The sequence below is a fragment of the Mycolicibacter acidiphilus genome (genome assembly GCF_018455725.1).
Taxonomy (GTDB): Bacteria; Actinomycetota; Actinomycetes; order Mycobacteriales; family Mycobacteriaceae; genus Mycobacterium; species Mycobacterium acidiphilum.
Window position 1 is genome coordinate 1 of the sequence record NZ_JAHCLR010000033.1, and the last position, 57,311, is coordinate 57,311.

Here is a 57,311-nt window from a genome sequence, read left to right on the forward strand (position 1 = left end):
GGCGGCGCGCCTCGCTACCGCTGATCCGCAACCGCTCAGCCAGACCTTTGACCAGTGAACATGCCCCCAGGGCGCCCTCGTGGCCCTCAACAGCCAGGCGGGCCAGGATGCGGTGGTCGATCACCGGTGCCTGCCAGGCCAGGGTATCCCGCTGGGCCAGCACTTCAACCAACTCCGCGGTGCTCAACGCGTCGAACGAACACTGCGCCAACCGGGCGGAGGCATCGGTGATCGCAGCCAGACACGCCAACACCGTCTCCCGATCAGCGAACGCATCCCTACCCATACATCGAACACTAGTGCGACCCACCGACAAGTTCCGGCACCATCGACTAGATGCCGTGGCAGCCGTCGGCCAGCACCAGGTCGACGACAGCCCTGGCCTCGTCGTAGCTGCGGTAGATGTTCTTGTCGACCAGGCTCAGCGCCAGGTCCACCGGCTGCATCTGCGGGTACTGCCGGTGCAGTGAGCAGATGATCGGCTCGGCCACCCGGGCCTCCGGGGTCGCCAGCGGGGGCACCGAGGTCGGCGCCGGAGTGAAGGTGACGGTCATCGGTGGCGGTGGCGGCGCGGGTGGTGTGACGATGACGGTGACCGGCGGCGGCACCGCGACGGGCGTCGATGTGGGAGGCGCCGGGACTGCTTGCCGGCCGAGTTGGGTCCAGACGATCAGGCCGCCGACGATCAGCACCGCGGCGATCACGGCGATGCCCGCCAGCGAGATGACGCTAATCCAGGGCTGCGACTGCGTCGCCATCCCCTCAGTGGGCGGGAAGTCGACCACCCCGTCACCGGCCTCGGTGGACCAGGCCAGGCCCGACGCCGCCTCGGTCGGTGCCTGGTCTGCGCCCCCGGAGTCCGTCGTCACCCTGTCGACGCTAGCGGCAGCCGCCGACGTAACGATGCGGGATGATTGCACCCTGACTCGAACAGAGTAGGAGTGCTGCCGGTGGAGGCGAGTTCGGAGCCGTTGGGTGACCTGCCTTCTGCCTGGCGGACACTCATCGCAAGACACAGCACCGCACCTGAAACCGCAGGGACAGGACAGGCCCTACTGGACGCTTGGGGCGAGCCGCATCGGCGCTACCACAACATCGCACACCTTCGTGACGTGCTCAGTCGCGTCGACGAACTCGCGGAGCACGCCGTCGACGCCGACGCGGTGCGACTCGCGGCCTGGTACCACGACGTCGTCTACCGGGGCCGACCCGACGACGAGGAGAACAGCGCACGCCGTGCCGAGACCGATCTCAACGCCCTCGGGGTGCCTCCTGGGCTGATCCACGAGGTCGGGCGGCTGGTCCGGCTCACGACCTCCCACGACCCCGCGGCCGGTGACCGCAACGGGGAAGTCCTCTCCGATGCCGACCTGGCGATCCTGGCCGCGACACCGGAGCGATACGCGACCTACGCCGCCGCGGTCCGCGCCGAGTACGCCCACGTTCCCGACGAGGACTTCCGGGCCGGTCGGGCAAACGTCTTGCGCGCCCTGCTCGACGGGCCGTCCATCTACCGCACCCCGCACGCGTGCACGCACTGGGAGGCGTCGGCACGCGCCAACTTGGGCGGCGAACTCGACGATCTGAGTTAGCGCCGCGACCGCCCTACCGCTGCAGGCCCGCCCAGAACCCGCACTGATGCTCGGCACCGAAGTCGGTCACCACCCGGCTCCCGTTGGGCCGCAACGACATCCAGCGTGCGTTCAGCGGGTCGGTGCCGACGGTCGGCCAGTCGGGCTGGCCGACGCCCGCCGGGGTTCCGGTGGTCACGAAGCCGGTCCAGTACTCGACCATCTCATCGGAGAGCCGGCGCTGCGCAGCGTCCAGGGCCGGGGCGCCCCCCACGTCGAACAGGTAGCGGATCTCCAGCGAGTGGCTGGCCCCCAGCGGGAACGGCGCCTCCCGGAAGATCTCCGGGGCCGGGGCGTGCGGGTCGTCGAACTCGTAGGCGTAGACCGCCGGTGCGCTGCGCACCAGCGCGTCGGCCATCCGGTCGGCCAGGCACGCGAAGATGTCGTCGGTGGCCGCCGCCGCGTAGGCCTGCGAGGAACTGCCGCCGTACCGGCTGGCCGGGTAGTGCTCGAGCACCGCGGTGCCGTCGCCGGCGCCGAAGGTCTCGGCCAGCAGGCCCGGATACTCGGCGGCTCCGATCTCCCGGCCGAGCCGCATTGAACGCAGCACCTCGAACAGGGTGAATTCGTCGTGGGTGACGCCGAGCAGCACCGGCACCCGCACCGCGTCGCCGTCCGTCATCACCCGCACCGGGTCCGTCGGCAGCGTCGGGACCCCGACCACCGGCCCGCTGAGCCGGTCGTTGCCGAACCGCGCGTACCACAGCGGCTCGGTGAGCCGGTCCGCCGGCAGCGCTCGCAGGCAGGCTTCGACGCCGCGGTCGGACCGGTCCCGGGGACCGCAGCCCAGTGTCTCGGTGTATTCCCGGCTGAGCCGTTGCGCGGTCGGCGCGTCGACCTGCGTCTGGCACGGTCCGCTCTGGATGATCGCCGCCCGGAACAGTCCCGCCGAGTACGGCGCCGCGAGGTGATCGCAGACCGACATCCCGCCGGCGGACTCCCCGGCGATGGTGACCTTGGTGGGGTCGCCGCCGAATCCGGCGATGTTCTCGTGCACCCAGCGCAGTGCCGCCTGCTGGTCGGCGAGCCCGTAATTGCCCGGCTCCCCCAGTGCCGGGTCGGCGAGGAAGCCGAGCGCGCCGAGCCGGTAGTTGATCGTGACGACGACGACGCGGCCGCGCACCGCCAGCCGCTGCGAGTGGTAGATGTCGCCGCTGCCGCGCATGAAGCTGCCGCCGTGGATCCAGACCATCACCGGCAGCGGTTCGGCCGCCGAGCCGGCCGGCGTCCACACATTCAGGGTCAGGCAGTCCTCGCTGATCGGGTCCTCGGGGGCGACGTCCGGCTGGATGCACCACGGCCCCGGTTTGACGGCGTCCCGCACTCCCCGCCAGGCGGCGGCGGGTTCCGGCGGTCGCCAGCGCAGCGCACCGACCGGCGCGGCGGCGTACGGAATGCCTTGGAACAGCCGGTGATCCGGGCCGACCTGACCACGCACCAGGCCGGTCGCGGTGTGCACGACGTCGGCGTTGAGCGCGACGGCGCGAGACGGGTTCGACGGTGCCGGGCCGGCCGGGTCGGCGCATCCGGCGCCGGTGAGCACGGCGATGAACGCCAGTGCGGCGACTCCGGCCCGCAGTCCACGGTGACGGCGGGTTGATCCGATCGGCATGAGGCTCGAGCGTAATCGGCCGCGGCGGCAACGGTTCACCGGAAACCGGCGCGGCGAACCGGGAAATCACTGAGACTGGAGCAAACCCTGACAGGTGTCAATTTTCCGGCGGACAGGAGCCTCATGAGCGCACCGACCCTCGATCCCCGATCCGACGACGCGGCTCGCGTGTTCGCCGACCCCAAGGCCTACGCCGATGAGCCGCGCCTGCACGCCGCACTGACCCGCCTGCGGGCGCACCACCCGGTGGTGCTGGTGGACCGCCCGCCGTACCGGCCGTTCTGGGCGATCACCCGGCACGCCGACATCATGGACATCGAGCGCGACAACGTGCTGTGGATCAACGAGCCGCGCCCGGTGCTGGCAACCGCGGAGGCCGACGACCTGCAGCAGCGGTTGCTGGCGTCGGGCATGGGGTTGCGGACGCTGATCCACATGGACGATCCGCACCACCACAAGATGCGGACGATCGTCGCGGACTGGTTCCGGCCCAAGGCCATGCGCGCGATGAAGGCGCGCATCGACGAACTCGCCAAGCGCTACGTCGACGAGATGCTGCGGATCGGCCCGGAATGCGACTTCGTGTCGGACATCGCGCTGAATTACCCGCTGTACGTGATCATGTCCCTGCTGGGCCTGCCGGAATCGGATTTCCCGCGGATGCTGCGGTTGACCCAGGAGCTGTTCGGCGGCGACGACGAGGAGTACCGGCGCGGTTTCACCCCGGAGGAGCAGTTGCCGGTGCTGCTGGACTTCTTCGGCTACTTCAGCGCGCTCACCGCGGACCGGCGCGAGCATCCCACCGAGGATCTGGCGTCGACCATCGCCAATGCCCGCATCGACGGTCAGCCGCTCTCCGACATCGACACCGCGTCCTACTACGTCATCATCGCCACCGCCGGCCACGACACCACCAGCGCGGCGATCGCCGGCGGCCTGCGCGCTCTGATCGAGCACCCGGAGCAGCGGGAGCGGCTGCGCGCCAACCCGCAGCTGATGCCCACCGCGGTCGAGGAGATCATCCGGTGGGTGACGCCGGTCAAGGAGTTCATGCGCACCGCGACCGCCGACACAGCGGTGCACGGGGTGCCGATCGCGAAGGGCGAATCGGTCTACCTGTCCTACGTCTCGGCGAACCGCGACGAGGAGGTCTTCGAGGATCCGTTCACCTTCGACGTGGGCCGCGACCCGAACAAGCACCTGTCGTTCGGGTACGGCGTGCACTTCTGCGTCGCGTCGGCACTGGCCCGCATGGAGATCAACAGCTTCTTCAGCGAGCTGATCCCCCGGCTCGACGAGATCGAGATGACCGCTGCGCCGCAACTGATCTCGACGACGTTCGTCGGCGGCGTCAAGCACCTGCCGATCCGGTACCGGCTGCGCGGCTAGCGGCCCGCTGCATCCAGTTCAGCGCCTCCAGCGCCACGGCCACATTGACGTGCGCCCCCTCCAGCGGTTGCGGGAGCAGTTCGTCGACCTGGACCAGCCTGCGCTGCAGCGTGTTCCGATGGATGAACAGCCGCGCCGCGGTTCGCGATGCGCTGTAGCGCTCCTGGATGAACGTCAGTGCGGTGCGTCGCAGATCCGCGTCGGCCGACGCGAGCCGACCGAGCGCTCGGGTGATGAAGCGGTGTGCCCGTTCGGGATCGGCGGCCAGCAGGGCGACCAGTTCGATCTCGGTGAACCGGACAACCCGGCGCGCGATGCCGGTGTGGGCGACCATCCGCTGCGCGGTCAGCGCGTCGAGGTGGCTGCGCCGGAAACCGTCGACTCCGGCGGAGGTGGGTCCGACCGCGATCCGAATGCCGGCCAGCCGGTCGAGTGCGGCTGTCACACCGGTCAGTTCGGGTTCCTCCCGGCCGGACAGCCACACCCACCGGGTGGCGGCGTCGGCACGCATCATGAACGCCTGCCGTCCCGCCGCGGTGTCCATCACGGCCCGCGTGGTCCGGTCCAGGTCGGCAGTCTCGACGTCTCTGCGGTCACTCCAGACCACGGCCGCGGTGTGGTGCTGGCCGAACAGGTAGCCGAGCCGGTCTTCGGCGTTCGCCGGCGGCGTTGCGCCATCGATGATCTGGGCCACGATCTCCTGGACCGCGGGATCGGTTCCCCGCGCGAGCTGCCCGCGTTCGGCGCGGATCATCTGGCACAGCTGCACGACCACGGCTTCGATGAACGACGCGATCGAGCGTTGACACACATCGAGTACCTCGCGCAGGTGCGCCGGGTCGGAGGTCACCTGGAACGCCACCGGCATCCAGTACCGCAGCGCAGCGTTCTGAGCGAGCCGGTAGGAGTCCATCACCGCCAATTCGTCCAGGCCGCGGGAGACCAGGTTGCGAACCGCGACGAGTTCGGCGGTGGTCAACTCAGCCGACACCGGCTCGCCCGGCCGGCTGATGTTGCAGGCCAGCCAGCGCAGGCAGCTCTCCCGGGTGCTTCGCCCGATGGTGTCCACGATCACCGGATCGTCGGCGATCCGCTGCGTGTACTTCGACGCGAGCGCACCCTGCTGGATGCCCGCCAGCCACCACTCGGAGCTGTCCAGCGTCAGCTGCGCCCCGCGCCGGATCAACTCACGGACCAGTTCCGACGGGCGCTCCCATTCCAGGCCCCCCGAATTGGATCCCATTGGCGCACGGTACGCGGTGCACTGCATCGGTGTCAGCCCCCGATTTTCCTCACCGTCGCGGAGGCCGTCAGTATTGTCCGTCGAGGATGTCCTGAAGAGTGGTGGCAAGGCTCTGCCACAGCCCACTGTTCGCGATCCCATTCCCAAACGCATCCGTCCACGCCTGGCCGTCGTTGAAAGTGTCGGGAATGGCGATGTTGGTGATCTGCCCGTCGGTCGTGGTGACCCCGGTGGCAACCTCCGCCGGCGTCAGCCCCATGTACTCCAGGTGGGTGACCGCGAAGTGCTCCAGCGCACTGGACAGTCCGCTGAGACCACCGCCGGCAGCGTTCCAGTCGGTCTGCCAGTCGGCGACCCCGTCGCCGTCGATCGTGTAGTTCGTGGTCGGGAAGAGGTCATCGGGCGTCACGCCCACCAGAGACCCGCCGACGCCGAACTGGTCCTCGTCAACGGCTTTCAGCAGCGCGGACGCGATAGTGGTGCCGAGTAGATGATCCAGGTCCGCATTGATGTTGACGGCGATCCCGGCAGGGTCGCTCGGATCGCCGATGAACACGAAATGCACGTCCTGCAGCGGGATCCCGTCGTTGGCCAGCTGAGTCATCGCCGCCGACGCAGCCATCGCACCCTGCGAGTACGCGAACACCGTCAGTGGGTCTTCGGCGCTGAAGGCGTTCGGGGTCGCGGCGAACTCGGCTTCGACGGCCTTGACGATGTCGTTCTCGTCCACCAGCGTGCTCGGGCCCTCCTCGCCCAGTTCGGGTGTCGTCAACACCTGCAGTGGGGCGGTGCACGGGTCGGTTCCGCTCATGTCGCAGACCGCCGAGCCGGTCGCGCCGCCGTCGAAGCCCAGCGGGTGCAGGTACAGCTCCTCGGCGGTCTGCGCGAACGCGGTCGACGGCGTCGGTTCGAAGGTTCCGCCGATGATGATCGCGGTGTCGCTGCCCGACAGCGGCAATCCTGCGGACAGCAAAGTGATTTCGGCGCCGACGGTGTGGTGGATGGGCACGACGCTCACGCCGACGATCGCAGCAACGACACTCAAACGTTCCAACATTTCGAACATCTCTCCGTTCCGGTCGGCCGCAGAATCCTCGCGGACAATTCCTGTTCGGACAATGATTTACACCGAAGAGCAGGCTGAACAAGGACATCACGCACCGAATTGAATCCACCGGCAGTGCGAAATGCCCTGCGGTGAAATCAGGGGTTCAGAAACTCCACTGCCCGGTGCGCCAGCATCGTGATCGACGCATGCGGGCCGCGACTGGGGACGCCCGGCAGCGCCGAGCCGTCGACGACCCACAGCCCGTCGACGCCGCGCACCCGGCACCGCCCGTCGAGTACCGCACGGTCGTCGCCGTCGGCGCCGATCGGCGCGCTGCCGCACAGATGCTGGGATGTCGACCAGATCGGTTGGGCCGCTTGCACCGTCGATCCGACGACCTCCGCGGCCAATTCCACCCCGCGCCGCAGGTCGGCCAGATCCGCGGGCTCGGAGTCGTAGCGCTGCTCGATCCGGGGCGGCACCGCCGGATCGGCCGACATCAGGGTCAGGCGCCCGCGCGCCCGCGGACGCATCAGTGCCACGCCGATCTGGGGCGCATCCCGGACCGCCGCACCCATCATCGCGGCGAAGCCAGTGGTGTACGGCCGCAGTTCGAGGCCGTCGTCGGTGTGCAGCACGGCTTCGAGCACCGGTCGTCCCGGGCTGCCCGGCCAGTCGGCGGGTAGCAGCCACTCCGGGTGATCGGCGCAGTACGCACCGACGGGCAGACCCGCCACCACGTCGATGCCGACAGCGCGCAGCATCGCGGGCTCACCGATACCGGACAGCATCAGCAGATGCGCGGTCTCGATCGCACCGGCGCACAACACGATTCGATCTGCGGCCAGTTGCAGCGGACCGTCCGGGCCGACCGCCGTCACCCCGATCGCCCGGCTCGCGGCGATCTGCACCCGCTGCGCTCGCACCCCGGTCAGCAGCGTCAAGTTGGGCCTGCTCAGCGCCGGCAGCAGGTAGGCGGCACCCGGACCGGTGCGCACCCCGTCGACGATGTTCAGCGGTACCGCGCCCACCCCCGCACCGGCTCCGGCGTCGTTGAGGTCGGCGATCCAACCGAACCCGGCGCGCTGTGCGCCTCGCACGAATCTGTCAGTGCCGCTGCACATCTCACCGGTACGCCGCACCGGGATCGGTCCGCGGTCGCCGTGCTGCGGGCCGGCGAAGTCCAGGTCGGTTTCGATGGCCCGGAAGTGCTCCAGCACCGTCGGCCAGTCCCAGCCGGCCGGGTAGCCGTCGATGTCGTGCGGTAGCGCCCGGCAGAAATAACCGCCGTTCACCGCGCCCGAACCGCCGACCGTGCTGCCGCGCACGAGTTGCGCAGTGCTGCCCGGCCGCCCGGTCAGCTCGGCCGGATACCGCGACACCAGCGGACTGTCGGCGCCGATCGGCAGGTGCGAACCATCCGCGGCGCGGGCGGCCAGCGCCGGATCCGACCGCCCGGTGCCGGCCTCCACCACCAGAACGGAGCGGCTCGGGTCACGTGAGAGTTCGGCGGCGACAACCGATCCGGCGCTACCCGCGCCCACCACCACCGTGTCACCGTGCCACGCGGACAACGCGACGGTCAGACCTTGATCTGCGGCCGGAGCGCGGTCAGGTCGTGTTCACGCAGCACGCCGCCCCACAGTCCCAGCCCGTACGCCAGGTCGTCGATCCGTCTGAGCAGCAGATACGCCAGCAGTCCGATCGGCTGTTCATCGCCGCCAGTGCAGCGGGTGTGCTGCAGCCAGTCCACCAGGCCGTCGCTGACCGCGGCGAGCACCACCACCCGGCGGCAGTGCGGCGACACCAGTGCGGCCAGCAGTGCGACCGGCCAGTAGTGCCGGCAGATCGCCGAGGCCAGTTGCAGGCCCGCCGAGGCCAGGCCGCGCAGCGTGACCATCGCGACGTCCCGGGGCGCGGTGTCCGGTCCGCGCATCGAGTGCGCCACCCGGCGCCCGGTCAGCGCGGCGATGACCAGCGAGGTCAGGCAGCTCACCGGGGAACAGAACGTCATCAGCACCCACCCGAGCAGCGCCCACCCGGAGATCACCATCGGTGCGGTCTTGTCCGGATGCCGGGCCGCCAGCGGCGCGGCGGAACTTCCATAGAATGCCTTGCGCGAGAACCAATCCCCCAGCTGCACCCGATGGTCGTGGGCGACGATGGCGATCGGCTCATAGCGCAGCCGGTTACCCGCATCGACCAGTCGCCAGCACAGGTCGACGTCCTCGCCGGATTGCAGGCTCTCGTCGAATCCGCCCAGCTCGGCCAGTGTCGACCGGCGGCAGATGATCGCCGCACTGGGCACGTACGCGACTTTCCCGTACGGGATCACCGGCGCCTCGGACTGCCCCAGGTCCAGCGAGGATCGCACCGATTCATAGCGGGCGATCATCCGGTCACCCCCGGTGAGGCCGACGATCCGCGGCGCGACCAGCGCGACGGTGGGGTCGCAGAAGTGGCCGAGCAGCGCCTCCAGCCAGCCTCGACGCGGTACCACGTCGGAATCCAGGAACGCGACGAAATCGGTTGTGCAGGCGGCGAGTCCGGTGTTGCGGGCAGCCGCCGGCCCCCGACTCACCGGATGCCGGATCACCTGCACCCCGCAGCAGTGCGATGCGCTCAGGTCCTCCTCGGCGACCGGGACCTGCGATCCGTCGTCGACGACGACGACCCGCAGGCCGCGCAGCGATGCGACCAGCCGTCGAAGTCCGGATATGTTGTCCCGCACCGGAATGACGATCGTGACGTCCAGATGGGAGGGCCCGCCGACCGGCCGCGGATGGGCCACGGTGGCATCGAGCAGGGTCCGGGCCAGTTGCGCGCTGACCGCGTCGTGTACTTCCAGCCGGCCGTCGGTCAGCAGTTGCTGCGCAGTCGGCGCCAACCGCAGCAGTCGGGTGGGCGACCCGCCGAGCAGGGCCGAGCCACTGCCCAGCACCCGCACCCGCCGGTCCACCTGTACGGCGAAGCCGTCCGGCAGGCGGGCCGACGTCATTGCAGCATCCCGTCCGGCCGCGGCGACCAGGTACTGACGGCGCGGACGCATCCGTCGATCATCTCGGCCAGGATGCGCTCCCCCTCGGCGGCAGTGGCGGTGGTCGGGTCGCCCAGCACCCCGACGTCGCTCACCGCGGCGACCCCGCCGCGGCGCATCGCCGGGAGCAGTTCGGACAGCGGTGCCACATTGCCGGCCCGCACCCGGTCCCATCTGACTACCTCGGGTGAAAGGCTCAGCAGCACAGAGGTTTCCGCGTGGCCAGCATGGGCGTCGACATCCTCGGCGGAGCACGACAGCCAGGCCACGTCCCGAGCCTCGAGGCGCAGCCGCCGAACGGCGGCGGCCAGGGCGGGGACGTTGCCGCCGTGCCCGTTCACGAAGACGACCCGCTGCGCCCAGCAGCAGGCCGACCGGCCGTACTCGAGCAGCACGGCGCCGAGTGTCTCGGTGCCGATGGAGACGGTCCCTGGAAAACTCTGGTGCTCGCCGCTGGCGCCGTACCCGATGGCCGGGGCGACCAGAACGTCTCGATCAGCCGGGCCCGGGGCCGCGGCGAGCCGATCGCCCGCGGCGCGGGCCACCGCGTCGGCGATCCGGGTGTCGGTGTCCAGTGGCAGGTGCGGACCGTGCTGTTCGGTCGAGCCGACCGGCACCAGGACGGTCAGCCACTGACCCGACAGTTGCCCCGACGTCGAACTACCGAGTTCGCCGAGAACCGCCATCGGGAAATGGTATGCGAATTCACCTGCCGTACACCAGATAGTGCCGATTACATTAAAAAAATTTGTCGGACCCCGGCGGCGGGGCGGTGAATCCAGGTCACGCCCGTCCCGCCCGCCACGGCCGTACCAGGACCGACGGCCGGTCGACAGACTTTGACGAACTAACCGGCGGCGCCGAGGGTCCGGGTGAACCCGTCCGGGATCAGGATGTCGGCCGGCGACAGCTCGTGCACCGACGCTCGTCCCAGCCCCATCAGGGCCGAGTCGACGCCGCTGCGGAGGATGTCGAGCACGTTCTCCACCCCGGGCTGGCCGGCGGCCCCCAGGCCCCACAGGTAGGCGCGGCCGATCATCACCGCCCGGGCGCCCAGCGCCAGCGCCTTGACGACGTCACTGCCCCGGCGGACGCCGCCGTCCAGCAGCACCTCCACCTGGTCGCCGACCGCCTCGGCCACCGCTGGCAGCGCCCGGATCGATGCGGGCGTGCCGTCCAGGTTGTTGCCGCCGTGGTTGGACACCGAGATCGCCGAAACCCCGGCGTCCACAGCCCTTTTGGCGTCGTCGACGCGCATCACGCCCTTGAGCATGAACGGTCCGCCCCACAGCTCCCGCAGCCACGCGATGTCCGCCCAGGTCGGCGGCGGGGTGCCCATCCACTCGCCGTAGGTCTGGAAGAACGCCGGCCCGGGCTCACCGCGGCGGCCCTGGTTGGGCACCCGCAGGTTCGGCGGGCGCATCGTCTTCGCCCACTGCAGGAACCACCCCGGCCTGCTCAGACCCTCCGGCATCATCGAGATGATCGTCTTCAGGTTCATCTGCTCGGGGATCTTCGGGCTGCCCCAGTCCCGGCCGTGCGAGAAACTCCAGTCGGTGGTGACGATCAGGCCGACCGCGCCGGCCGCCCGCGCCCGCTCGACCCGTTCGGCGATCGCCTCCCGGCTGCCCAGCCAGTACAGCTGGAAGAACAGCTTGGGGTTGGCGGCGATCACCTCCTCGATCGGCTTGCTGGCGAACGACGACAGGCCCATCGCCGTACCGCGGGCGGCGGCGGCCCGCGCGACGGCGACCTCACCGTCCGGGTCGACCGCCTGCACGCCGGTCGGCGAGATCAGCACCGGGAACGAAAGTTCCTGGCCCATAACCGTTGTCGCCAGATCCCGCTCGGGCTGCACGCCGATCACATGCGGGGCGAATCCGAGCTCACTGAACGCGTCGACGTTGTCGCCGACGGTCAGGCCCTTCTCGCTCGCCGAGATCAGCGATGAATACACCGATTTCGGAAGTCGTTTGCGCGCCCGCTGCTGGGCGATCGCCACCGTCTCGAACCAGATATCACGCGCCATGAATCAGATTGGACTTTCATCGCATAGTTTTTTCGACACCCAGCGGTCGCCGTCGCGCATCTGGTTGAAGACCTCCGCCGTCGCCCGGCCGCGCGCGGTGGTCGACGCGACGTCGCCGCTGGGCCGCCCGGTGCGCGAATGGTCGTTGGTCAGCGGCGGCTTCTCCCGCTGCTGCTGCGCCAGCGCCTCCTCCCCGAAGCCACGCACGCACTCCGGGTCGGGGCCGTCCATCGGCAGACCGGTGAAGAACTTCGCCGCCATGCACCCGCCACGGCAGGTCTCGTACAGCGGGCAGGAGGCGCAGGCGCCGCCGACCTTGGGGATCCGCAACTCGTTGAACAGCTTCGAGTGCTTCCAGACGTTCTCGAATCCGCCGTCGGTCAACACGTTTCCGCCGAGGAACTCCTCGTGGATGGCGAACGGGCAGGCGTAGACGTCGCCGATCGGATCGATCAGGCAGACCACCCGGCCGGCACCGCACATGTTCAGTCCGGCCAGCGCGCCCTGGTCGCCGAGCGGTGACAGGTGGAAGAAGGAGTCACCGGTCAGCACGCCCTCGCCCTTGGCGACCAGCCAGTTGTACAGCTGCACCTGCTGCTCGGCGGTGGGGTGCAGGTCGTCCCAGACGTCCACGCCGCGACCGGACGGTCGCAGCCGGGTGATCCGCAGCGTCGCGCCGTATCGCTGTGCGAGTGAGGCGAATTCGTCCAGCTGGTCGATGTTGTGCCGGGTGGCGACCACCCAGATCTTGGTGTCCTTGAAACCGGCGGCGGCCAGGTTCTCCAGCGCGCGGATGGCCATCGCGTACGAGCCCGGCCCGCGGATGGCGTCGTTGACCTCGGCGGTCGCGCCGTCCAGCGAGATCTGCACGTCGACGTAGTCGCTGGCCGCCAGCCGGGTCGCCACCTCGGGGGTGATCCGCACGCCGTTGGTGGAGAACTTCACCCCGACGTGGTGGGCGTTGGCGTAGTCGACCAGCTCCCAGAAGTCCGGCCGGATCGTCGGCTCGCCGCCACCGATGTTCACGTAGAACACCTGCATGCGTTCGAGCTCGTCGATGATGTCCTTGCACTGCTGCGTGGTCAGCTCACGCGGATCGGGTTTGCCCGACGCCGACAGGCAGTGCACGCACGCCAGGTTGCAGGCGTAGGTCAGCTCCCAGGTCAGGCAGATCGGTGCGTCGAGGCCGCGTTCGAACTGGTCGATCAGGCTCAGCGGCGCCTCGGGCGCATCCATCAACGCGGTCACGGTGCCTCCATCGGCTCTGCGGGGACGAGAATGGTCGAGTCCGCCAGCACCTTCAGCGCCTTGAGGTAGGCGGATTCGTGGGCGGGGTCGACGCCGGCGGCGCGACAGGCCGCCCGCGCGTCGGGATGGTCCGCCAGAGATTTCACCAGCGTGACCATGGTGTGGTTCTTCAGGAATGAGAGCTTGCGCGTTCCGAAGTGATACAGCAGCGCCCCGAACTTCTCCGGCCGCACCGACACCTGCGAATGCAGGCGCCAGCCACGGTCCGGGTCGAAGGGTTCGGTGAGGGGCGCCGCCTCGGCGGCGGCGGACACGGTCAGTAGACCCCGCACATCCCGTCGATGGACACCTCTTCGACCAGGTTCTCGACGACCAGGTCGGAGGCGGTGTCGGCGGTGTTCTGCTGGTCGTTGTCCATGGTCTGACGCCTTTCGGTGCGAATGGAGTCGACAGAATCCTGTCGGCTGGGTCACAATCCGGGTAATAATATGGCATCGAGTGCCAGATCAAAAGGGGTTTGCCGAAAAGGAGTCAGTCGATGGGTGCGCAGAGTTCGGCGGTCGCCCCCCGTGTGGGCCGGCGCCGGTCGACGACGCCGCATCACATCTCCGACGTCGCGATCGACCTGTTCGATGTGCGCGGTTTCAGTGCGGTCAGCGTCGACGACGTCGCATCCGCGGCCGGGATCGCCCGGCGCACCCTGTTCCGCTACTACACGTCGAAGAACGCCATCCCGTGGGGGGATTTCGACGCGCACCTCGACCACCTGCGCGACCTGCTGGACCGGGTCGACCCGGAAGCCCCGCTCGGAGACGCCCTGCGGTCGACGCTGTTGGCGTTCAACACCTTTGATGACGGCGAGACCGCTCGGCATCGCCGCCGGATGCGGGTGATCCTGCAGACCGACGAGCTGCAGGCGTACTCGATGACGATGTATGCCGGCTGGCGGGGCGTCATCGCGGAGTTCGTGGCCCGCCGGTCCGGACTGCCGGTGGACGACCTACTGCCGCAGACGGTGGCCTGGGTGCTGCTCGGCGTGGCGCTGAGCGCCTACGAACGCTGGCTGCGCGACGAGTCGCTCACCCTGCCGCAGGCTCTCGGCGACGCGTTCGACGTCGTCCGCGGCCCGCTCTGACCCCCGCGAGGGTGCGCAAGCGTCCGGTATGCGCCCAGGTGAGGGCGGACGGTTGTGCACGCTGGCGGGCGGCCTTCATTCCACGAGGTCGTCGCTCGGCGGGCGGATACCGCCGTTAGAGAACACCGGCAGCCAGTGGGTGAACACCGGCATCCAGTCAGTCGGGTCCCGATCCCAGGGCAGCGCCGACAACTGCCGGACGCTGCGCCGGCCGCCGAGTGCGCGCACCGCCTCGAAGTCGGAGATATCAAGGGCCGCCGGCTCTTTCGCGGAGTCCGGGTCGCCGAGGTGCACGGTGCCGATGGCGGGCGTCGTCAACCGCAGCGCCGGCAGGCTGCCCTGCCGGATCATCAGATCACCCATCGTGGTCAAGAATCCCAGCGCGACCTCGAAAGTCAGATCGCCAGTGCGCGAACCGGGTTCGCCTAACGCCCCGCGGATGTCGTGCTCGTGGGTCAGGGTGTCGAATACGAGTTGGCCCGCAGCGACCTCGAGCGCGAGCCGTGCCGTGACCGGGTCGATCAACTGCCCCCACAGGTCGAGTAACCGGTCGATCCCGAACCCACCGAGGCGATCGAGTTGCGCCTGCACCCAGGAGTCGCCCGCCTTGTCGGCCATGTTCATCGCAACGACGTCCTGTCCGACCCCGACCAGGTGGGCGACGGTCTGACGCACGGTCCAACCCGGACAGGCCGGAACCGCGAACTCGCCGACGTCGTCGCGTCCGCCGAGCAGCGCGACAAGGCGTTCGTGAACCAGGCGGTAGGCCGCCGCAGCGTCGGCGACCGGCGCCGGCCGGGGTGCACGGGTGCTCTCCTCGGCAGGGACGCCAGACGGTTGCTGGTCGCTGGGCATGTCGCTGACCTTTCGCCGGGGAACTCCGACGACGGGCCGTCGACGGTCGAGACAGACCCTACCGTCGAAAATAAGATTATTAAACGTTCTCTGAGGTAACAGTAAAGTCAGCCGGGCGGGAGAAGCAGGTCAGCCCAGTACCTCGGCGATCGGCGCACCGGCGGCGATCTTCGCCCGCACCCCCATCACCTTCCCGGGCCGGCCACCGCCGACCACACCGGCCAGCACGCCGTCGCGCTCGTAATAGGCCAGGAACTTGTGGCCGTCGTCCTCCACCAGGTGCACGGTGTCGGTGGCCTCCGGCTCACCCAGGCACTGGATCTTGACGTCGTACTGGTCGCTCCAGAAGTACGCCGGCACCGCCACGTCGTGCAGCGACTCGCGGCCGAGCATCGCCGGCACCATCAGTCGCACCTGGGTGACGACGTTGCTCCAGTGCTCCATCCGCACCTGGTGGCCCTCGCGGCCACGCCAGAACGCCACGTCGCCGACGGCCCACACGTTCGCGGCGCTGGTTCGGCCGGCGGCGTCGCACAGCACCCCGTTGTCGACGGTGATGCCGCTGCCGTCGAGCCACTCGGTGACCGGGCGCGAGCCGACGCCGAGCACCACCAGGTCGGCGGCCAACTCGGTGCCGTCGTCGAGCACCACGGTCTCCACCCGCCCGTCACCCCTGACCGCCGCCACCCCGACACCGCTGCGCACGTCCACGCCGTTGTCCCGGTGCAGCCGGGCCACCAGGCCACCGATCTGCTCACCGAGCACCGTGGCCAGCGGGGTCGGCTGCGGCTCCACCAGCACCACATCCACGCCGAGCTTGCGCAGGCTTGCCGCGGCCTCGCAGCCGATGAAGCCGGCACCGATCACCACCGCGCGCCGGGCCGTGGCCGCGTCCGCCCGCAACGTCAGACTGTCCTCGAACGAGCGCACCACCCGGATGCCGTCCAGGTCGCCGAACGCCGCGATCCGTCGCGGGCGCAGCCCGGTGGCGATCACCAGCTGTTCGTAGCCGAGCACGGTGCCGTCGGCAAGCGTCACGGTCTGCGCGGTGGTGTCGACGCGCTCGGCGGCCACCCCCAGCCGCAGCGTGATGTCGTGCTCGTCGTAGAACTCCCGCGGCTCCAGGGTGGTGTCGTCGCGTTCGCCGCGCAGCACCTCCTTGGTCAGCGGCGGCCGGTCATACGGCAGCCGGGTCTCCGCGCCGACGATCGTGATCGGCCCCGGATAGCCCTCGCGCCGCAGTTCCTCCGCGGTGCGCACCGCACCCAAACCGCCACCGACGATCAGCACGCCCTGTTCTGACACCACGCCCCCTGCGCTACCCGGACCATTCCGAGAAGTTCATACCCGATCGGGACGCTCGATGCCCACTCGAACGCCGTCGCTTCAGTACTTCAGCGCGCCCTTGTCCAGGGGAAGCTGCACGCCGGACAGGATGCCCGATCCGGGCCCGGCCAGCCAGACCACCACGTCGGAGATCTCGTCGGGCGTCATGAAAGCGTTGGGGTGCAACGGCATCGGCGGGAAGCTGTGCAGGAAGTCGGGGTGCTCGGCGAACACCTTCGCCATCGCCTCCGGCTCGATCATCGGGGTGTCCACCGAGTAGGGGTGGATGGAGTTGACCCGAATGCCGTACTTGCCGACCTCCAGCGCCAGGGTGTTGGTCAGACCGACCAGGCCATGCTTGGCCGCCGAGTAGTGGCCGTTGCCGGGTGTCGCCTTCAGCCCGGCCGACGAGCTGACGATCACGATCGAGCCGCCGTTGCCGGCTTCGATCATCGCCGGCACCGTCGCCCGGATGGTCCGCCAGGTGCCGGTGAGGTTGACGTCGATGACGGTGTTCCACTGCTCGTCGGTGAGCTCCCACAGCCGGCCCCAGTTGAGGACGGCGGCGTTGGCCACCACCACGTCGAGCCGGCCGAACTGCTCGACCCCGTCGGTGACCAGCTGGCGCAGTGCGGCGTCGTCGCGGATGTCGACCGCGCGCGCGAGCACTTTGCGTCCCTCGGCCTCCACCGCGGCGACCGTCTCGGCGAGGTCGTCGGCGGTGGCCGCCGGGTAGGTGATGCAGTCCGAGGCCGGTCCGCAGATGTCGGCGACGATGACGTCGGCGCCCTCCCGGGCCAGGCGCACCGCGTGCGAGCGGCCCTGCCCGCGGGCGGCGCCGGTGACGAATGCGACCTTGTCCTGCAGCGACTGACTGTTGCTCACCCGCTGAGGCTAGCAGCTGGAAATGGAACGTGTTCCAGTGGTTTCGCTCACCGAGATTGACGCCACCGCGCCGTCTACCCGGCTTTTTCCGCGCCGCCGTCGATCTCGCCGCAGCCGTCAAGGCTTCCCGCCCGACGCAAAGACCCCCGCACGCCGAAGCGTGCGGGGGCCTTTGACCGCGTGGTGCCTAGATCACTTGATGATCTTGACGACCCGGCCGGCGCCGACGGTACGGCCACCCTCACGGATGGCGAACCGCAGACCCTCGTCCATGGCGACCGGCTGGATCAGCTTGACGGTCATCTCGGTGTTGTCACCGGGCATCACCATCTCGGTGCCCTCCGGCAGGCTCACCACACCGGTCACGTCGGTGGTGCGGAAGTAGAACTGCGGCCGGTAGTTGTTGAAGAACGGCGTGTGGCGGCCACCCTCGTCCTTGGACAGGATGTAGGCCTGACCCTCGAACTCGGTGTGCGGGGTGGTGGTGCCGGGCTTGACCACGACCTGGCCACGCTCGACGTCCTCACGCTTGATACCGCGGATCAGCAGACCGACGTTGTCACCGGCCTGGCCCTGGTCCAGCAGCTTCCGGAACATCTCGACACCGGTGACGGTGGTCTTGGTGGTCTCCGGACGGATGCCGACGATCTCGACCTCTTCGTTGACGTTGATCACGCCGCGCTCGACACGACCGGTGACCACGGTGCCACGACCGGTGATCGTGAACACGTCCTCAACCGGCATCAGGAACGGCTTGTCGGTCTCACGCACCGGGTCCGGGATGGACTCGTCGACGGCGTCCATCAGGTCCTCGACGGACTTGACCCACTTCGGGTCGCCCTCGAGCGCCTTCAGCGCCGACACGCGCACGACGGGGGCCTCCTCGTCGAACTCCTGGGCACCCAGCAGCTCGCGGACCTCCATCTCGACGAGCTCGAGGAGCTCCTCGTCGTCGACCATGTCCGACTTGTTCAGCGCGACCAGGATGTAGGGCACACCCACCTGGCGGGCCAGCAGCACGTGCTCGCGGGTCTGCGGCATCGGGCCGTCGGTCGCGGCGACCACCAGGATCGCGCCGTCCATCTGGGCGGCACCGGTGATCATGTTCTTGATGTAGTCAGCGTGACCGGGGGCGTCCACGTGGGCGTAGTGCCGCTTCTCGGTCTGGTACTCCACGTGGGAGATGTTGATCGTGATACCGCGCTGACGCTCCTCGGGGGCGTTGTCGATCTGGTCGAACGCCCGCGACTCGTTCAGAGCCGGGTACTTGTCGTGCAGAACCTTGGTGATAGCCGCGGTCAGCGTGGTCTTGCCGTGGTCAACGTGACCGATGGTCCCGATGTTGACGTGCGGCTTCGTCCGCTCGAACTTCGCCTTCGCCACTTCTTGTCCTCCTGGACTTGTTGGTGCTGGGTTACAGCAGGGTTGATTTCTTCAGTTTGTGCCGCGGTCGTGACCGGGCAAGGTTACTCCCCCGTGCGGAACTACTCGCCGGTCGCCTTCGCGATGATCTCCTTCGCCACCTGCGCCGGCACTTCGGCGTAGGAGTCGAACACCATGGAGTAGTTGGCCCGGCCCTGGGTCTTCGACCGCAGGTCGCCGACGTAGCCGAACATCTCCGACAGTGGCACCTGCGCCTTGACGACGCGCGCACCGCTGCGCTCTTCCATGGCCTGGATCTGACCACGGCGGGAGTTCAGGTCACCGATCACGTCGCCCATGTAGTCCTCGGGCGTGATGACCTCGACGGCCATGATCGGTTCCAGGATCACCGGCTGCGCGGCAGCGGCAGCCTTCTTCAGGGCCTGCGAGCCGGCCACCTTGAACGCCATCTCCGAGGAGTCGACGTCGTGGTAGGCACCGTCGGTCAGGGTGACCTTGATGTTCACCAGCGGGTAGCCGGCCAGGATGCCGTACTGCATGGCGTCCTGGGCGCCGGCGTCCACCGCGGGGATGTACTCGCGCGGCACGCGCCCACCGGTGACCTTGTTCTCGAACTCGTAGGTCGCACCGTCCTGAGCGTCGACCAGGGGCTCGATGTCGATGAGCACCTTCGCGAACTGACCCGAACCACCGGTCTGCTTCTTGTGGGTGTACTCGACCTTCTCGACCTTCTTGCGGATGGTCTCCTTGTACGCCACCTGCGGCTTGCCGACGTTGGCCTCGACCTTGAACTCGCGGCGCATCCGGTCCACCAGGATGTCCAGGTGGAGTTCGCCCATGCCGCCGATGACGGTCTGGCCGGTCTCCTGGTCCAGGTGCACCTTGAAGGTCGGGTCCTCTTCGGCGAGCTTCTGGATCGCCAGCGACAGCTTCTCCTGGTCGCTCTTGGTCTTCGGCTCGATGGCCACCTCGATGACCGGGTCCGGGAACGTCATCGACTCGAGCACGATCTGGTTGCTCGGGTCGCAGAGCGTGTCACCGGTGGTGGTGTCCTTCAGGCCGATCATCGCGTAGATGTGGCCGGCGGACGCGGTCTCGACCGGGTTCTCCTTGTTGGAGTGCATCTGGAACAGCTTGCCCAGCCGCTCCTTCTTGCCCTTGGTCGAGTTGACGACCTGGGTGCCGGACTCCACCTTGCCCGAGTACACCCGGACGTAGGTCAGCTTGCCGAAGAACGGGTGCACCGCGATCTTGAACGCCAGCGCCGAGAACGGCTCGTCGATGCTGGGCTTACGGCTGATGATCTCGTCTTCCTTGCCGGGCACGTGGCCCTGCACCGACTCGACGTCCAGCGGCGACGGCAGGTAGTCGATCACCGCGTCCAGCATCGGCTGGACACCCTTGTTCTTGAACGCGCTGCCGCACAGCACCGGGTACAGCTCGGAAGCCACCGTCAGCTTGCGGATGCCGCCCTTGATCTCCTCGATCGAGAGCTCCTCGCCGCCGAGGTACTTCTCCAGCAGCGACTCGTCGGTCTCGGCGACGGCCTCGATCAGGGCGGTCCGGTACTCGGACGCCTTGTCAGCGAGGTCCGCGGGAATCTCGACGGTCTCGTAGTGCTCACCGAGCTTGGTCTCGCCGCGCCACACCTTGGCGTTCATCTCGACCAGGTCGACGATGCCCTCGAAGTCGTTCTCCGAGCCGATCGGCAGCTGGATGACCAGCGGACGCGCACCGAGGCGCTCCTCGATGGTGCGCACGGTGTAGTAGAAGTCGGCGCCCAGCTTGTCCATCTTGTTGACGAAGCAGATCCGGGGCACGTCGTACTTGTCGGCCTGCCGCCACACCTGCTCGGACTGCGGCTCGACGCCCTCCTTGCCGTCGAAGACGGCGACGGCACCGTCGAGCACCCGCAGCGACCGCTCCACCTCGACGGTGAAGTCGACGTGGCCGGGGGTGTCGATGATGTTGATCTGGTTCTTGTTCCAGAAGCAGGTCACCGCGGCGGAGGTGATCGTGATGCCGCGCTCCTGCTCCTGCTCCATCCAGTCGGTGGTGGAGGCGCCGTCGTGCGTCTCACCGATCTTGTAGTTGACGCCCGTGTAGTACAGGATCCGCTCGGTCGTCGTCGTCTTGCCGGCATCGATGTGCGCCATGATGCCGATGTTGCGGACCTTGTTCAGGTCAGTCAGCACGTCCTGTGCCACGGGTGTCTTCCCAACTCTTTCGGTTTGCTTGGTTACTGCGGTTGCCACGCCCGGTGCCACCGGGCGCCGATCACCAGCGGTAGTGCGCGAAGGCGCGGTTCGCCTCGGCCATCTTGTGGGTGTCCTCGCGGCGCTTCACCGAAGCGCCCAGGCCGTTGCTGGCGTCGAGGATCTCGTTGGCCAGCCGCTCGATCATGGTCTTCTCCCGGCGGGCCCGCGAGAAGCTCACCAGCCAGCGCAGCGCCAGCGTGGTGGAGCGCTCGGCCCGCACCTCGACCGGCACCTGGTAGGTGGCGCCACCGACGCGGCGGCTGCGCACCTCGAGGGCCGGCTTGACGTTGTCCATGGCGCGCTTGAGCGTCACCACGGGGTCGGTGCCGGTCTTCTCACGCGCCTGCTCCAGCGCGCCGTAGACGATGCGCTCGGCCAGCGACTTCTTGCCCTCCATGAGGACCTTGTTGACCAGCTGGGTGACCAGCTGCGACCCGTAGACCGGGTCGGAAACCAGGGGGCGCTTCGGCGCGGGACCCTTACGCGGCATCAGCTCTTCTCCTTCTTGGCGCCGTAGCGGCTGCGGGCCTGCTTGCGGTTCTTGACGCCCTGGGTGTCCAGCGAACCGCGGATGATCTTGTAACGCACACCGGGCAGGTCCTTCACACGACCGCCGCGCACCAGCACCATCGAGTGCTCCTGCAGGTTGTGCCCCTCACCGGGGATGTAGGCGGTGACCTCGACCTGGCTGGTCAGCTTCACACGTGCCACCTTGCGGAGCGCCGAGTTCGGCTTCTTCGGGGTGGTGGTGTACACGCGGGTGCACACACCGCGGCGCTGCGGGCTGCCCTTGAGGGCCGCGGTCTTTACCTTCGCGACCTTGTCGCGGCGACCCTTGCGGACCAGCTGCTGAATGGTTGGCATCTACCGGCTTCCTGTGTCGTACGTTCAAACTCTCGTAAATCCTGTGGTCGTGCCCCACCACATCACCCCGCGGTCGGGCGTGTCGCATGGACCGGCCGCGGATTCCTCCGCTGCATAATGGACATGCGAATTGGGCCGGCCGCGCGCTTTGTCACCAAACGCGCCTTCGGTGGCCAGGCACAAGCCACAACAATACCCGGCAGGCCGCGGGCGGGTCAAAGCGCGTCGGAAGCGGGCGCCCGGTCAGCCGCGATCGGGTGCCGCAGCGTCGGCGCGGCCGGCCCGATTGTCCAGTGCGGAGGCCAACCTGCGCACCATGTCGGCGAAGACCGCGTCGGTGTCGACGTCGTCCATCACGCCCGTCATCTCCAGCAGCACGAAACCGTGCATCGCCGCCCAGAACTCCAGGGCGGCGTGGAACGCGCGCTCTCCGTCGAGTCCGTAGGACGTCAGCACCTCGATGACCGGCGCCGCCGCCCGGGTGGCGGCGGCGGTGTACTCCGGGTCCTCGCCGCCCAGCGGCATCCGGGTGAACGCCGAGTAGCGGCCCGGGTGGTGGTGGGCGTAGCTGCGGTAGGCGCCGGCCATCACCAGCACCGCGTCGTCGCGGGCCCGGCCCTGCCCGACCTGGGTCAGCATCTCCAGAATGTCGTCGATCACCCGCATCCGCATGGCGCGGCGCAGGTCGTTGAGACTGTCGACGTGGTTGTAGAGCGACGGACCCTTGGTGCCCAGGTGGGTGGCCAGCGCGTTGATCGTCAGCGCGTCCCAACCCTCCCGGTCCAGGAAGTTCAGCGCGGCGTTGACGATGATCTCCCGACTCAGCTTCACCTGCCGCGCCGGTCTGCCGTTGGCACGCGACCGACCGCCCGCCGCCGGCGGATCGGGTCGAGCTGACATGGTGGTCACCCTTCCGATGGTGGAACCGGCCTGCGATCAGCACAGAACTCTAATCCACGGCCGGGCGGGGCAAGCCGCGCACGCGGGTGTTGCGACGACGTAAGCTTTGCCAAACTTTGGACGGCGAGAGGGGCAGCACATGAGGTGGACCGCGTTGGGTGCGGCGCTGCTGTGTCTGGCCGGCGGCGTCGCGACCGTCGGCACCCCGCGCGCGCAGGCCATCGGGGGCGACACCCACATCGTCGGGGTGAGCGAGATCCACACCCTGGACTGCAACGGCGGCACCCTGTTCCTCAACGGGACCAACCTGACCGTGCACGCGATGGGCACCTGCTGGGCGATCACCACGCAGGGCTCGCAGAACACGGTGATCGCCGAGACCGTCGTCAACGACATCACCGTGTACGGCAACGACACCACCGTCTACTACCACTTCGGCGACCCACTGCTGTTCGACCGCGGACGCGAACTCGGCATGACCAACCGGTTGCAGCGCGTGCCGGTCTGATCCGGCGCCGCCAACACAGTCGCACCGTATGCGTCGTCCGCCACCGCTACTGGCCATCCTCGGGGCATCGGCCATCACCCTGGCAGCCCTGACCGGGGTGTCGGAGTGCGGCGGCCCCAAGAACGGCCACTCCGCCGCCAAGAAGGTGCGCGATCCACAGTCGGAGTTCGCCAGCACCATCAACTACGGGGCGTTCGGCACCACCACCCAGGTGAACTGCGCTGACGGGAAGTCGTTGAACGTCAGCGGTTCCAACAACACACTGACGGTGCGCGGGCACTGCCGGTTGGTGAATGTGCTCGGCGCCGACAACAAGATCGCCATCGACCAGGTCGACCGGATCCTGACCATCACCGGACTCAACAACACGGTCACCTATCGCAGCGGCACCCCGCAGGTCGAGGATCACGGCTCGGGCAACACGATCCGCAGGCGCTGATCAGGTTCCCGGCGATCGCAAGCGCGGCGGAGCTTGCGGAGCCGGGCGCCGCGGGTCGCCGGCATCATGCACGGCCCCCATGCCGACCGGCGCCGGCGGCGAATCGGCCGGCCCCGTGGGCGGCTTCGTGTTTGACGCGGTCGAAACTGGTGAATTCGTTTGCTATCGCCTGCGATTCGCTCATCCCCCACTGCTGCAGGGCTGACAGCCGATCGGAGCGCAGGCACTGCTGCGGCAGGGCGGCGAGCTCAGCGGCGAGTTCCTCCGCGGCGGCGCGGGCGTGACCGCTGGGCACCACCCGGTTCGCCAGTCCGATTGCCAGCGCCTCGTCGGCGCCGACCGCGCGACCGGTCAGGATCAGGTCCATCGCGCGACTCTGGCCGATCAGCCTCGGCAGTCGCACAGTGCCGCCGTCGATCAGCGGCACCCCCCAGCGCCGGCAGAACACCCCGAACACCGAATCCGCCTCGGCCACCCGCAGATCGCACCAGAGCGCCAACTCCAGCCCGCCAGCCACCGCGTACCCGCTGACCGCGGCGATCACCGGCTTGGACAGCAACATCCGGGTGGGTCCCATCGGACCGGGCCCGGCCGGTTCGGCACGGTTCTGCCGTTCGGTGCCGAATCCCTTGAGATCGGCACCGGCGCAGAAGGTTCCGTGATCTCCCCACAGCACCGCGACCGCCGCGTCGGCGTCGCGGTCGAACGCTTCGAACGCGGTGTACAGCGCTGCGGCGGTCGGTCCGTCGACCGCGTTGCGCGCCTGCGGGCGGTCGAGGATGACGGTGGTGACCGGGCCGTTGCGTTCCACCCGGACGGGATCGGTCATCGCACCTCCAGAGGTTGCGCAGCGCTGAGCCGTTCACTGAGTTCGGCGACGAACTGCGCGTAGGCGGCCCGGAGTCGGTCGCCCGGCCAGTCCGCCGGCAGCAGTTCCGGCGGCAGCACCGGATCGCAGCGCAGGTGCCGGACGATGGCCGCGGCGGTGGCGAACCGGCCCGGCACGTCGACGGCGGCGGCCATCTCTTCGAGCAGCTGCCGTCCGGTGCTCATCCAGCCGGTGAGATCCCACAGCCGGTCGGCCAGTTCGGCCGGGTGCGCGTCACAGGCGATGAGTACCCGGGCGTGCCCGCGGATGTCGGCGTCCAGGTCCGCGTCGAGATTGTTCGGGCGCAGCCAGACCCCCTCACGAAGCTCACCGAATCGCCTGTCCGACATCGCGGTCCGCAACGCGGCGCGGGTGCGGGAGTCGTTGCCGACACTGGTGACGACCACGGTCAGCCAGTCGCCGTTCCAGTGTCGCGTCCGCGGGTTCAGCGCCTCGTCCTGGCGGCGCTGCCGCTCCAGCAGCCGATCGCTGAGGCGATACGTCCGCTGCGCGCGGATCAGGTCCCCGGCGGCGACCATGCGAGTCAGCGCCACCCGCAGGGCGGTCTCCTTGATCCCGAAATCGACTGTGAGTCGCAGCAGTTCGGCCGATGACAGCGATGCCGGATGGGTTCCGAGCAGCACCGAGAGCACCACGGAGCGCGCGGTCATCCGATCGGATGTGATCGGCACGGGTCAGACCCGGGAGGTTTGCCGGCCGTGGTCCCCGAACGGTTCGTCACGGTGGCGCACCGCCTCCCGGAAACCGTTCGCGACCGCGTCGGCCACGAAGGCGTGCCCCTCCGGGGTGTGCCGGGCCACCCCGTCGAACACAGTGCCCACCATCCTGCTGGTCGCGACACCCTGTTGCAGCAGAGCGGAATTCAACGCCAGCTTGATCATGATCAGCTGGTTGATCGGCATCGCGGCGATCCGGGCCACCAGGTGCTCGGTGCGCTCGTCGAGGTCTTTCGGGTCCGGCGCCTCGACGGCCAGCCCCCACTCGGCGGCCTGCGCCCCGGTGATGGTGTCACCGGTCAGCAGCAGCCGCTTGGCCCGCTGGTCGCCCAGGCGGTGCGCCCACAGCCCGGCGGCGGGCACCCCCCAGACTCGGGTGGGCGGGTAGCCGATCTTGGCGTCGGACGCCGTGATCACCTGGTCGGCGTGCAGTGCGATGTCGGTGCCACCGGCCACGCAGTAGCCGTGGATCTTCACCACGGTCGGCTTGTCCGCGTGCATCAGCGACGAGAAGCCGCGGACGAACCGGCTCATCATCTGGTAGTCGAGCATCGGGTCCCACGGCACGTCGGCGCGGTGGTTACCCGCCTGCGCCTTGCCGTCCAGCACGGTGCCCCGGTAGTCCTCCCCGCCGGGGGACGACGAGCCGTCGGCGTAGGCGCTCAGATCGAACCCCGCGCAGAACCCCTCGCCGCGGCCCGACACCAGGATGACGTGCACCTTCGGGTCCAGGTCGGCGCGCTCCACCAGGGCTGCCAGTTCCAGCGGGGTGTCCGCGACGATCGCGTTGCCCTTCTCCGGCCGGTTGAATGTGATGCGGGCGACCCGATCGGTCACCTCGTAGGTCATGGTGCGGAGGTTGTCGTACTCGACCGGGTTGATGTGGTGCCGCATCGCGAGTCAGCCTTTCACGAGGATGCGCTCCAAAATGGGCGCGACGTCCAGTCCTGAAGGCAGCGTGCCGTATGCACCCCCTCGCTGTCCCCCGATTCGGGTAGCCAGGAACGCTTCGGCGACGGCCGGGTGGCCGTGGCGCACCAACTGCGCGCCCTGCAGCGCCAGGCAGATGTCCTCGGCGATCTTGCGGGCCCGGTATTCGGCGTTATCGGGCTGGGCGAGTTCGGCTTTGAGCGCGCCGACGTGGGCGTCCAGCCGGCGGTCCTGCCCGCCGGCCAGCGACAGCTCGTCGAAGAGCACCGCCACCGACTCCGGCGAGGTCACCGCCGCCCGCAGCGTGTCCAGCGCGCTGACGTTGCCGGAACCCTCCCAGATCCCCATCAGCGGCGCCTCCCGGTAGATGCGCGGCATCCGGGAGTCCTCGATGTAGCCGTTGCCGCCCAGGCATTCCATCGCCTCGGCGGCGTGCGGCGCGGACTGCTTGCACACCCAGTACTTGGTGGCGGCCAGGCCGATGCGGCGCAGCAGCGTTTCTCGTTGGTCGCCGTGGATGGCCCGGTCGGTGGCGCCGGCCATCCGCATGGTGACCGTCGTCGCCGCCTCGGCCTCCACCGCCAGGTCGGCCAGCACGTTGCGCATCAGCGGCTGATCGATCAGATACGCGCCGAACGCCTTGCGGTGCTGGGCGTGGTAGACGGCACGGGACAGGCCGTCGCGCATGGACGTGGCACTGGCCAGCGCGCAGTCCATCCGGGTCAGGTTGACCATCTCGATGATGACCGAGACACCGCGCCCCTCCTCGCCGACCAGCCAGGCGGTGGCGCCGTCGTACTCGATCTCCGAGGAGGCGTTGGCGTGGTTGCCGAGCTTGTCCTTGAGGCGCTGCAGCAGCATCCGGTTGCGGGTGCCGTCGGGCAGCACCCGGGGCAGGAAGAAGCACGACAGCCCACCGGGCGCCTGCGCGAGCACCAGGAACACGTCGCACATCGGCGCGGAGGTGAACCACTTGTGACCGACCAGCGTGTAGCTGCCGTCGGCGTTGGGGGTCGCCTGGGTGGTGCCGGCGCGCACGTCGGAGCCGCCCTGCTTCTCGGTCATCGACATGCCGGCGGTGATGCCGGCCTTGCTGGTGGCGGGCTTCAGTTCGGGGTCGTAGACCCGGCTGGTCAGGAGCGGCTCGTAGACCTTCGCCAGTTCGGGGTTGTAGCGCAGCGCCGGGATGACGGCGTTGGTCATCGAGATCGGGCACATGTGGCCGGGTTCGGCCGTCCACACCCCGGTCTTGGCGGCCCGCAGCACATGCGCACCGGGCCGGTCGTCGGCCCACGGCGCGGCGTGCAACCCGTGCTCGATCGCGGTGCGCATCAACTCGTGGTAGGCGGGGTCGTACTCCACCTCGTCGATGCGGTTGCCGACGACGTCGTGGGTGCGCAGGATCGGCCGGTTACGGTCGGCCAGTTCACCCCAGCGCTGGGTTCGTTGCGAGCCGGAGATCGCGCCGAGCTCGGTGACCTCGTCGACGCCCCAGCCGCCGCCCTCGCGGATCAGCGCCTCGATGAGCGCGGGTGACGACGCCGGGTTGTAGTCGTGCAGTGGTGGCACCTGGTTTGTGACGACGTGTGTGATGGACATGACAGTAATGTTACCGATTCTGCACGATTGAGCAAGGGCTGTAATGCGCCTGTTCGGTCCACCGCACGAACCACGAGGCCAACCACGGCCGTGGTTCGGATCAGCGGGGGTCACCCGCGCGATGTCACTTGCTGCTGGTGCCGCCCACACCGGCCACACCCCGGCCAAGCTCGAGGATCAGGTCGCCACCAGTCGTGGGGGCGATCGCCTAGCCGTCGCGGCATGGCCGGCGCGGCATCTCAGACCGCGCCGACGCGCTCCTTGAGGAACGCCACGTCGTCCTTGCGGCCCTCCTCGGCCGTCTCGCAGATCACCGGGGCGTCCGCGGCTTTCACCACCGCCACCAGCAGGTCCGGGTCGATGTTGCCGGTGCCGAAGTTCGCGTGCCGGTCCCGCCCCGAGCCCGCCGCGTCCTTGGAGTCGTTGCAGTGCACCAGGTCGATGCGCCCGGTGATCGCCTTGATCCGGTCGACGGCGTCGACCAGCGCCTCCCCGGCGGCCCAGGTGTGGCAGGTGTCCAGGCAGAAGCCGACGCCGGTGTCACCGATGTGCTCCCACAGTGCGGCGATCGTGTCGAAGCGGCGGGCCATCGCCCGGGTGCCGCCGGCGGTGTTCTCCAGCAGCACCGGGACTCCGGTGTCCAGCCCGACCAGCGCCTCCCGCCACCGGGTGAAGCCGACCCCCAGATCGGCGTCGGCCGCGGTGACGTGTCCGCCGTGCACCACCACCCCGAGTGCGCCGATTCCGGCGGCCACCTCGCAGGTCTGCTGCAGCGCGGTGCGGGACCGCTCGCGCACCCCGTCGTCCGGGGAGGCGACGTTGATCAGGTACGGCGCGTGCACATAGATCGGGATACCCGAATCGCGCAGTGTCGCAGCGTCTTTGCGTGGCACCGGTGGTTTCCAGCTCTGCGGGTTGCCGACGAAGATCTGGATGACGTCGGCACCCTCGGCCGCCGCGGCGGTCAGCGGGTCCTGCGCGCGCACATGCGAACCGATCAGCACGGCGCCCACTCTAATCCCACCCGAGCTGGGGGTACCTCCCGCTTGCGGGGGGCCGCCAACGTACCCGCAGACCCCACAAAAAGGGGACCTTAGCGACTGCTCGCGCACCGCAAGTGAGTGTCAATCCAGCGAACCAACTGCTGCTGGTCCCGGCGGATGTCAACCACCGTCATCGGCACCGTCATCCAACCGCACTCCTGCAGTCGGGCTGTCTTCAGGCGATCGTGCAGCAGGGCATCCGGGCCCATGTGCCAGTCGATGCTGTCGTATTCGGCTACCAACATCGCCTCGGGCCAGGCGAAATCAACGCGCCACACGTCCCCGCAGTTGTCGATGATCACGTATTGCAACTCCGGCAGTGGCAGCCCACCGTCGATGAACACCAGCCTCGATTCGCTCTCCATCGGTGATTCCGCGCGTCCGTCGGCGTAATCCAGCAGTTCGCGGACCTTCACGATGCCCCGCCTGCCCTTCTGCTCCTCGACCGCCGCGCGCAACTCAGCAGGAGTACAGGCCCCGACATGCAGTGCCGCATCCAGCGTCGCCAGCACCCTGGGGCGGCGTAGCGTCCGCGCCACCTCGATCGTCGTCCACGCCGGAGCGGTGGCCAGTCAGCCATCCACCCGGCGTAGCGGTGCCCCGAGTCGCTGATGGACCATCAGATCCGATGACGGCCGCATCCGCACCCCGGGGTCCAGAACGTGCACCAGGGAGTTGTTCCCCGTGTCGAATCCGTACATGGCTGCGGCGGTCCCCAAGCAGGCCACGATCGGCTGGCCCGCCACCATATCCAGCGCGGCCAACCGTGCTCGCACGTCGGGTGCGCCCCAGGTGTAAACCCCGCGACGTACCCGGCAGAGTCTGCCCGCTCTGATGTGCCCGGCGAGCCTCTTGCGGCTCATCGTCGTCAGCAACTGTCGGGTGGTCAACGGTCCGGACATCGCACGATCGTCTCGCGGTTGCCCTAACCCGGGTAGCCACCCCTGTGCACAACCCGGTGACAAGACGCGAAGGCCCCCTTTTCACGGTGGAAAAGGGGGCCTAAGCGACTGCTCGCGCAGGAAACGCTACCGGTAGTCGCTGTACCCGTAGTCGTCCAGCGGCACCGCGGCGCCGGTGGCCTGACCGAAGTCCGGGCTGTAGTACTGATCCTCGTAGGACGGGATCGTGTACGCCGCAGCGCGGGCCTCCTCGGTGGGCTGCACCTGGATGTTGCGGTAGCGGTTGATCCCGGTACCGGCCGGGATCAGCTTGCCGATGATCACGTTCTCCTTGAGACCCTGCAGCTTGTCGCTGCGGCAGTTGATCGCCGCATCGGTCAGCACACGAGTGGTCTCCTGGAACGACGCCGCGCTCAGCCACGAGTCGGTAGCCAGCGACGCCTTGGTGATACCCATCAGCACCGGACGGCCGGCGGCGGGCTCGCCGCCCTCGGCCACCACGCGCCGGTTCTCCGACTCGAACTCGGCGCGCTCGGTGAGCGAACCGGGCAGGAACTCGGTCGAACCGGAGTCGATGATCGTCACCCGGCGCAGCATCTGCCGGACGATGACCTCGATGTGCTTGTCGTGGATCGACACACCCTGGGCCCGGTAGACCTGCTGGACCTCCTTGACCAGGTGGATCTGCACCTCACGCGGGCCCTGCACACGCAGCACCTCGTGCGGGTCGGCGGAGCCCTCCATGAGCTGCTGGCCGACCTCGACGTGGTCGCCGTCGGAGAGCAGCCGCTCGGTGCCGTCCTCGTGCTTGAACACGCGCAGCCGCTGACGCTTGGAGAGCTTGTCGTACACGACCTCCTCGCCCCCGTCGTCGGGAACGATGGTGATCTTGTAGAACTTGTCGCCCTCCTCCAGCTGCACCCGCCCGGCGACGTCGGCGATCGGCGCCTTGCCGCGCGGGATACGCGCCTCGAACAGCTCCTGCACGCGGGGCAGACCACCGGTGATGTCCTCACCGACGCCACCCTGGTGGAAGGTACGCATGGTCAGCTGCGTGCCCGGCTCACCGATGGACTGCGCGGCGACGATGCCGACGGCCTCGCCGATGTCGACCAACTTGCCGGTGGCCATCGAGCGGCCGTAGCAGGTGGCGCAGACGCCGGTGCCGGTGGTGCAGGTCAGCACCGAGCGCACCTTGACGGCGGTGATGCCCGCGGCCAGCGCCGCCTCGATCGCCGGGTCGCCCAGGTCGTGGCCGCGCTCGACGACCACGTTGCCCTTCTCGTCGACCGCGTCGGCGGCCAGCGTGCGGGCGTAGGCGGAGGTCTCGATGAACGGATCCCGGATGTGGGAGCCGTCCGCCGCGACCTCGGCGAGCTCGACGATGACGCCACGCTCGGTACCGCAGTCGTGCTCGCGCACGATCACGTCCTGCGACACGTCCACCAGACGACGGGTCAGGTAACCCGAGTCGGCGGTGCGAAGCGCGGTGTCCGCCAGGCCCTTTCGGGCGCCGTGCGTGTTGATGAAGTACTCCAGCACGGTCAGGCCCTCACGGAACGAGGACTTGATCGGACGCGGGATGAACTCACCCTTCGGGTTGGTCACCAGACCCTTCATGCCGGCCAGCGTCCGGGTCTGGGTGAAGTTACCGGTGGCGCCCGACTCCACGATCGTGATGATCGGGTTGTCGCTCGGGTAGTGCTCCCGCATCGCCTTACCGACCTCTTCGGTGGCTTCCTTCCAGATCTCCACCAGGGCGCCGTTGCGCTCGTCGTGGTTCAGCGCACCACGCTGGAACTGCTTCTCCACCTTGTCCGCCCGCGCCTCGTAGGCGTCGAGGATCTCCTTCTTGCGCGGCGGCACCAGCACGTCGGCCATCGAGACCGTCACCCCGGAACGCGTCGCCCAGTAGAAGCCGGCGTCCTTGAGCTTGTCGACGGTCTGCGCGACCACGATCATCGGGTAGCGCTCGGCCAGATCGTTGATGATCGTGGCCTGCACCTTCTTGTGCATCTGCTTGTTCACGAACGGGTAGCCCTTGGGCAGCAGTTCGTTGAACAGCACCCGGCCCAGCGTGGTCTCGGCGATCCAGGACATCCCCGGGCGCCAACCGTTCTCACCGAACAGCTCGGTCTCGAGCTCGGTGCCCGGACGCTGCTGGTCGAGCCGCACCTTGATCTTCGCCCGCACGCTCAGCGCGCCGCGGTCGACGGCCATGATCGCCTCGGCCGGCGAGGAGTACACGCCGGACTCCGGGCGGTCCTTGGCTGGCGGCGTGAATTCGCCGGTGTCGCCGTCGATCTCGGTGGTCAGGTAATACAGCCCGGTCACCATGTCCAGACGCGGCATGGCCAGCGGACGACCCGAGGCCGGCGACAGGATGTTGTTCGAGGACAGCATCAGGATGCGGGCCTCGGCCTGCGCCTCCGCGGACAGCGGCAGGTGCACGGCCATCTGGTCACCGTCGAAGTCGGCGTTGAACGCCTCACACACCAGCGGGTGCAGCTGAATGGCCTTGCCCTCCACCAGCTGCGGCTCGAAGGCCTGGATGCCGAGGCGGTGCAGGGTCGGCGCCCGGTTCAGCAGCACCGGGTGCTCGGCGATGACCTCTTCGAGGACGTCCCATACCTGCGGCCGCTGCCGCTCCACCATGCGCTTGGCGCTCTTGATGTTCTGCGCGTGGTTCAGGTCGACCAGGCGCTTCATCACGAACGGCTTGAACAGCTCCAGCGCCATCAGCTTCGGCAGACCGCACTGGTGCAGCTTGAGCTGCGGGCCGACGACGATGACCGAACGGCCCGAGTAGTCGACACGCTTACCGAGCAGGTTCTGGCGGAACCGGCCCTGCTTGCCCTTGAGCAGGTCGGACAGCGACTTTAGCGGACGGTTGCCCGGGCCGGTGACCGGCCGGCCACGACGGCCGTTGTCGAACAGCGCGTCGACGGACTCCTGCAGCATCCGCTTCTCGTTGTTGACGATGATCTCGGGCGCACCGAGGTCGATCAGTCGCTTCAACCGGTTGTTGCGGTTGATCACCCGGCGGTACAGGTCGTTGAGGTCGGAGGTGGCGAACCGGCCACCGTCGAGCTGCACCATCGGCCGCAACTCCGGCGGGATCACCGGAACCGCATCGAGCACCATGCCCATCGGCGAGTTGCCCGACATCTGGAACGCCGCGACCACCTTGAGCCGCTTGAGGGCGCGAAGCTTCTTCTGCCCCTTGCCGTTCTTGATGGTGTCGCGCAACGACTCCGCCTCGGCGTCGATGTCGAACGTCTCGATCAGCTTCTGGATCGACTCCGCACCCATGGCGCCGGTGAAGTACTCGCCGTACCGGTCCTGCAGCTCGCGGTAGACGGTCTCGTCGACGATCAGCTGCTTGGGGGCCAGCTTGACGAAGGTGTCCCAGATGTTGTCCAGGCGGTCCAGCTCACGCTGGGCCCGGTCCCGCAGCTGACGCATCTCCCGCTCGCCGCCGTCGCGAACCTTGCGCTTCACATCGGCTTTCGCGCCTTCGGCCTCGAGCTCGGCCAGGTCGGCCTCGAGCTTCTGCGCCCGCGCCTCCAGGTCGGCGTCCCGCTGGTCCTCGACACCCTTCTTCTCGACGACCATCTCGGCCTCGAGCGTGGACAGCTCGTTGTGCCGCATCTCGGTGTCGACGGCGGTGATGACGTAGGCGGCGAAGTAGATGATCTTCTCGAGATCCTTCGGCGCCAGGTCGAGCAGGTAGCCCAGCCGGCTCGGCACACCCTTGAAGTACCAGATGTGCGTGACCGGAGCGGCCAGCTCGATGTGGCCCATCCGCTCACGACGCACCTTGGCGCGGGTCACCTCGACCCCACAGCGCTCACAGATGATGCCCTTGAACCGGACGCGCTTGTACTTGCCGCAGTAGCACTCCCAGTCGCGAGTCGGTCCGAAGATCTTCTCGCAGAACAGGCCGTCCTTCTCCGGCTTCAGGGTGCGGTAGTTGATCGTTTCCGGCTTCTTGACCTCACCGTAGGACCATTGCCGAATGTCCTCCGCGGTGGCCAGGCCGATGCGGAGCTCATCGAAGAAGTTGACGTCGAGCACGTAACTCCCTTTCCCCTTGCGGGTTTTCAGTGACTAGTAACTAAGCCAGGTCTTCAACAGAAGCGGATTCGTTGCGGGACAGGTTGATTCCCAGGTTCGCGGCTGCCCGCTCCAGGTCCTCGTCCTCTCCCTCGCGCAGCTCGATCGCCGCACCGTCCTTCGCCAGCACCTCCACGTTCAGGCACAGCGACTGCAGCTCTTTGAGCAGCACCTTGAACGACTCGGGGATGCCGGGCTCGGGGATGTTCTCGCCCTTGACGATCGCCTCGTAGACCTTCACACGCCCGACGGTGTCGTCGGACTTGATCGTCAGCAGCTCCTGCAGGGTGTAGGCGGCGCCGTAGGCCTGCATGGCCCAGCACTCCATCTCACCGAACCGCTGACCACCGAACTGCGCCTTACCACCCAGCGGCTGCTGGGTGATCATCGAGTACGGGCCGGTGGAGCGGGCGTGGATCTTGTCGTCCACCAGGTGGTGCAGCTTCATGATGTACATGTAGCCGACGGTCACCGGGTACGGGAACGGCTCACCGGAGCGGCCGTCGAACAGCCGCGCCTTACCGTCGCCGTCGACCATGACCTCGCCGTCGCGGTTGGCCAGCGTCGAGGACAGCAGCCCCTGCAGCTCACCCTCCTGCGCCCCGTCGAACACCGGGGTCGCGGTCCGGGTGTCCGGACCGGCCGAGTACAGCTCCTCGGGGAGCTTGTCGGCCCAGTCGGGGACCCCGGCCGCCACATCGATGTTCCAGCCGGTCTTGGCGATCCAGCCCAGGTGGGTCTCCAGGATCTGACCGATGTTCATACGACGCGGCACACCGTGGGTGTTCAGGATGATGTCGACCGGGGTGCCGTCCGGCAGGAACGGCATGTCCTCGGCCGGCAGGATCTTGCCGATGACGCCCTTGTTGCCGTGGCGGCCGGCGAGCTTGTCACCGTCGGAGATCTTGCGCTTCTGCGCCACGTACACGCGCACCAGCTCGTTGACCCCGGCGGGCAGCTCGTCGTCGTCCTCGCGGGAGAACACCCGGATGCCGATAACCTTGCCGGACTCGCCGTGCGGCACCTTCAGCGAGGTGTCGCGGACCTCACGGGCCTTCTCACCGAAGATCGCCCGCAGCAGCCGCTCCTCCGGGGTCAGCTCAGTCTCACCCTTCGGGGTGACCTTGCCGACCAGGATGTCGCCGTCGCGGACCTCGGCGCCGATGCGGACGATGCCGCGCTCGTCGAGGTCGGCGAGCACCTCGTCGGAGACGTTCGGGATGTCCCGGGTGATCTCCTCGGCGCCCAGCTTGGTGTCGCGGGCGTCGATCTCGTGCTCTTCGATGTGGATCGAGGTGAGCACGTCCTCTTCAACCAGCCGGTTGGAGAGGATGATCGCGTCCTCGTAGTTGTGACCCTCCCACGGCATGATCGCGACGAGCAGGTTCTTGCCCAGCGCCATCTCGCCGTTCTCGGTGCACGGACCGTCGGCGACGACCTGGCCGGCCTCCACCCGCTGACCGGCGTCCACGATCGGACGCTGGTTGGCGCAGGTGCCGTGGTTGGACCGGTTGAACTTGCGCATCCGGTAGGTCGCCCGGGTGCCGTCGTCGGCCATCACCGTCACGTAGTCGGCGGAGACCTCCTCGATGACACCGGCCTTCTCGGCGACGATCACGTCACCGGCGTCGATCGCGGCCCGCAACTCCATGCCGGTGCCGACCAGCGGCGCCTCACTGCGGACCAGCGGCACCGCCTGACGCTGCATGTTCGCACCCATCAGGGCACGGTTGGCGTCGTCGTGCTCCAGGAACGGGATCATGGCCGTGGCCACCGACACCATCTGGCGCGGCGAGACGTCCATGTAGTCGACCTCGTTGGAGGAGACGTACTCGACCTCGCCGCCCTTCCGGCGGACCAGGACGCGGTCCTCGACGAAGTGCCCGTCCTCATCGACCGGCGAGTTGGCCTGCGCCACGACGTGGCGGTCCTCCTCGTCGGCGGTCAGGTACTCGATGTCGTCAGTGACGACCCCGTCCACAACCTTGCGGTACGGCGTCTCGATGAAGCCGAACGGGTTCACCCGGGCGTACACCGACAGCGACCCGATCAGACCGATGTTCGGGCCTTCCGGGGTCTCGATCGGGCACATCCGGCCGTAGTGCGACGGGTGCACGTCACGGACCTCGAGGCCGGCGCGCTCACGGGACAGACCACCCGGGCCCAGCGCCGACAGGCGGCGCTTGTGGGTCAGACCGGACAGCGGGTTGTTCTGGTCCATGAACTGCGACAGCTGGCTGGTGCCGAAGAACTCCTTGATCGCGGCAACAACCGGGCGGATGTTGATCAGGGTCTGCGGCGTGATCGCCTCGACGTCCTGAGTGGTCATCCGTTCGCGCACAACACGTTCCATGCGCGACAGGCCGACCCGGATCTGGTTCTGGATCAGCTCGCCCACCGTGCGCAGCCGCCGGTTGCCGAAGTGGTCGATGTCGTCGACCTCGACCGGCACCTCGACGCCGCCGGGCACCGTCATCGTCGCCGGCTGACCGGTCAGCGCGGCGTCGTGCAGCCGCACCAGGTACTCGATGGTCGCCACGATGTCCTCTTCGGTCAGCGTGGTCGGCTGCGGCGCGCCCGGCGTGGCGGTCAGGCCCAGCTTCTTGTTGATCTTGTACCGACCCACCCGGGCCAGGTCGTAGCGCTTCTCCTTGAAGAACAGGTTCTCCAGCAGCGTCTGCGCCGATTCCTTGGTGGGCGGCTCGCCCGGACGCAGCTTGCGGTAGATCTCCAGCAGCGCCTCGTCGGTATTGGCGGCGGTGTCCTTCTCCAGGGTCGACATCATGATCTCGGAGAAGCCGAACCGCTCGCGGATCTGCTCGGCGGTCCAGCCCAGCGCCTTGAGCAGCACGGTGACGGCCTGCCGGCGCTTACGGTCGATGCGGACACCGACCAGGTCGCGCTTGTCGATGTCGAACTCCAGCCAGGCACCGCGACCCGGGATGACCTTCACCGAGTGCAGCGTCTTCTCGGTGGACTTGTCGATGCTGGCGTCGAAGTACACGCCGGGTGACCGCACCAGCTGGGAGACGACGACACGCTCGGTGCCGTTGATGATGAACGTGCCCTTCTCGGTCATCATCGGGAAGTCACCCATGAACACCGTCTGGCTCTTGATCTCGCCGGTGTTGTTGTTGATGAACTCCGCGGTGACGAACAGCGGCGCCGCGTAGGTCATGTCCTTGTCGCGGCATTCCTCGACCGGGGCCTTGACCTCGTCGAACCGCGGGTCGGAGAACGAGAGTGACATCGAGCCGGAGAAGTCCTCGATCGGCGAGAGCTCCTCGAGCACCTCTTCGAGGCCGCCCTTCGGTGCGGTGTCGCTGTTCGCGGCAACCTTGTCCCGCCAGCCCTGTGCCCCGATCAGCCACTGGAACGAATCGGTCTGCACGTCGAGCAGACCCGGAACCTCAAGCGGTTCGCGCAGCTTGGCGAAGGAGACCCGGTTCGGCGCTCCGGGAACGGAACTATTGGGGGAATTCTTAGCGGAGGTGTTCTTCTTGCTCTGGCGGGAGACTGCCAAGATGCATCCTTCCAGCACCTAGTGCGGCCAGCGGGACCATCGGTGCCGGACCCGTTCGCTGCTATATCTACGTTGGTTCGGCTGGCGGACGATCTGTCCGGGTCTCACGCACAGCCGAACCACGAGGTCACAGGCCTGATACGAGCCTCAGGCTTGGTACTGCAGGGTCTGGTGCGAGCAAGGGTGGGCAGGAGGTAGCCAGCGCAACGTCCAACAATAGCCTAAGACGCAGCATTACTCAACCACGGCATTCCTCAACCGCAGCGTCCGGGGAGATATCGGTGCTGGCCGGCCGATGATCGGCACCCCGCACAAACGCTGCGACCAGAGTGAACCGTTTACGCCCGTCCGTCAAGAGCCGACACGGTGCGCGGTCCGTTCCGGTCAGCCGTGGGTCGGAATGGATGCGGTGGGAGCGTCGTCCTCCGGGAACTCGTGCACCGCGTACTGGTGGGTGCCCTCCAGTTCGTCGCGGATCACGGCCTGCGCGTTCGGCGGCAGCGTGTGCAGGATCGACCGCACCCGCGCCTGCCGGCGTGCGACGGCCTTGCGCTCCGGCATTCCCGGCGAGGCGATGATCTGCGGCGGCACGCCCTCGATCTCCTCGACACCGCCGTCGGTCTGCCCGGCGGCCAGGGCGGCCTGCTCGGCGGCGGCCGTCGCCTCGTCCTTCTCCTCGGACATGCCGATCGGCCCGATCCGCCGGCCGTTGAGGAACTGCTTGACGGCCGGCTCCTCACTGGTCAGCAGCACCTCACGCGGCCCGAACATGACCAGGTGCTTGCGGTAGAGCATGCCGATGTTGTCCGGCACCGTGCGGACGATGTTGATGTTGTGCGTGACGATCAGGATGGTGGCGTCGATCTGCGCGTTGATGTCGATCAGCAGCTGGCTGAGGTAGGCGGTGCGGACCGGGTCCAGACCGGAGTCCGGCTCGTCGACGAGGATGATCTGCGGGTCGAGCACCAGGGCGCGGGCCAGGCCGGCACGCTTGCGCATACCGCCGGAGATCTCACCGGGGAACTTGTAGCCGTCGTTGGGCATACCGACCAGGTCGAGCTTCTCCATGACGATGTCACGGATTTCCTTCTCGGACTTCTTGGTGTGCTCGCGCAGCGGGAAGGCGGTGTTGTCGTAGATGTTCATCGACCCGAACAGCGCGCCGTCCTGGAACAGCACGCCGAACAGCGTGCGGATCTCGTAGAGCTCCTTGGCCGAGCACTGCAGGATGTCGGTGCCGTCGATGACGATCGAGCCGCGCTCCGGGCGCAGCAGACCGATCAGCGACTTCAGGAACACGGACTTGCCGGTACCGGACGGGCCGAGCATGACGCTGACCTCACCCTGCGGGATGTCCAGCGTGACGTCTTCCCAGATTCGAGCGGACCCGAAGGATTTGGTCAGGTTGTTGACCTTGATTTCCACACCCATTGGGGGTCCTTCCACATTGATGTTCGCGCCACTACTCCCCTTGTGGCTTGGGCCACTGTATCGCACCGGTGGGACTGGCATCGCCGTTGCACGGCCCCGACCCGCGAATCAGTCCGCCTGATCGGGAGTGGGTGCCCAGTTACCGTGAAAACCCATCGGCACCCGCTGCGGCAGGTGCACGGTCGCCAGCGGTTCGCAGGTCGCGGCGTCGAGCATCAGCAACCGGCTCTCGTCGTCGCCGCGGTGATGCCCGATGCCGATCAGCACGCCGTCGTCCTCGTCGAGACCACCCGGGCGCGCCACGAACGACATCTCCCCGAGCACCAGATCCGGGTCCAGCGGCGCCGTGGTGGACGTCCCGTCGGCGTAGTCGTGCTTGTGCAGCACGGTCGTCATCGCCGTCTGGGCGTCGCCGAGGAAGCCGCCCTCGATCCCGACGGTGTAGCCGAAGCGGTGCCGCACACCGAGCCGGGCCTCGTTGATCCGGGGGAACTCCTGCGGCCGGTCGTCGCGCGTCTCGGTGCGCACCGCCCCGGTGGTCAGGTCGATCGTCCAGCGGTCCAGCATCGGCGGGGCGTCCCCGGGTCCGCGCCGGTCGGCGTCGAACACCTTCGCGTAGCGCACCACGTCCAGCACCAGCAACTCCACCCCGCTGGGCGAGACCTCGGTGTAGGCGTTGAGCGGGTGGAAGACAAAGCAGGGTTCGACGTCGAACCAGCGGACGTCACGGCTACCGCCCTCCCGCGGCAGCACGCCGATCCGGGCCGGGTAGCCGGGGTTCCAGGCGTAGGGCAGCCCGGCCGGCGGCGTGGTGCCACGGTTGACCAGTGCGGTGATCGGGCTCGGCACCCGGACCCGGCCGACCAGGCTCTGCAGCACCAGCAGGGCCGGCGCCGTGAGCCACCGTGGCAGGCCGGCCGGCAGCACCTGGGCCGCGTCGAACGTGACCGGCAGGTCGTAGACGACGACGTACTTCTCGGTCAGCGAGAAGTCGTGCATCATCGGCGAGCCGGTCACCTCGATGTCGACGGTGCGGCGAGCATGGCCGGCGGTGTCGATCACCGAGTACTGCACGGTGTTCGCCCGCCCGAACGAGTACGACACCGCGTGCCACTCCCCGGTGACCGGGTCCCGGTGCGGGTGCGCGACGTACCCGCCGGTCAGGGTGCCGTCGAAGTCGCAGGTTCCGACCGTGTCCAGGTCCTCGGTGAGCTCGTAGGCCGCGACGCCGCCCTCCACCAGTGCCAGGGTCCGCCCGGCGTGGCTGAGCACGTTGGTGTTCGGTCCGACGGCCAGCATGCCGGCCCGGGGGTCCAGCCGGGCGGGCCGCGGCTCGCCCAGGGCCGCGCAGACCGCCGGGGTGCGGATCCAGCGGTTGCGGTACCAGTGCGCCCGGCCGTCGCGCAGCGCCACCCCGTGCACCATCGGATCACCGGTGAACCAGTGGTAGGTGGCGGGGTCGACGTCGGCGACCGGGTTGGCGCCGTTGCGCAGGTAGCGGCCGTCCAGGTACTCCGGGATGTGCCCGGTGACCTTCAGGTCCAGCGCGGTCACCTCGGTGCGTACCGGCGCGAAGACACCGTCCAGGTACGGGTTGTCCACAGCGGATGAGGCGGCCGTCATGCCCTCACAATGCATCAAGCCCCCGGGTCGGGTGACCCGGGGGCTTGATGGGAAAGCTGAACTACTTGACGGTGACCGTCGCGCCGGCAGCCTCGAGCTTGGCCTTGGCGTCCTCGGCGGCCTCCTTGGCGACCTTCTCCAGCAGCGGCTTGGGAGCGGCGTCGACCAGGTCCTTGGCCTCCTTGAGGCCCAGGCCGGAGACGACCTCGCGGACGACCTTGATGACGCCGATCTTCTTCTCGCCGGCCGACTCCAGGATCACGTCGAACTCGGACTGCTCCTCGGCGGCCTCGGCCGGCGCAGCAGCGCCACCGGCGACGGCGACGGCGACCGGGGCGGCCGCGGTGACGTCGAAGGTCTCCTCGAACTGCTTCACGAACTCCGACAGCTCCAGCAGGGTCATCTCTTTGAAGACGTCGAGCAGCTCTTCGGTGGAAAGTTTGGCCATGATTTCGGTCCTTTCTGATTTCCGGGTAGGAAGTTTTCGGTTGTGGGTTATTCGGCGGCGTCGGCCGGGGCCTCGGCGGCCTCGGCAGGCGCTTCGGTGGTCTCTGCCGCTTGCGGTGCGGCTGCTGGTGCTTCTGAGGCGGGCTTCTTCTCCTGCAGTGCCGCGGCCAGGCGCGCCATCTGCGAGGCCGGGGCGGCGAACAGCCCGGCGGCCTTGGACAGGTTGGCCTTCATGGCACCGGCCATCTTGGCCAGCAGCACCTCGCGCGACTCCAGGTCGGCGATGCGCTCCACCTCGGCGACGGACAGCGCGTGGCCGTCCATGTAGCCGCCCTTGATGACCAGCGCCTTGTGGTCCTTGGCGAACTTCTTGATCGCCTTGGCCGCGTCGACGGGCTCACCCTGGATGAAGGCGATCGCGGTGGGGCCGACGAACAGGTCCTCCAGACCGTCGACGCCCGCCTCGGCCGCAGCCAGCTTGCTCAGCGTGTTCTTCGCCACGGAGTAGGTGGCCGACCCGGCGAGCGAACGGCGCAGCTCGGCCAGGTTGGCGACCGTCAGACCGCGGTACTCGGTGATCACGGTCGCGGTCGAGCCCTTGAACTGCTCGACGATGTCCGCGACGGCAGCGGTCTTGTCAGTCCGCGCCATGCATACCTCCTCAGTGGTCGTAAATCGGTGGATGCACCGTCAAGAACGACGAACGCCCCGGCGCAGGATGCGGCCGGGGCGTTGATGTTCGCGGGCATGCGCCTGCGGTTGCCTCGTCCTCCTGCGTGGGCCGCCGGGAATTCCCGGACCTTCAACCGATTGCTCGGTGACCGACGGTCTTCGGTGGATCGCCGACGACTATAGCGGGCTTCTGCGCGATCAGCCAAAACGGGTCCGCTCCGACGCCGAACGTGCGGTTTACGACGCCGCCTCTCGGGCGATGCGGATGAAACCGCACGATCAGCGTCGTCGGGCAATTCGTCGTACGATTTGTCGTATGGGTACGCTTACAATACGTATCGACTCCGAGGTCGAGCAGGCGTTAGAGGCGCTGACCAGCGACGGTCGGTCCCGCTCCGAAGCCACCCGCACAGCGATCTTGGACGCTGAACGCGCTCAACGGCGGGCCCGGTTGCGTGCCGAGGCCGAGCAACTGCGCGACGACCCCGATGACGTCGCGGCCTCGCGCCAGTTGGTCGCTGAGATGGACGCCATCCGTGCGTGGTGATCTGTACCGACTGAAAGCCCCGAAGGATGCCCGTGGGCACGAACAAACCGGTGGACGCTATGCCGTCGTAGTGCAGTCCGACGATCTCCCACTGTCCACCTGGGTGGTCGCGCCGACCTCGACCGGCCGTCGTGCCGCGTCCTTCCGCCCGGAGGTTGAGGTCGCCGGGACCAGGATCCGGGTGCTGGTGGAGCAGCTCACCGTCATCGATCCGCAGGCACGGCTCGGCGAGTTCGCGGGCCGACTCACCGGCTCTGAAATGGCGGCGGTCGACGCAGCCTTACTGGCGGTGCTGGGCTTGGATTAGGGACTCCGCCTTCACAATGACTCTGCGCCCACGGCGCGACCTTCTCGCACTCCGCCGCCCTACCCGCAGAGTCAACGCAGACCGGCGAGCACCGCCGCGCCGACCAGCCCGGCGTCGCCACCCAGTTCGGCGGGCACCACCCGCAGACCGGCTAGGAACTCCAGGCCGGCGTACCCGGCCAGCGCCGCCCGCAGCGGATCGAACAGCACGCCACCGGATTTGGCGACTCCCCCACCGATCACCACCAGGTCCAGGTCACAGACCGCCGCCACCGAGGCGATCATCGCGGCCAGCGCGGTGGTGCCGCGGGCGAAGGCCGCCACCGCCACCGGATCACCGGCGGTGGCGGCTTCCGCGAGCACCTTGGCGTCGGCGGTGTCGTCCGGTGTCCAGCCGTTGGCCAGCGCCCAGCGCACCATCGCCGGGCCGGCGGCGACAGCCTCCACGCAGCCGTGCCCGCCACACCGACACGGCGGTCCGTCCCGATCAACGACGACGTGGCCGACGTGCCCGGCGTTGCCGGTGCGGCCGTGGTAGGGAACGCCGTCGAGGATCAGGCCGCCGCCGACCCCGGTCGACACCACCATGCCGAGCATCGAGTGGGCGCCGCGGCCGGCGCCGTGCCGGTGCTCACCGAGCGCCATGCACACCCCGTCGCCGGCGAACCGGACCGGCACCCCCGGCACCGCCGCCGCGACCCGATCACGCAGCGGGAAGCCCCGCCAGGAGGCGATGTTGACCGGGCTGACGGTACCGGCTGCCCGATCGATCGGCCCGGCGCAGCCGACGCCCACCCCGTCCACCGCACCGCCGACGACCGCGAGCACCTCGGCGATCAGCCCGGCGGCCACCGCCCACACCGTCTCGGCATCGCGGTCGCCCTGCGTGGGCCGCACCGCGGTGTGCACCAGCGCACCGGAGGGATCCACCAGGCCGACGGCGATCTTGGTGCCACCGACGTCCACCGCCAGGGTCGCCATCAGGCCAGGCCCGGGGTTTCGGGATCACCGTCGGCGGGCAGCACCGCCATCCGCACCGTCGGCGAGTAGATCAGCGCCCCGGCGCAACCGACCCGGATCAGCGCCCAGAAGTCGCCGGGCTCCGCCCAGGCCGGCGGTGTCACGTCGAAGCCGACGGTCACGGTGCCACCGGCGGGGATGACGGCGCCGGCCGCCGCTGGCCCGGCCCACTCCCACGTGCCCCACGGGCTGATCAGGTGCGCCTCCACCGCCAGGTCGGTGCGCGCGTCGGTGCCGACGGTGACGGTCAGCCGGGCAGATTCACCGGCGCGCACGTCGACGTCCGCCGGGCCGTCCACCAGGTACAGCAGCCGGGCCGGGCCGGCCCCGCCGACCGTCACGACGGCGACGTCTTCGACGGGCTGATGCCACGCGGGGGGAACCTCGGCACCGGTGACGTCGAACCGGGCCCGGATCGGGTACACCCCGGGGTCGGCGCCCGACGGCACCATCACCGCCAGGTCCACGGCCAGATGCTCGCCCGCCTCCAGCCGCACCGGCACCTTCCCCGGCTCCACCGTCCAATCGTCGGGCCCGGTCAGGGTCACCGCGCCGATCAGGGCGGCGTCGACGCTGTCGCTGGCCACGGTCAACCCCAGCGTCAGCCGGGCGCCCGGTTCCGCGTCGAGGCGCTGCGGTTGCAGCACCGGGATCCCCGGCAGCCCGCCCAGCGGCGCCGGTCCGCGGTTGTGCTGCCAGAAGCGCGGGTACAGCGGCTGGGCGGTCTCGGCGTCCGGGCCGAGACCGGCCCCAGCATCGGCCGACGCCCCGATGTCCAGCCGGGCCAGCACGGTGGCGATCTCGTAGCCGTGCAGTCGCTGCGGGTCCGGGTGCTCGACGGGCTGCTCCAACAGGTCGGCCCGGCCCAGCACGGTCACGTTGCCCAGGTCGCTGCGCAGCCGGACGTCGGCGTCGGCCCCGTGCCCCTCCACCAGTCGGACCGCGACCGTGGCCGGGTCGACCGGCTGCGCGCTGCCGCGGGCCAACGGGTTGCCGGCCGGTTTGAGCGCGCCCACCGCCACCGACCCGGCGCCGTCGACCCGCAGCAGCGACCCGGTCGCGGGCAGGGCGCCGCCGGCCTCGACAGGCAGCACCGCCAGCAGCGGGTCGGCGAATTCGGCGCTGCGGTCGGCGATGCGGGCCTGCCGCCAGTCGCCGTCCCCGGCCAGCAGGGCGTAGTCGAAGGTGTGCGTCCAATGCTGCAACTGGAAGTTGCTGCCGTCGGGTGCGGTGCGGCGCTCGCCGTCGGTCCAGGCCGCCGACGGCCAGCTGGTGCAGGAGCGCAGCAGTGCGGTGTGCAGGGTGCCGTGCTTGTCGACGGCGAAGCTGGGCACGCCGCGGTTGACCAGTGCGACGGTGCGCGCCTCGAACGGCGCCATCTCGGCGGGGGCGTCCTGATTCACCTCGATCTGCGCGTCGGCGAGGTCGTCGGCGACCCGGGCGATCTCGGCGGCCAGCCCGGCCTGCGAAACGGTCTCGTCGGCGGCGGCGATCACCAGTACCGGCAGTGCCCGCACCCCGCTCAGGTCCGCGCCGGGTACCCACACCTGCGTCAGCGGCGCCGTCGCCGGCACCCACACCCGCGCTCGGCCGTCACGCGCCAGCTGCCGGTCCAGTTCGGCGGTGTACGCCGGGTCGGCGGCAGCCAGCACCGACGCGGTGAAGGCGTTGACCGCGGGCCCGCCCAGCGCGATCCGGGTGTCGGGGAGGTTGGAGTCGACGTCGAGGTTGCCGTAACGGGGGCCGTCGCTCGCCGAGCAGGTGGCGGTCACCCCGGCGCGCACCAGGGCGACCATCAGCTCCCGGACCTCGGCGGCACCCGAATCCGCCGCCACCACCTCGGCGACCGCCACCGCGCGGGTGCCGTCACCGACGCTGATCCGGACGCACGACGACAGCCCGAACCAGCGGTGCGCGGGGGTGTCCAGCGTCCACGGGAACCGGGCGGTGTCGACCGAGCGCCCGCTGGCTTCGTGCAGCAGTCCGAAGCCCCGGCCGATGACGGCGTCGGCGGTCTCCGCGACCGGCATGGCGCCGGGGATCGGGCAGGGCCAGCGCAGCCGCAGCAGGTGGTCGGCCCCGGTGAACCCCGACACCACCGTGCGACAGTCGATCCGGTCCACCCCGTTCCACAGCGTCAGCGTCTGCGTGTAGCTCAGCACCCGGCGGATGCGGCCGCGCACCACCAGCCGCTCCCCCAGCGGGCTGCGGTAGGCCTGCACGGTGACGTCCCGGGCGACGGCGGAGGTGAACAGGTTGCCGCTGGGCACCAGGTGCCACGGCCCCTCCCCGGACTGCGGGTGTTTCGGGTATTCGTCGTAGACGGCGAGCTGGTTGCCGAGCCCGCCCTCGACGATCAGTTCGCGCCCGGCGCCAAGCCACGACGACACCCCGCCGCCGCGGGCCGGGTCGACGGTCAGCCGGTGCTGCTCGTTGCCGATCTGAGTGCCGGGGATCGGGGTCCAGCCCCCAGCAGACCCTGATGTCACCCGGTAGCTTCGCCAGCCCAGCGACGGCACCCCGGCCGCCAGCCAGGTCACCGTGTGGCTGTCGTCGTCGAGCACGGCGGCTACCTCGGCGCCGTCGGCGTCCAGGACCCGAACCCCACCCGTCGGCTCACGCAGCCGCACACTGACTACGTCGGTGCGGTCGCGCGCCACCGGGTTCCACACCACCGCCGACCGGTCGCCGCCGACCAGCCCGGACAGCACCGCCAGCGCACTGTCCCGGGCATCGCGGCCCAGCTGCCAGGCGTCGCGCCAGCCGGTCAGCAGGTCCAGGTACACCTGGTCGGATTCCGAGCCGGTGATCGCGTCGTGGTGGGCGTTGTAGGACAGCTGCGCCCAGCCTTTGGCCAGCGCCGCTTCCGGGTAGACCGCGCCGGTCAGCAGTGCGGCGAACATCGCGAACCGCTCGGCGCCCAGCAGTGCCTGCTCGGCGGCCCGGTTGGCCTGCTTGGTGTCGATGTAGGAGACGTGGCAGCCGGTGTAGATCGGGTTCATGTCCCGGGTCTGCGGCGACGGGGTCCGTCCACGCGCCCCCAGTTCGGCGCGCACCGCGGCGAAGAACTCGCTCGGCAGCGCACAGACGAACCGCGGCCAGGTGTAGCGCGCCGCCCAGTCCCGGTGGATGTCGACGACCCAGCGGTTCGGCGGGGTGAAGTCGGTGCCGACCGGCAGCAGCACGTTGCGGGTGGCCGCCACCTTCTGCAGCCCGCTGAACAGCGTGTGGACGTCGGCTTCGGCCTCGGCCAGCGTCTGCGCCGCGTCCATCCACCAGCCGGCGGCGTAGTGCGCGGGCATGTAGTGGGTGAGCAGGCCGCGCCCGGACGGCGCGATCCACTCGAACTCGCTCGGGAACTGCATCCGGCACGGGTCGCCGCCACCCGCCATCGGCCCCCACTGGTGATAGGGCCCGCGGGCCCACGCGCTGGACGTCAGCCCGGCGTCGGCCATCATCCCGGGGAACTGCGGATCATGCCCGAACACGTCGAGCTGCCAGGCGGTGGCGGGGTGACCGCCCATGATGTCGCGTTGAAAACCGATGCCGTGCACCAGGTTCCGAATGGTGGTCTCGGCGTCGGTGAGGTTGGTGGACGGTTCGTTGTAGGTACCGCCCATCACCTCCACCCGGCCGTCGGCGATCAGCCGGCGCAGCTCGGCGCGATCGGCCGGGTGGGTGTCCCAGTACGGCTTGAGGTAGTCGACCTCGGCGACGACGAACTTGTACTCCGGATGGGTGCGCGCCCAGTCCAGGTGAGCACGCATGAGGTTGATGCCGTTGGTCTGCCGGCAGGCGCCCAGCGGGCTCTCGGTCCACTCGCTGGTGTAGTTGGCCTGGGTGTTCCACCACACCGGGTCGTAGTGGAAGTGGCCGACCATGAACATGGTCCAGCCGGGTTCGGCGACGGTGAAGGTGAAGTCCAGTTCGGCGCCGGCGGCCGCGGCGCGCGCCGCCCGCCGCTGCCCGGGCGCCGCGCCCACCACGTTCACCGGAATCTCCACCGAACCGTCGACACCGTCGGCGCCGGCGATGACCGCCTGCCCGCGCAAACCGTCGCCGTCGACCCGGATCACCGAGCCTGCGGCGGCCCCGCGGTAGTCGACCCGCGCCAGCTGCACCGGCGCAGCGGCCGGCCCGACGAAAAGGTCCGTTGACTGCGCAGCGACAACCTCCATGACCGCACCATACGGTCGTTACAGCCGGGGCCGGCCGGTTTGGCAGACTGCAACGATGAGTTCGACCATTCCCCGGCAGGTGGCCAAGCTGGACCGGGTTCCGCTGCCGGTCGAGGCGGCGCGGATCGGGGCGACGGGCTGGCAGCTCACCCGCGCCGTCACCCGGGTCTTCACCAAGCTGCTCACGCCCGGACCGATCCAGCAGAAGGTGATCCGGGAGCTGCCGCAGACCTTCGCCGACCTCGGCCCCACCTACGTGAAGTTCGGCCAGATCGTCGCCTCCAGCCCCGGGGCGTTCGGCGAGTCGCTGTCGCGGGAGTTCCGCGGGCTGCTCGACGCGGTGCCGCCCGCCGATCCGGTCGAGGTGCACAAGCTGTTCATCGAGGAGCTGGGCGCCGAACCGCAGGAACTGTTCGCCAGCTTCGATGAGACCCCGATCGCGTCGGCGTCGATCGCCCAGGTGCATTTCGCCACCCTGCACAGCGGCGAGGAGGTGGTGGTGAAGATCCAGCGCCCGGGCATCCGCCGCCGGGTCGCCGCCGACCTGCAGATCCTTAAGCGCTTCGCCCAACTGGTGGAGCTGGCCAAACTGGGCCGACGGCTGTCCGCCCAGGACGTGGTGGCCGACTTCTCCGACAACCTCGCCGAGGAACTGGACTTCCGCATCGAGGCGCAGTCGATGCAGACCTGGGTGTCGCACCTGCACGGATCACCGCTGGGCAAGAACATCAAGGTCGCCGACGTGCACTGGGACTTCACCAGTGAGCGGGTCCTGACGATGGAGCGGGTGTCGGGCATCCGCATCGATGACGCGAAGGCCATCCGCAAGGCCGGGTTCGACGGCGTCGAACTGGTCAAGGCGCTGCTGTTCGCCACGTTCGAGGGCGGGCTGCGGCACGGGCTGTTCCACGGCGACCTGCACGCCGGCAACCTGCTGGTCGACGAGAAAGGGCGCGTCGTCTTCCTCGACTTCGGGATCATGGGCCGCATCGACCCGCGCACCCGCTGGCTGCTGCGCGAACTGGTGTACGCCCTGCTGGTCAAGAAGGACCACGCCGCCGCCGGCAAGATCGTGGTGCTGATGGGCGCGGTGGGCACGGTGAGACCGGAGGGCCAGGCCGCCAAGGACCTGGAGGCGTTCGCCACCCCGCTGACGATGAAATCGCTCGGCGAGTTGTCCTACGCCGACATCGGCAAGCAACTGTCGGCACTCGCCGACGCCTACGACGTGAAGCTGCCGCGTGAGCTGGTGCTGATCGGCAAGCAGTTCCTTTACGTGGAGCGCTACATGAAGCTGCTGGCGCCGAAGTGGCAGATGATGAGCGATCCGGAGCTGACCGGCTACTTCGCCAACTTCATGGTCGACGTCCGCCGCGAACACGGCAGCGAGACCACCGACGCGACCGAACCGGAGGCCTGAGTGCAGAAGCGCAGCGGGACGGCCCGCTCCGGCGACCTGGACATCTACTACGAGGATCTGGGCGACGAATCCCATCCCCCGGTGCTGCTGGTGATGGGCCTCGGCGCCCAGCTGCTGCTGTGGCGGACCGGGTTCTGCGAGAAGCTCGTCGCGCAGGGACTGCGGGTCATCCGCTACGACAACCGGGACGTCGGGCTGTCGAGCAAGCTGGGCCGTGAACACGCCCGCGGCTCGCTGATCCCGCGGATGGCCCGGTTCTGGCTGGGGTTGCGCAGCGCGTCGGTGTACACGCTGGAGGACATGGCCGACGACGCCGCGGCGCTCCTCGACCACCTGGGGATCGAGCGCGCGCACGTCGTCGGCGCCTCGATGGGCGGGATGATCGTCCAGGTCTTCGCCGCCCGGTTCGCGCACCGCACCCGCTCGCTGGCGGTGATCTTCTCCAGCAACAACCGGCGGTTCCTGCCGCCGCCGGGGCCGCGTCAGCTGCTGGCACTGCTCACCGGCCCGTCGCCGGACTCCCCGCGCGACGTCATCATCGACAACATGGTGCGGGCCAGCCGGATCATCGGCAGCCCCCGCTACCCGGCCCCGGAGCCGCAGTTGCGGGCGAATGCGATCGAGGCCTACGAGCGCAGCTACTACCCGTGGGGGATGGCCCGGCAGTTCGGCGCGATCCTCGGCAGCGGCAGCCTGGCTCACTACGACCGGCTGATCGCCGCGCCGACGGTGGTCATCCACGGGCTGGCGGACAAGTTGATGCGCCCGTCGGGCGGCCGGGCGGTTGCCGACGCCATCGATCGCGCCCGGCTGGTGCTGTTCGAGGGGATGGGCCACGACCTGCCCGAGGAGCTGTGGAACCCGGTGATCAGTGAGCTGACCACCACGTTCGGCGACGCCGAGTAGCGAAGTCACACCCGATCGAGTTTTCCGGGGCGGTGACGGTAGGCTGTCTACGCCTTTGCCCTACCTACCTTTCCCCCGGAAGAGATCGCGAGTAGACCGAGAATGTCGAAGCTGGAACCGAAGTACGAGGAACTGCAGTCGATCTACGACATCTCGAACGAGTTCTACGAGCTGTTCCTGGGCCCGACCATGGGCTACACCTGCGGGTTCTACCCGGACAAGGACACCACCTGCGATGAGGCGCAGATCGCCAAGTTCGACCTGGCACTGGGCAAGCTGGGCCTGCAGCCTGGTATGACGCTGCTCGACATCGGCTGCGGCTGGGGTGCCTGCATGCAGCGGGCGATCGAGAAGTACGACGTCAACGTGATCGGCCTGACGCTCAGCGGTGAGCAGCGTGGGTACGCGATCGAGAAGCTGGCGAAGGTGCAGACCAACCGCAGCGTCGAGGTGCGTCTGCAGGGCTGGGAGGAGTTCACCGACAAGGTGGACCGGATCGTGTCGATCGGCGCCTTCGAGCACTTCGGCCGCGACCGCTGGGAGGACTTCTTCCGGGTCACCTACAACGCGCTGCCCGACGACGGCCGGATGCTACTGCACACGATCACCGCGATCGCCGGCTCGGAGGACGCCCTGGCCAAGGGTCTGCCGCTGACGATGGACCTGGCGAAGTTCACCCTGTTCATCATGAAGGAGATCTTCCCCGGGGGACAGCTGCCGTCGGCGTGGCTGCCGCGCAAGTATGCCGCCGACGCCGGGTTCACCTGCACCCGCGACGACGAGATCGGCCCGCACTACGCCCGCACCCTCGAGGACTGGGCGGCGATGCTGCTGGCCAACAAGGACCGGGCGATCGAGGTGCAGGGCCAGGAGGCCTACGACCGCTTCGACAAGTACCTCAACGGTTGCGTGGACCTGTTCCGCAAGGGCTACGACTCCGTGCACCAGTACACCCTGCAGAAATAACGGACGGTCCCGGTGCGGCCCGAGAACACCTGGGCCGCACCGACGTCTCGGACACAGCAACCGCAACCGCCGGGGAATCCGCTGTGAAACACCACCTGCCGGTATGCTGCAACCGTTGACCGGCACCCACCACGTGCCAGATCAGGCGTCCGGCCACAGATTTTTCATCAGGAAGGCGATCAGGCACCGATGATGAACAAAGCGACGCGCACCCAGGGGATGCGCCCCAAGTTCGCGAACATCCAAGCCCACTACGACCTTTCCGATGATTTCTTCGCGCTGTTTCAGGACTCGACCCGGATGTACAGCTGCGCGTACTTCGAGCCGCCGGAGGCCACTCTCGCCGAGGCGCAGATCGCGAAGATCGACCTGAACCTGGACAAGCTGGACCTGCGGCCCGGCATGACGTTGCTGGACATCGGCTGCGGCTGGGGCGCGACGATGCGGCGGGCCATCGAGAAGTACGACGTCAACGTGGTGGGCCTGACCCTGTCCAAGAACCAGCACGCCTACTCGCAGAACCTGCTCGACGGGCTGGACACCGAACGGTCCCGCCGGGTGCTGCTCAACGGCTGGGAGGAGTTCCACGAGCCGGTCGACCGGATCGTCTCGATCGAGGCGTTCGAGCACTTCGGCTTCGAGAACTACGACGACTTCTTCAAGAACAGCTTCGACATCATGCCCGACGACGGCCGGATGACGATTCAGAGCAGCGTCAGCTTCCACCCGTACGACCTGAACGCCCGCGGCAAGAAGCTGACGTTCGAGACCGCGCGGTTCATCAAGTTCATCCTCACCGAGATCTTCCCGGGTGGGCGGCTGCCCACCACCGGAATGATGGTGGAGCACGGCGAGAAGGCCGGCTTCACCGTGCCCGAGGCGCTCTCGCTGCGGTCGCACTACATCAAGACGCTGAAAATCTGGGGGGACGCCCTGGAGTCCCGGCACGACGAGGCTGTCGCCATCCAGTCCGAAGAGGTCTACGAGCGGTACATGAAGTACCTGCGCGGCTGCGAGTACTACTTCACCGACGAGAGCCTCGACGTCAGCCTGGTCAGCTACACCAAGCAGCCCGCCTGATACCGGCCGCCGGTCGTGCGGTCTGATCCGCAACACGTCGCAAACGTCAAAGCCCGCTACTCCATCAGGAGCAGCGGGCTTTGACGTTGCGGCTGGTTACTCCGCGGTGAAGTTGCGGGTCACGGCCGGGTCCACCGGGATGCCGGGGCCGGTGGTGGTGGAGACGGTCACCTTCTTGACGTAGCGGCCCTTCGACGACGACGGCTTGAGCCGCAGCACCTCGTCGAGTGCGGCGCCGTAGTTCTCCGCCAGTTTCGCCTCGTCGAACGAGGCCTTGCCGATGACGAAGTGCAGGTTGGCCTGCTTGTCGACGCGGAAGTTGATCTTGCCGCCCTTGATGTCCGTGATCGCCTTGGCGACGTCGGGGGTGACGGTGCCGGTCTTGGGGTTGGGCATCAGGCCACGCGGGCCCAGCACGCGGGCGATCCGGCCGACCTTGGCCATCTGGTCCGGGGTGGCGATCGCGGCGTCGAAGTCCAGGAAACCACCCTGGATCTTCTCGATCAGATCGTCGCTGCCGACGACGTCGGCGCCGGCGGCGATGGCCTGCTCGGCCTTCTCGCCGACCGCGAAGACCGCGACGCGGGCGGTCTTACCGGTGCCGTGCGGCAGGTTGACGGTGCCGCGGACCATCTGGTCTGCCTTGCGCGGGTCCACACCGAGGCGGATGGCGACCTCGACGGTGGCGTCCTGCTTGGTCGAGGACGTCTCCTTGGCCAGCTTCGCGGCCTGCAGGGGGGTGTAGAGGTTGTCGCGGTCGACCTTCTCGGCGGCCGCGCGGTATGCCTTGCTGTTCTTGCTCATTGGATGTCCAATCTCAGATGGTTGGTTGTGGTCGGCGGGCCGGAGCTGGCCCTCCCACGGAATTACTCGACTGTGCCTTCTCGTCGAGTAATCCCCTCGCATTCCCTCGCTGGGCCTCGTACCTCGGCCCGCTCGGTCATGCTCAAGGATTACTCGACGGTGATCCCCATCGACCGGGCGGTGCCGGCGATGATCTTGGCGCCCGCCTCGATGTCGTTGGCGTTGAGGTCGGCCTTCTTGGTCTCGGCGATCTCGCGGACCTGGTCCCAGGTGACCTTGGCGACCTTGGTCTTGTGCGGCTCGGCCGATCCCTTGGCGATGCCCGCAGCCTTGAGCAGCATCCGCGCGGCCGGCGGCGTCTTCAGCGCGAACGTGAAGCTGCGGTCCTCGTAGACGGTGATCTCGACCGGGATGACGTTGCCACGCTGGCCTTCTGTCGCGGCGTTGTACGCCTTGCAGAACTCCATGATGTTGACGCCGTGCTGACCGAGCGCCGGACCGACCGGCGGCGCGGGGTTGGCTTCGCCGGCCTTGATCTGCAGCTTGATCAGCCCGGCGACCTTCTTCTTCGGGGCCATGAGGTGTTGCGTCCTTTCTAGTGCCGGATTCCTCCGCGGGCTCGTCCCTCACCCGCATCGCCGTCCGGCGTCGTACTTAACTAAATCTTCGAGACCTGGGTGAAGGCGAGTTCGACCGGCGTCTCCCGGCCGAAGATGGACACCAGCACCTTGAGCTTCTGCTGTTCGGCGTTGACCTCGCTGATCGACGCCGGCAGCGTCGCGAACGGGCCGTCCATGACGGTGACCGATTCGCCGACCTCGTAGTCGACCTCGATGACCGGCCGGTCCAGGCCGCCCTCGGCGGCCGCGGCCGCCGTGCTGGCACCGGCGCGGGCAGGCTTCTTGGCCGCGCCCTGCGGCAGCAGGAACTTCACCACGTCGTCCAGCGACAGCGGTGACGGCTGCGAGGTGGCCCCCACGAAGCCCGTGACGCCGGGCGTGTTGCGCACCGCCGACCACGACTCGTCGGTCAGGTCCATCCGGACCAGGATGTAGCCCGGCAGCACCTTGCGGTTGACCTGCTTGCGCTGGCCGTTCTTGATCTCGGTGACCTCTTCGGTCGGCACCTCCACCTGGAAGATGTAGTCGCCGACGTCGAGGTTCTGCACGCGGGTCTCGAGGTTGGCCTTCACCTTGTTCTCGTAACCGGCGTAGGAGTGGATGACGTACCAGTAACCCGGCTTGCTGCGCAGCTCCGCTTTCAGCGCCACTGCGGGGTCGAGCTCCTCGGCCGGCTGCACCTCGGTCGCCTCGGCCGCCCCGGTCGTCTCGTCAGCGGGCACCGTGGTGTCCGCTGCGGCTTCTTCTGCCGCTTCTTCGAGGACCTCTTCCGGGGTCTCCGTCGGGTCGACCGGCTCGCCCGCGGGCGTGTCGCCGTCGAAGGTAGTCACGGTTGTCAGTCCTCTCTATAACTTCACTCGCCGAACACCAGCATGACCAGCCTGGCGAAGCCGTAGTCGGCTCCGGCGACCAGCGCCACCATGAACACCAGGAACACCAGCACCACGGCGGTGTAGGTGATCATCTGCTTGCGGTTCGGCCAGATGACCTTGCGCAGCTCGCCGACGACCTGCTTGAGGTAGTTCAGGACGAAGACGATCGGGTTGCGTGACGGACCCGTCGCTTTCTTCTTCGCCTTCTTGGCCTTCTTGCCGGCCTCGGCTTCGACGGTGCTCTCGGTGAGCTCGACGGCGGTGGTGTCCTCGCCGTCCGCCGCACGCTGGCGGGAGCGTTTGCCGCTGGGGCGCATCGGGTCCGACGGGCGGGTCACCACGGCCGTCCGGCCCTGGCGGCCGTTGGCATCGCCGGTCTCGTCGCCGTCAGCTGCGGCGTCGGGACGGTCGCGCTCGTCGGTCACCGCATGCTCCTTCGTCGTTGTGTTCGGTGCCGCACCCGGTGGACACCTGACTTCCAGTGTCCACCATGGCACGCCATGCGCCGTCAGCAGGGGCGACAGGACTTGAACCTGCAACCTGCGGTTTTGGAGACCGCTGCTCTGCCAGTTGAGCTACGCCCCTTCGAGGTTGGTGAGCCAACCTGCCGGGATTCACCTGTGCGCCGTCACCGGCCCACACAACGCGCGCGCCTCCCGTTCGCTCCACGGAAAGCGCGCTAGTGCTGGGAAAATCCCGAGGTCCGAGTGTACATCGCGGCGGGGTCCCCTGACCAATCCGGCCCAATACCGCCCGGATCAGGCCGTTCGGACGACCTGACCGGACTCGGCATCCCACTTGAGGCTGACCGAATCGTCGGCGTCATGACCCATCATCGTGGTGAACGCCTCCAGCACGGTGTCGCCGGCCTCGTTGGTCAGGATGTTGCGGGTGGTGACGATGTCGGCGCCGAACCGCTCGTTGACCGAGGCGATCTCCATCCGCGCATACAGCTTGTCACCGGCCTTGATCGGCTTGTGGTAGGTGAAACCCTGGTCGACCTGGACCATCTGCATGGTCGTGTACCCGGTGTCGACGTTGCGGAAGAAGTCCGCCTGCACGAGCTTCGCCAGGATCGCCACGAAGGTCAGCGGCGCGACCAGCGAGTCGTAGCCGAGTTCCGCCGCCGCTGCTTCGTCGAAGCTGGCCGCATCCTCGGATTGGACCGCCCGCGCGTACTCGCGGATCTTCTCGCGTCCCACGTAGAACGGCTCAGGGTAGCGCCAGATCATCCCCCGGATATCGGTCTTGATCGCCATGACTCCCCCTTAAGGTTTCAGGCCAGCTTGGCTGAGGCCACCGCCCGCCCGAAAATCTTCTTGCCATCGGTTGTCGCGGTGAGCGCAATGGTCACCGACTTGGTCTCCGGGTCGACGGACTTGACCCGGCCGTTGAAGACGACTTCGGCGCCTTTGCCGTCGTTGGGCACCGGCACCACCGCGGTGAAGCGGACGTTGTACTCGGTTACCGCTCCCGGGTCGCCCACCCAGGATGTCACGTAGCCTCCGCCGAGGCCCATGGTCAGCATGCCGTGCGCGATCGCGCTGTCCAAACCGACCTGCTTGGCGATCTCGTCGTCCCAGTGGATCGGGTTGAGGTCACCGGAGACGCCGGCGTAGTTCACCAGATCCTGCCGGGTCAGCGGGTAGACCTTCTCCGGCAGCTGATCGCCGACCTGTACCGAACCGAACTCACGCAACGACATCCGTGAAACCTCCGTCTTCATCACCGTCGCCGGCGCGGCCGGCCAGTGTCGTGTATGTCTCCTGCACGATCTCACCGGTTTCGTCGGTCACAGTCTGCCTGGTCACGATGATGTCGGTGCCGTGGGCACGCCGAACCGAGTCGACGTAGAGATCGCAGTACAGCCGGTCGCCCTCTTTGATCGGGCGGCGGAACGCCAGCTTCTGGTCCACCTGGACGATCTGGGCGTCGCTGACGGCGACACCGATCTCCTCGAAGAACCCCGAGATGACCTGGTAGCCGAAGATCGAGATGTAGGTCGGCGACGCCGCGAGCCCGTCGTAGCCGAGCTCAGCCGCCGCCCGCTCGTCGTAGCAGGCCCGATCGGTGGCTTTGACCGCCCGGGCGTACTCGCGGATCTTCTCGCGCTCGACGTCGTAGTGGTCCGGGTAGCGATAGTGCGCCCCGGCCAGTTTGTCTGCCAGCGACACTGCGGAACGACCTACCGCGACTCGCGGTGCGATTCGTGCTTACCGCAGTTGGGGCAGAATTTCTTCAGCTCCAGGCGGTCGGGGTCGTTGCGGCGGTTCTTCTTGGTGATGTAGTTGCGGTGCTTGCACACCTCGCAGGCCAAGGTGATCTTCGGCCGCACATCAGTACTGGAGGCCACGTCTGCTGCCCTCTTTCACGCGTCGTATTGCTTGCAGTAGCGGTGGGGAGGCTCGATCTCCCGACCTCACGATTATGAGTCGTGCGCTCTAACCAGCTGAGCTACACCGCCCCGATCGGCGCTAGTCGGCACACCGACCGGCGTCCACCGAGCCCCCTAACGGAATCGAACCGTTGACCTTTTCCTTACCATGGAAACGCTCTGCCGACTGAGCTAAGGGGGCCTGTCCTGCTTTTACCTGCGACGCCCCGGTTGGGGCGGCAAGCCTGTTGAAGGTTACAACCTCGCGAGCGACGGCACAAAACCGCTAGTCGCATGCCCGGTTCGCCCTGCTTTAGGCTGGAGGGCGTGCCCGAATCCGACCGGCTGTATTTTCGCCAACTGCTCTCCGGCCGTGATTTCGCCGTGGGCGACCAGGTGGCCTCGCAGATGCGCAACTTCGCCTACCTGATCGGCGACCGTGAAACCGGTGAGACGCTCGTGGTCGACCCGGCCTACGCCGCGGGCGATCTGCTCGACATCGCCGAAGGCGACGGCATGCGACTGTCCGGCGTGCTG

Annotated in this window: 52 protein-coding genes, 3 tRNA genes and 2 pseudogenes (1 of these 57 running past the window's edge); 12 read left to right on the forward strand and 45 right to left on the reverse strand. The window is 68.4% G+C overall.

Annotated elements, in window-relative coordinates; translation table 11 throughout:
- Positions 1-286: pseudogene (locus tag KIH27_RS15040) on the reverse strand (HNH endonuclease); the annotation flags it as partial.
- A 46-nt stretch (positions 287-332) separates the two neighbouring features.
- Positions 333-869: a hypothetical protein gene (locus KIH27_RS15045; protein WP_214093835.1), complete on the reverse strand. Its 537-nt coding sequence runs from the start codon at positions 867-869 to the stop codon at positions 333-335.
- Between the two features lie 243 nt (positions 870-1,112).
- Here KIH27_RS15045 and KIH27_RS15050 point away from each other — a divergent pair, with 243 nt between their 5' ends.
- The gene (locus KIH27_RS15050) at positions 1,113-1,592 is read left to right on the forward strand and encodes an HD domain-containing protein (protein WP_307856894.1); all 480 of its coding nucleotides are present in this window, start codon (positions 1,113-1,115) and stop codon (positions 1,590-1,592) included.
- Positions 1,593-1,605: 13 nt separating this feature from the next.
- Here the strand turns inward: KIH27_RS15050 and KIH27_RS15055 are convergent, their stop codons facing one another.
- Positions 1,606-3,243, reverse strand: a complete 1,638-nt coding sequence (locus KIH27_RS15055) for a carboxylesterase/lipase family protein (protein ID WP_214093775.1) — start codon at positions 3,241-3,243, stop codon at positions 1,606-1,608.
- Positions 3,244-3,366: 123 nt separating this feature from the next.
- Here KIH27_RS15055 and KIH27_RS15060 point away from each other — a divergent pair, with 123 nt between their 5' ends.
- Positions 3,367-4,632 carry a cytochrome P450 gene (locus KIH27_RS15060; RefSeq protein ID WP_214093776.1) on the forward strand — a complete coding sequence of 422 codons (1,266 nt, stop codon included), beginning with the start codon at positions 3,367-3,369 and terminating at the stop codon, positions 4,630-4,632.
- On the opposite strand, the gene KIH27_RS15065 is transcribed toward KIH27_RS15060, so the two are convergent.
- The 9 genes from KIH27_RS15065 to mftA form a co-directional block, all read right to left on the reverse strand.
- Positions 4,595-5,875: a PucR family transcriptional regulator gene (locus KIH27_RS15065; RefSeq protein WP_250150198.1), complete on the reverse strand. Its 1,281-nt coding sequence runs from the start codon at positions 5,873-5,875 to the stop codon at positions 4,595-4,597. The two genes, KIH27_RS15060 and KIH27_RS15065, sit on opposite strands and share 38 nt — an antisense overlap.
- A 67-nt stretch (positions 5,876-5,942) precedes the next feature.
- Positions 5,943-6,893, reverse strand: coding sequence for a PE-PPE domain-containing protein (locus tag KIH27_RS15070; RefSeq protein ID WP_307856895.1), 951 nt, complete (start codon positions 6,891-6,893; stop codon positions 5,943-5,945).
- 185 nt (positions 6,894-7,078) lie between these two features.
- Positions 7,079-8,509, reverse strand: a complete 1,431-nt coding sequence (mftG, locus tag KIH27_RS15075; protein WP_214093832.1) for a mycofactocin dehydrogenase MftG — start codon at positions 8,507-8,509, stop codon at positions 7,079-7,081.
- The gene (gene mftF, locus KIH27_RS15080; RefSeq protein ID WP_214093777.1) at positions 8,506-9,921 is read right to left on the reverse strand and encodes a mycofactocin biosynthesis glycosyltransferase MftF; all 1,416 of its coding nucleotides are present in this window, start codon (positions 9,919-9,921) and stop codon (positions 8,506-8,508) included. The genes mftG and mftF overlap by 4 nt, the downstream gene beginning before the upstream one ends.
- On the reverse strand, positions 9,918-10,646 hold the full coding sequence (gene mftE, locus KIH27_RS15085) for a mycofactocin biosynthesis peptidyl-dipeptidase MftE (RefSeq protein ID WP_214093778.1): 729 nt from the start codon (positions 10,644-10,646) through the stop codon (positions 9,918-9,920). The genes mftF and mftE overlap by 4 nt, the downstream gene beginning before the upstream one ends.
- Before the next feature lie 161 nt (positions 10,647-10,807).
- Entirely contained in the window at positions 10,808-11,989 is a 1,182-nt protein-coding gene (gene mftD / locus KIH27_RS15090) for a pre-mycofactocin synthase MftD (protein ID WP_214093779.1), read from the reverse strand.
- 3 nt (positions 11,990-11,992) lie between these two features.
- The gene (mftC, locus tag KIH27_RS15095; RefSeq protein ID WP_214093833.1) at positions 11,993-13,225 is read right to left on the reverse strand and encodes a mycofactocin radical SAM maturase; all 1,233 of its coding nucleotides are present in this window, start codon (positions 13,223-13,225) and stop codon (positions 11,993-11,995) included.
- An 8-nt stretch (positions 13,226-13,233) separates the two neighbouring features.
- Positions 13,234-13,551 (reverse strand): mycofactocin biosynthesis chaperone MftB, encoded by a 318-nt coding sequence (mftB, locus tag KIH27_RS15100; RefSeq protein ID WP_307856896.1) that lies wholly within the window; start codon positions 13,549-13,551, stop codon positions 13,234-13,236.
- A gap of 2 nt (positions 13,552-13,553) precedes the next feature.
- A complete protein-coding gene (mftA, locus tag KIH27_RS15105) occupies positions 13,554-13,655 on the reverse strand; it encodes a mycofactocin precursor MftA (RefSeq protein WP_214093781.1) in 102 nt (33 codons plus the stop codon).
- A 120-nt stretch (positions 13,656-13,775) separates the two neighbouring features.
- Here mftA and mftR point away from each other — a divergent pair, with 120 nt between their 5' ends.
- Positions 13,776-14,372, forward strand: a complete 597-nt coding sequence (mftR, locus tag KIH27_RS15110) for a mycofactocin system transcriptional regulator MftR (RefSeq protein ID WP_214093782.1) — start codon at positions 13,776-13,778, stop codon at positions 14,370-14,372.
- 75 nt (positions 14,373-14,447) lie between these two features.
- On the opposite strand, the gene KIH27_RS15115 is transcribed toward mftR, so the two are convergent.
- The 8 genes from KIH27_RS15115 to KIH27_RS15150 form a co-directional block, all read right to left on the reverse strand.
- Entirely contained in the window at positions 14,448-15,227 is a 780-nt protein-coding gene (locus KIH27_RS15115; RefSeq protein ID WP_214093783.1) for a maleylpyruvate isomerase N-terminal domain-containing protein, read from the reverse strand.
- Between the two features lie 129 nt (positions 15,228-15,356).
- Entirely contained in the window at positions 15,357-16,532 is a 1,176-nt protein-coding gene (locus tag KIH27_RS15120) for an NAD(P)/FAD-dependent oxidoreductase (protein ID WP_372451399.1), read from the reverse strand.
- Between the two features lie 81 nt (positions 16,533-16,613).
- Positions 16,614-17,438, reverse strand: coding sequence for a mycofactocin-coupled SDR family oxidoreductase (locus KIH27_RS15125; RefSeq protein WP_214093785.1), 825 nt, complete (start codon positions 17,436-17,438; stop codon positions 16,614-16,616).
- 192 nt (positions 17,439-17,630) lie between these two features.
- A complete protein-coding gene (tuf, locus tag KIH27_RS15130; RefSeq protein WP_214093786.1) occupies positions 17,631-18,821 on the reverse strand; it encodes an elongation factor Tu in 1,191 nt (396 codons plus the stop codon).
- A 101-nt stretch (positions 18,822-18,922) separates the two neighbouring features.
- Positions 18,923-21,028 (reverse strand): elongation factor G, encoded by a 2,106-nt coding sequence (fusA, locus tag KIH27_RS15135; protein WP_214093787.1) that lies wholly within the window; start codon positions 21,026-21,028, stop codon positions 18,923-18,925.
- A gap of 70 nt (positions 21,029-21,098) precedes the next feature.
- The gene (gene rpsG / locus KIH27_RS15140) at positions 21,099-21,569 is read right to left on the reverse strand and encodes a 30S ribosomal protein S7 (RefSeq protein ID WP_214093788.1); all 471 of its coding nucleotides are present in this window, start codon (positions 21,567-21,569) and stop codon (positions 21,099-21,101) included.
- Positions 21,569-21,943 (reverse strand): 30S ribosomal protein S12, encoded by a 375-nt coding sequence (gene rpsL, locus KIH27_RS15145; protein ID WP_007767794.1) that lies wholly within the window; start codon positions 21,941-21,943, stop codon positions 21,569-21,571. The genes rpsG and rpsL overlap by 1 nt, the downstream gene beginning before the upstream one ends.
- Positions 21,944-22,186: 243 nt before the next feature.
- Positions 22,187-22,843: a TetR/AcrR family transcriptional regulator gene (locus tag KIH27_RS15150; RefSeq protein WP_214093789.1), complete on the reverse strand. Its 657-nt coding sequence runs from the start codon at positions 22,841-22,843 to the stop codon at positions 22,187-22,189.
- Between the two features lie 139 nt (positions 22,844-22,982).
- Here KIH27_RS15150 and KIH27_RS15155 point away from each other — a divergent pair, with 139 nt between their 5' ends.
- The gene (locus KIH27_RS15155) at positions 22,983-23,351 is read left to right on the forward strand and encodes a DUF3060 domain-containing protein (RefSeq protein ID WP_214093790.1); all 369 of its coding nucleotides are present in this window, start codon (positions 22,983-22,985) and stop codon (positions 23,349-23,351) included.
- Positions 23,352-23,379: 28 nt separating this feature from the next.
- Entirely contained in the window at positions 23,380-23,790 is a 411-nt protein-coding gene (locus KIH27_RS15160; RefSeq protein WP_214093791.1) for a DUF3060 domain-containing protein, read from the forward strand.
- Positions 23,791-23,854: 64 nt separating this feature from the next.
- On the opposite strand, the gene KIH27_RS15165 is transcribed toward KIH27_RS15160, so the two are convergent.
- The 12 genes and pseudogenes from KIH27_RS15165 to rplJ all read right to left on the reverse strand — a co-directional run bounded on the left by KIH27_RS15165 (position 23,855) and on the right by rplJ (position 41,660).
- Positions 23,855-24,619: a crotonase/enoyl-CoA hydratase family protein gene (locus tag KIH27_RS15165; protein WP_214093792.1), complete on the reverse strand. Its 765-nt coding sequence runs from the start codon at positions 24,617-24,619 to the stop codon at positions 23,855-23,857.
- The gene (locus tag KIH27_RS15170) at positions 24,616-25,329 is read right to left on the reverse strand and encodes a PaaX family transcriptional regulator C-terminal domain-containing protein (RefSeq protein WP_214093793.1); all 714 of its coding nucleotides are present in this window, start codon (positions 25,327-25,329) and stop codon (positions 24,616-24,618) included. Before KIH27_RS15170 ends, KIH27_RS15165 begins: the two co-directional genes overlap by 4 nt.
- A 24-nt stretch (positions 25,330-25,353) precedes the next feature.
- Positions 25,354-26,289, reverse strand: a complete 936-nt coding sequence (locus KIH27_RS15175) for a crotonase/enoyl-CoA hydratase family protein (RefSeq protein WP_214093794.1) — start codon at positions 26,287-26,289, stop codon at positions 25,354-25,356.
- A 6-nt stretch (positions 26,290-26,295) separates the two neighbouring features.
- Entirely contained in the window at positions 26,296-27,924 is a 1,629-nt protein-coding gene (locus KIH27_RS15180) for an acyl-CoA dehydrogenase family protein (RefSeq protein ID WP_214093795.1), read from the reverse strand.
- 239 nt (positions 27,925-28,163) lie between these two features.
- A complete protein-coding gene (locus tag KIH27_RS15185) occupies positions 28,164-28,928 on the reverse strand; it encodes a deoxyribonuclease IV (RefSeq protein ID WP_214093796.1) in 765 nt (254 codons plus the stop codon).
- 89 nt (positions 28,929-29,017) lie between these two features.
- Positions 29,018-29,869, reverse strand: a pseudogene (locus KIH27_RS15190) (type IV toxin-antitoxin system AbiEi family antitoxin).
- A 126-nt stretch (positions 29,870-29,995) separates the two neighbouring features.
- Positions 29,996-33,946 (reverse strand): DNA-directed RNA polymerase subunit beta', encoded by a 3,951-nt coding sequence (locus KIH27_RS15195; RefSeq protein WP_214093797.1) that lies wholly within the window; start codon positions 33,944-33,946, stop codon positions 29,996-29,998.
- Positions 33,947-33,986: 40 nt separating this feature from the next.
- A complete protein-coding gene (gene rpoB, locus KIH27_RS15200) occupies positions 33,987-37,526 on the reverse strand; it encodes a DNA-directed RNA polymerase subunit beta (RefSeq protein WP_214093798.1) in 3,540 nt (1,179 codons plus the stop codon).
- Between the two features lie 366 nt (positions 37,527-37,892).
- On the reverse strand, positions 37,893-38,939 hold the full coding sequence (locus KIH27_RS15205; protein WP_214093799.1) for an ABC transporter ATP-binding protein: 1,047 nt from the start codon (positions 38,937-38,939) through the stop codon (positions 37,893-37,895).
- Positions 38,940-39,047: 108 nt separating this feature from the next.
- On the reverse strand, positions 39,048-40,562 hold the full coding sequence (locus KIH27_RS15210) for a carotenoid oxygenase family protein (RefSeq protein WP_214093800.1): 1,515 nt from the start codon (positions 40,560-40,562) through the stop codon (positions 39,048-39,050).
- Positions 40,563-40,623: 61 nt separating this feature from the next.
- Entirely contained in the window at positions 40,624-41,010 is a 387-nt protein-coding gene (gene rplL, locus KIH27_RS15215; protein ID WP_214093801.1) for a 50S ribosomal protein L7/L12, read from the reverse strand.
- Positions 41,011-41,057: 47 nt separating this feature from the next.
- Positions 41,058-41,660, reverse strand: coding sequence for a 50S ribosomal protein L10 (gene rplJ, locus KIH27_RS15220; protein WP_214093802.1), 603 nt, complete (start codon positions 41,658-41,660; stop codon positions 41,058-41,060).
- Between the two features lie 337 nt (positions 41,661-41,997).
- Here rplJ and KIH27_RS15225 point away from each other — a divergent pair, with 337 nt between their 5' ends.
- Both KIH27_RS15225 and KIH27_RS15230 read left to right on the forward strand, forming a co-directional pair.
- On the forward strand, positions 41,998-42,228 hold the full coding sequence (locus KIH27_RS15225) for a hypothetical protein (protein ID WP_214093803.1): 231 nt from the start codon (positions 41,998-42,000) through the stop codon (positions 42,226-42,228).
- Positions 42,170-42,535, forward strand: coding sequence for a type II toxin-antitoxin system PemK/MazF family toxin (locus tag KIH27_RS15230; RefSeq protein ID WP_250150200.1), 366 nt, complete (start codon positions 42,170-42,172; stop codon positions 42,533-42,535). Before KIH27_RS15225 ends, KIH27_RS15230 begins: the two co-directional genes overlap by 59 nt.
- A 71-nt stretch (positions 42,536-42,606) precedes the next feature.
- Here KIH27_RS15230 and KIH27_RS15235 read toward each other — a convergent pair whose 3' ends face one another.
- Both KIH27_RS15235 and KIH27_RS15240 read right to left on the reverse strand, forming a co-directional pair.
- On the reverse strand, positions 42,607-43,515 hold the full coding sequence (locus KIH27_RS15235) for an ROK family protein (protein WP_214093805.1): 909 nt from the start codon (positions 43,513-43,515) through the stop codon (positions 42,607-42,609).
- Positions 43,515-47,732 carry a glycoside hydrolase family 38 N-terminal domain-containing protein gene (locus KIH27_RS15240; protein ID WP_214093806.1) on the reverse strand — a complete coding sequence of 1,406 codons (4,218 nt, stop codon included), beginning with the start codon at positions 47,730-47,732 and terminating at the stop codon, positions 43,515-43,517. The genes KIH27_RS15235 and KIH27_RS15240 overlap by 1 nt, the downstream gene beginning before the upstream one ends.
- A gap of 55 nt (positions 47,733-47,787) precedes the next feature.
- Between KIH27_RS15240 and KIH27_RS15245 the strand changes: the two genes are divergently transcribed.
- The 4 genes from KIH27_RS15245 (at position 47,788) to KIH27_RS15260 (ending at position 52,104) form a co-directional block, all read left to right on the forward strand.
- A complete protein-coding gene (locus KIH27_RS15245) occupies positions 47,788-49,152 on the forward strand; it encodes an ABC1 kinase family protein (protein ID WP_214093807.1) in 1,365 nt (454 codons plus the stop codon).
- A complete protein-coding gene (locus KIH27_RS15250; protein WP_214093808.1) occupies positions 49,153-50,058 on the forward strand; it encodes an alpha/beta fold hydrolase in 906 nt (301 codons plus the stop codon).
- Positions 50,059-50,160: 102 nt separating this feature from the next.
- On the forward strand, positions 50,161-51,024 hold the full coding sequence (locus tag KIH27_RS15255; protein WP_214093809.1) for a cyclopropane mycolic acid synthase family methyltransferase: 864 nt from the start codon (positions 50,161-50,163) through the stop codon (positions 51,022-51,024).
- A 189-nt stretch (positions 51,025-51,213) separates the two neighbouring features.
- Entirely contained in the window at positions 51,214-52,104 is an 891-nt protein-coding gene (locus KIH27_RS15260) for a cyclopropane mycolic acid synthase family methyltransferase (protein ID WP_214093810.1), read from the forward strand.
- A 96-nt stretch (positions 52,105-52,200) separates the two neighbouring features.
- On the opposite strand, the gene rplA is transcribed toward KIH27_RS15260, so the two are convergent.
- The 11 genes from rplA to KIH27_RS15315 all read right to left on the reverse strand — a co-directional run bounded on the left by rplA (position 52,201) and on the right by KIH27_RS15315 (position 56,976).
- Positions 52,201-52,908, reverse strand: coding sequence for a 50S ribosomal protein L1 (rplA, locus tag KIH27_RS15265; protein WP_214093811.1), 708 nt, complete (start codon positions 52,906-52,908; stop codon positions 52,201-52,203).
- Between the two features lie 149 nt (positions 52,909-53,057).
- Positions 53,058-53,486, reverse strand: a complete 429-nt coding sequence (rplK, locus tag KIH27_RS15270) for a 50S ribosomal protein L11 (RefSeq protein ID WP_046285412.1) — start codon at positions 53,484-53,486, stop codon at positions 53,058-53,060.
- An 80-nt stretch (positions 53,487-53,566) separates the two neighbouring features.
- Entirely contained in the window at positions 53,567-54,358 is a 792-nt protein-coding gene (nusG, locus tag KIH27_RS15275) for a transcription termination/antitermination protein NusG (RefSeq protein WP_214093812.1), read from the reverse strand.
- Between the two features lie 23 nt (positions 54,359-54,381).
- Positions 54,382-54,825 (reverse strand): preprotein translocase subunit SecE, encoded by a 444-nt coding sequence (gene secE, locus KIH27_RS15280; protein ID WP_214093813.1) that lies wholly within the window; start codon positions 54,823-54,825, stop codon positions 54,382-54,384.
- Between the two features lie 87 nt (positions 54,826-54,912).
- Positions 54,913-54,985: transfer RNA gene (locus tag KIH27_RS15285), tRNA-Trp, on the reverse strand.
- A gap of 173 nt (positions 54,986-55,158) precedes the next feature.
- Complete coding sequence (hadC, locus tag KIH27_RS15290) at positions 55,159-55,659, reverse strand: (3R)-hydroxyacyl-ACP dehydratase subunit HadC (RefSeq protein ID WP_214093814.1); 501 nt, start codon at positions 55,657-55,659, stop codon at positions 55,159-55,161.
- A gap of 17 nt (positions 55,660-55,676) precedes the next feature.
- Positions 55,677-56,105 carry a (3R)-hydroxyacyl-ACP dehydratase subunit HadB gene (gene hadB / locus KIH27_RS15295; protein WP_214093815.1) on the reverse strand — a complete coding sequence of 143 codons (429 nt, stop codon included), beginning with the start codon at positions 56,103-56,105 and terminating at the stop codon, positions 55,677-55,679.
- Positions 56,092-56,574, reverse strand: a complete 483-nt coding sequence (hadA, locus tag KIH27_RS15300) for a (3R)-hydroxyacyl-ACP dehydratase subunit HadA (protein ID WP_214093816.1) — start codon at positions 56,572-56,574, stop codon at positions 56,092-56,094. The genes hadB and hadA overlap by 14 nt, the downstream gene beginning before the upstream one ends.
- Positions 56,575-56,585: 11 nt before the next feature.
- Complete coding sequence (gene rpmG, locus KIH27_RS15305; RefSeq protein WP_024440978.1) at positions 56,586-56,753, reverse strand: 50S ribosomal protein L33; 168 nt, start codon at positions 56,751-56,753, stop codon at positions 56,586-56,588.
- A 37-nt stretch (positions 56,754-56,790) separates the two neighbouring features.
- Positions 56,791-56,864 (reverse strand) — tRNA-Met (locus tag KIH27_RS15310).
- 39 nt (positions 56,865-56,903) lie between these two features.
- Positions 56,904-56,976: transfer RNA gene (locus KIH27_RS15315), tRNA-Thr, on the reverse strand.
- Positions 56,977-57,068: 92 nt separating this feature from the next.
- On the opposite strand from KIH27_RS15315, the gene KIH27_RS15320 reads away from it, so the two are divergent.
- Positions 57,069-57,311, forward strand: partial view of an MBL fold metallo-hydrolase gene (locus KIH27_RS15320; RefSeq protein ID WP_214093817.1) — the beginning only. Its footprint extends 507 nt past the window's final position; 243 of the gene's 750 nt are visible here — the first part of the coding sequence; its start codon is at positions 57,069-57,071; its stop codon lies off the right edge, out of view.

What these genes read in the sequence shown, in the direction of transcription:
- KIH27_RS15055 (WP_214093775.1), bottom strand. Translation starts at nt 3,243, where the DNA reads ATGCCGATCGGATCAACCCGCCGTCACCGTGGACTGCGGGCCGGAGTC.
- mftF (WP_214093777.1), bottom strand. Translation starts at nt 9,921, where the DNA reads ATGACGTCGGCCCGCCTGCCGGACGGCTTCGCCGTACAGGTGGACCGG.
- KIH27_RS15210 (WP_214093800.1), bottom strand. Translation starts at nt 40,562, where the DNA reads ATGACGGCCGCCTCATCCGCTGTGGACAACCCGTACCTGGACGGTGTC.
- KIH27_RS15180 (WP_214093795.1), bottom strand. Translation starts at nt 27,924, where the DNA reads ATGTCCATCACACACGTCGTCACAAACCAGGTGCCACCACTGCACGAC.
- KIH27_RS15165 (WP_214093792.1), bottom strand. Translation starts at nt 24,619, where the DNA reads ATGACCGATCCCGTCCGGGTGGAACGCAACGGCCCGGTCACCACCGTC.
- rplL (WP_214093801.1), bottom strand. Translation starts at nt 41,010, where the DNA reads ATGGCCAAACTTTCCACCGAAGAGCTGCTCGACGTCTTCAAAGAGATG.
- mftA (WP_214093781.1), bottom strand. Translation starts at nt 13,655, where the DNA reads ATGGACAACGACCAGCAGAACACCGCCGACACCGCCTCCGACCTGGTC.
- rplA (WP_214093811.1), bottom strand. Translation starts at nt 52,908, where the DNA reads ATGAGCAAGAACAGCAAGGCATACCGCGCGGCCGCCGAGAAGGTCGAC.
- KIH27_RS15155 (WP_214093790.1), top strand. Translation starts at nt 22,983, where the DNA reads ATGAGGTGGACCGCGTTGGGTGCGGCGCTGCTGTGTCTGGCCGGCGGC.
- rplK (WP_046285412.1), bottom strand. Translation starts at nt 53,486, where the DNA reads ATGGCCCCGAAGAAGAAGGTCGCCGGGCTGATCAAGCTGCAGATCAAG.
- mftC (WP_214093833.1), bottom strand. Translation starts at nt 13,225, where the DNA reads ATGGATGCGCCCGAGGCGCCGCTGAGCCTGATCGACCAGTTCGAACGC.
- KIH27_RS15245 (WP_214093807.1), top strand. Translation starts at nt 47,788, where the DNA reads ATGAGTTCGACCATTCCCCGGCAGGTGGCCAAGCTGGACCGGGTTCCG.
- KIH27_RS15065 (WP_250150198.1), bottom strand. Translation starts at nt 5,875, where the DNA reads ATGGGATCCAATTCGGGGGGCCTGGAATGGGAGCGCCCGTCGGAACTG.
- mftE (WP_214093778.1), bottom strand. Translation starts at nt 10,646, where the DNA reads ATGGCGGTTCTCGGCGAACTCGGTAGTTCGACGTCGGGGCAACTGTCG.
- KIH27_RS15240 (WP_214093806.1), bottom strand. Translation starts at nt 47,732, where the DNA reads ATGGAGGTTGTCGCTGCGCAGTCAACGGACCTTTTCGTCGGGCCGGCC.
- KIH27_RS15225 (WP_214093803.1), top strand. Translation starts at nt 41,998, where the DNA reads ATGGGTACGCTTACAATACGTATCGACTCCGAGGTCGAGCAGGCGTTA.
- KIH27_RS15235 (WP_214093805.1), bottom strand. Translation starts at nt 43,515, where the DNA reads ATGGCGACCCTGGCGGTGGACGTCGGTGGCACCAAGATCGCCGTCGGC.
- KIH27_RS15150 (WP_214093789.1), bottom strand. Translation starts at nt 22,843, where the DNA reads ATGTCAGCTCGACCCGATCCGCCGGCGGCGGGCGGTCGGTCGCGTGCC.
- KIH27_RS15260 (WP_214093810.1), top strand. Translation starts at nt 51,214, where the DNA reads ATGATGAACAAAGCGACGCGCACCCAGGGGATGCGCCCCAAGTTCGCG.
- hadB (WP_214093815.1), bottom strand. Translation starts at nt 56,105, where the DNA reads ATGTCGTTGCGTGAGTTCGGTTCGGTACAGGTCGGCGATCAGCTGCCG.
- mftR (WP_214093782.1), top strand. Translation starts at nt 13,776, where the DNA reads ATGGGTGCGCAGAGTTCGGCGGTCGCCCCCCGTGTGGGCCGGCGCCGG.
- KIH27_RS15255 (WP_214093809.1), top strand. Translation starts at nt 50,161, where the DNA reads ATGTCGAAGCTGGAACCGAAGTACGAGGAACTGCAGTCGATCTACGAC.
- KIH27_RS15170 (WP_214093793.1), bottom strand. Translation starts at nt 25,329, where the DNA reads ATGACCGCGCGCTCCGTGGTGCTCTCGGTGCTGCTCGGAACCCATCCG.
- rpsL (WP_007767794.1), bottom strand. Translation starts at nt 21,943, where the DNA reads ATGCCAACCATTCAGCAGCTGGTCCGCAAGGGTCGCCGCGACAAGGTC.
- mftD (WP_214093779.1), bottom strand. Translation starts at nt 11,989, where the DNA reads ATGGCGCGTGATATCTGGTTCGAGACGGTGGCGATCGCCCAGCAGCGG.
- rpsG (WP_214093788.1), bottom strand. Translation starts at nt 21,569, where the DNA reads ATGCCGCGTAAGGGTCCCGCGCCGAAGCGCCCCCTGGTTTCCGACCCG.
- KIH27_RS15115 (WP_214093783.1), bottom strand. Translation starts at nt 15,227, where the DNA reads ATGCCCAGCGACCAGCAACCGTCTGGCGTCCCTGCCGAGGAGAGCACC.
- KIH27_RS15205 (WP_214093799.1), bottom strand. Translation starts at nt 38,939, where the DNA reads ATGGGTGTGGAAATCAAGGTCAACAACCTGACCAAATCCTTCGGGTCC.
- hadC (WP_214093814.1), bottom strand. Translation starts at nt 55,659, where the DNA reads ATGGCGATCAAGACCGATATCCGGGGGATGATCTGGCGCTACCCTGAG.
- rplJ (WP_214093802.1), bottom strand. Translation starts at nt 41,660, where the DNA reads ATGGCGCGGACTGACAAGACCGCTGCCGTCGCGGACATCGTCGAGCAG.
- KIH27_RS15175 (WP_214093794.1), bottom strand. Translation starts at nt 26,289, where the DNA reads ATGCGGCACCACATCAACCCGGTCGAGTACGACAACCTCCGCACCATG.
- KIH27_RS15160 (WP_214093791.1), top strand. Translation starts at nt 23,380, where the DNA reads ATGCGTCGTCCGCCACCGCTACTGGCCATCCTCGGGGCATCGGCCATC.
- KIH27_RS15060 (WP_214093776.1), top strand. Translation starts at nt 3,367, where the DNA reads ATGAGCGCACCGACCCTCGATCCCCGATCCGACGACGCGGCTCGCGTG.
- KIH27_RS15230 (WP_250150200.1), top strand. Translation starts at nt 42,170, where the DNA reads ATGACGTCGCGGCCTCGCGCCAGTTGGTCGCTGAGATGGACGCCATCC.